General features: G+C 53.2%; 64 protein-coding genes (1 of these 64 running past the window's edge). 34 read left to right on the forward strand and 30 right to left on the reverse strand.

Annotated elements, in window-relative coordinates; all coding sequences use genetic code 11:
- Nucleotides 1-112 precede the first annotated feature (112 nt).
- The 4 genes from ACO6VE_RS13420 to ACO6VE_RS13435 form a co-directional block, all read right to left on the reverse strand.
- The gene (locus ACO6VE_RS13420; RefSeq protein WP_422461731.1) at nt 113-4357 is read right to left on the reverse strand and encodes a hypothetical protein; all 4245 of its coding nucleotides are present in this window, start codon (nt 4355-4357) and stop codon (nt 113-115) included.
- Between the two features lie 111 nt (nt 4358-4468).
- Complete coding sequence (locus tag ACO6VE_RS13425; RefSeq protein ID WP_422461733.1) at nt 4469-5611, reverse strand: hypothetical protein; 1143 nt, start codon at nt 5609-5611, stop codon at nt 4469-4471.
- Between the two features lie 12 nt (nt 5612-5623).
- Nucleotides 5624-6508: a hypothetical protein gene (locus ACO6VE_RS13430; RefSeq protein WP_422461735.1), complete on the reverse strand. Its 885-nt coding sequence runs from the start codon at nt 6506-6508 to the stop codon at nt 5624-5626.
- A gap of 2 nt (nt 6509-6510) precedes the next feature.
- A complete protein-coding gene (locus tag ACO6VE_RS13435; protein ID WP_422461736.1) occupies nt 6511-8604 on the reverse strand; it encodes a hypothetical protein in 2094 nt (697 codons plus the stop codon).
- A gap of 98 nt (nt 8605-8702) precedes the next feature.
- Here ACO6VE_RS13435 and ACO6VE_RS13440 point away from each other — a divergent pair, with 98 nt between their 5' ends.
- Both ACO6VE_RS13440 and ACO6VE_RS13445 read left to right on the forward strand, forming a co-directional pair.
- Entirely contained in the window at nt 8703-8945 is a 243-nt protein-coding gene (locus ACO6VE_RS13440) for a type II toxin-antitoxin system ParD family antitoxin (RefSeq protein WP_422461738.1), read from the forward strand.
- A 5-nt stretch (nt 8946-8950) separates the two neighbouring features.
- Entirely contained in the window at nt 8951-9238 is a 288-nt protein-coding gene (locus tag ACO6VE_RS13445; RefSeq protein ID WP_422461827.1) for a type II toxin-antitoxin system RelE/ParE family toxin, read from the forward strand.
- Here the strand turns inward: ACO6VE_RS13445 and ACO6VE_RS13450 are convergent.
- From ACO6VE_RS13450 to ACO6VE_RS13510, 13 genes are all read right to left on the reverse strand, one after another.
- Complete coding sequence (locus ACO6VE_RS13450) at nt 9235-10863, reverse strand: hypothetical protein (protein WP_422461740.1); 1629 nt, start codon at nt 10861-10863, stop codon at nt 9235-9237. The two genes, ACO6VE_RS13445 and ACO6VE_RS13450, sit on opposite strands and share 4 nt — an antisense overlap.
- 6 nt (nt 10864-10869) lie before the next feature.
- The gene (locus ACO6VE_RS13455) at nt 10870-13056 is read right to left on the reverse strand and encodes a tail fiber protein (RefSeq protein WP_422461742.1); all 2187 of its coding nucleotides are present in this window, start codon (nt 13054-13056) and stop codon (nt 10870-10872) included.
- Nucleotides 13056-13412, reverse strand: coding sequence for a hypothetical protein (locus ACO6VE_RS13460; protein WP_422461744.1), 357 nt, complete (start codon nt 13410-13412; stop codon nt 13056-13058). Before ACO6VE_RS13460 ends, ACO6VE_RS13455 begins: the two co-directional genes overlap by 1 nt.
- Nucleotides 13412-13672 carry a hypothetical protein gene (locus ACO6VE_RS13465; RefSeq protein ID WP_422461746.1) on the reverse strand — a complete coding sequence of 87 codons (261 nt, stop codon included), beginning with the start codon at nt 13670-13672 and terminating at the stop codon, nt 13412-13414. The genes ACO6VE_RS13460 and ACO6VE_RS13465 overlap by 1 nt, the downstream gene beginning before the upstream one ends.
- Entirely contained in the window at nt 13672-14016 is a 345-nt protein-coding gene (locus tag ACO6VE_RS13470) for a hypothetical protein (protein ID WP_422461748.1), read from the reverse strand. Before ACO6VE_RS13470 ends, ACO6VE_RS13465 begins: the two co-directional genes overlap by 1 nt.
- The gene (locus ACO6VE_RS13475) at nt 14017-14673 is read right to left on the reverse strand and encodes a DUF6682 family protein (RefSeq protein WP_422461750.1); all 657 of its coding nucleotides are present in this window, start codon (nt 14671-14673) and stop codon (nt 14017-14019) included.
- Between the two features lie 3 nt (nt 14674-14676).
- Complete coding sequence (locus ACO6VE_RS13480; RefSeq protein WP_422461752.1) at nt 14677-14994, reverse strand: hypothetical protein; 318 nt, start codon at nt 14992-14994, stop codon at nt 14677-14679.
- Nucleotides 14995-15102: 108 nt separating this feature from the next.
- Complete coding sequence (locus ACO6VE_RS13485; RefSeq protein WP_209277172.1) at nt 15103-15969, reverse strand: hypothetical protein; 867 nt, start codon at nt 15967-15969, stop codon at nt 15103-15105.
- Between the two features lie 34 nt (nt 15970-16003).
- A complete protein-coding gene (locus tag ACO6VE_RS13490) occupies nt 16004-16636 on the reverse strand; it encodes a hypothetical protein (RefSeq protein WP_422461754.1) in 633 nt (210 codons plus the stop codon).
- 597 nt (nt 16637-17233) lie between these two features.
- Nucleotides 17234-19282, reverse strand: coding sequence for a portal protein (locus ACO6VE_RS13495; protein ID WP_422461756.1), 2049 nt, complete (start codon nt 19280-19282; stop codon nt 17234-17236).
- A gap of 109 nt (nt 19283-19391) precedes the next feature.
- Nucleotides 19392-19550, reverse strand: a complete 159-nt coding sequence (locus ACO6VE_RS13500) for a hypothetical protein (RefSeq protein WP_422461758.1) — start codon at nt 19548-19550, stop codon at nt 19392-19394.
- 198 nt (nt 19551-19748) lie between these two features.
- On the reverse strand, nt 19749-20144 hold the full coding sequence (locus tag ACO6VE_RS13505; protein ID WP_422461760.1) for a tyrosine-type recombinase/integrase: 396 nt from the start codon (nt 20142-20144) through the stop codon (nt 19749-19751).
- Entirely contained in the window at nt 20065-20337 is a 273-nt protein-coding gene (locus tag ACO6VE_RS13510; RefSeq protein WP_422461762.1) for a hypothetical protein, read from the reverse strand. The genes ACO6VE_RS13505 and ACO6VE_RS13510 overlap by 80 nt, the downstream gene beginning before the upstream one ends.
- A 207-nt stretch (nt 20338-20544) precedes the next feature.
- On the opposite strand from ACO6VE_RS13510, the gene ACO6VE_RS13515 reads away from it, so the two are divergent.
- Nucleotides 20545-20880, forward strand: a complete 336-nt coding sequence (locus tag ACO6VE_RS13515) for a hypothetical protein (RefSeq protein ID WP_422461764.1) — start codon at nt 20545-20547, stop codon at nt 20878-20880.
- A gap of 204 nt (nt 20881-21084) precedes the next feature.
- On the opposite strand, the gene ACO6VE_RS13520 is transcribed toward ACO6VE_RS13515, so the two are convergent.
- The 9 genes from ACO6VE_RS13520 to ACO6VE_RS13560 form a co-directional block, all read right to left on the reverse strand.
- Nucleotides 21085-22404 carry an ATP-binding protein gene (locus ACO6VE_RS13520; RefSeq protein ID WP_422461766.1) on the reverse strand — a complete coding sequence of 440 codons (1320 nt, stop codon included), beginning with the start codon at nt 22402-22404 and terminating at the stop codon, nt 21085-21087.
- A gap of 342 nt (nt 22405-22746) precedes the next feature.
- Nucleotides 22747-23799, reverse strand: coding sequence for a tyrosine-type recombinase/integrase (locus ACO6VE_RS13525; protein WP_422461768.1), 1053 nt, complete (start codon nt 23797-23799; stop codon nt 22747-22749).
- An 11-nt stretch (nt 23800-23810) separates the two neighbouring features.
- Complete coding sequence (locus ACO6VE_RS13530) at nt 23811-24017, reverse strand: hypothetical protein (RefSeq protein WP_422461770.1); 207 nt, start codon at nt 24015-24017, stop codon at nt 23811-23813.
- 13 nt (nt 24018-24030) lie between these two features.
- Nucleotides 24031-25077: a hypothetical protein gene (locus ACO6VE_RS13535; protein WP_422461772.1), complete on the reverse strand. Its 1047-nt coding sequence runs from the start codon at nt 25075-25077 to the stop codon at nt 24031-24033.
- 74 nt (nt 25078-25151) lie between these two features.
- Nucleotides 25152-25484, reverse strand: a complete 333-nt coding sequence (locus ACO6VE_RS13540; RefSeq protein ID WP_422461774.1) for a hypothetical protein — start codon at nt 25482-25484, stop codon at nt 25152-25154.
- A 14-nt stretch (nt 25485-25498) separates the two neighbouring features.
- The gene (locus ACO6VE_RS13545; protein ID WP_422461776.1) at nt 25499-25990 is read right to left on the reverse strand and encodes a single-stranded DNA-binding protein; all 492 of its coding nucleotides are present in this window, start codon (nt 25988-25990) and stop codon (nt 25499-25501) included.
- On the reverse strand, nt 25990-27549 hold the full coding sequence (locus tag ACO6VE_RS13550) for a YqaJ viral recombinase family protein (protein ID WP_422461778.1): 1560 nt from the start codon (nt 27547-27549) through the stop codon (nt 25990-25992). Before ACO6VE_RS13550 ends, ACO6VE_RS13545 begins: the two co-directional genes overlap by 1 nt.
- On the reverse strand, nt 27550-28305 hold the full coding sequence (locus ACO6VE_RS13555; protein WP_422461780.1) for an ERF family protein: 756 nt from the start codon (nt 28303-28305) through the stop codon (nt 27550-27552).
- 119 nt (nt 28306-28424) lie between these two features.
- Complete coding sequence (locus ACO6VE_RS13560) at nt 28425-28757, reverse strand: hypothetical protein (protein ID WP_422461781.1); 333 nt, start codon at nt 28755-28757, stop codon at nt 28425-28427.
- A gap of 184 nt (nt 28758-28941) precedes the next feature.
- Here ACO6VE_RS13560 and ACO6VE_RS13565 point away from each other — a divergent pair, with 184 nt between their 5' ends.
- A complete protein-coding gene (locus ACO6VE_RS13565) occupies nt 28942-29418 on the forward strand; it encodes a RusA family crossover junction endodeoxyribonuclease (RefSeq protein WP_422461782.1) in 477 nt (158 codons plus the stop codon).
- Here ACO6VE_RS13565 and ACO6VE_RS13570 read toward each other — a convergent pair.
- Entirely contained in the window at nt 29413-30042 is a 630-nt protein-coding gene (locus ACO6VE_RS13570; protein WP_163369302.1) for a helix-turn-helix domain-containing protein, read from the reverse strand. The two genes, ACO6VE_RS13565 and ACO6VE_RS13570, sit on opposite strands and share 6 nt — an antisense overlap.
- A 266-nt stretch (nt 30043-30308) precedes the next feature.
- On the opposite strand from ACO6VE_RS13570, the gene ACO6VE_RS13575 reads away from it, so the two are divergent.
- The 18 genes from ACO6VE_RS13575 to ACO6VE_RS13660 all read left to right on the forward strand — a co-directional run bounded on the left by ACO6VE_RS13575 (nt 30309) and on the right by ACO6VE_RS13660 (nt 43060).
- Nucleotides 30309-30626 (forward strand): hypothetical protein, encoded by a 318-nt coding sequence (locus tag ACO6VE_RS13575; protein ID WP_209277157.1) that lies wholly within the window; start codon nt 30309-30311, stop codon nt 30624-30626.
- Entirely contained in the window at nt 30623-31801 is a 1179-nt protein-coding gene (locus ACO6VE_RS13580) for a hypothetical protein (protein ID WP_422461784.1), read from the forward strand. Before ACO6VE_RS13575 ends, ACO6VE_RS13580 begins: the two co-directional genes overlap by 4 nt.
- A complete protein-coding gene (locus ACO6VE_RS13585; RefSeq protein ID WP_422447856.1) occupies nt 31734-32309 on the forward strand; it encodes a replication protein P in 576 nt (191 codons plus the stop codon). The genes ACO6VE_RS13580 and ACO6VE_RS13585 overlap by 68 nt, the downstream gene beginning before the upstream one ends.
- Before the next feature lie 88 nt (nt 32310-32397).
- Complete coding sequence (locus tag ACO6VE_RS13590; RefSeq protein WP_422447858.1) at nt 32398-32880, forward strand: DUF1367 family protein; 483 nt, start codon at nt 32398-32400, stop codon at nt 32878-32880.
- Nucleotides 32881-32893: 13 nt separating this feature from the next.
- Nucleotides 32894-34249, forward strand: a complete 1356-nt coding sequence (locus ACO6VE_RS13595; RefSeq protein WP_422461786.1) for a DNA cytosine methyltransferase — start codon at nt 32894-32896, stop codon at nt 34247-34249.
- A gap of 9 nt (nt 34250-34258) precedes the next feature.
- The gene (locus ACO6VE_RS13600) at nt 34259-34795 is read left to right on the forward strand and encodes a hypothetical protein (RefSeq protein WP_269671915.1); all 537 of its coding nucleotides are present in this window, start codon (nt 34259-34261) and stop codon (nt 34793-34795) included.
- Between the two features lie 55 nt (nt 34796-34850).
- The gene (locus ACO6VE_RS13605) at nt 34851-35114 is read left to right on the forward strand and encodes a CopG family ribbon-helix-helix protein (protein WP_163369309.1); all 264 of its coding nucleotides are present in this window, start codon (nt 34851-34853) and stop codon (nt 35112-35114) included.
- Entirely contained in the window at nt 35111-35407 is a 297-nt protein-coding gene (locus ACO6VE_RS13610) for a type II toxin-antitoxin system RelE/ParE family toxin (RefSeq protein ID WP_269671914.1), read from the forward strand. The genes ACO6VE_RS13605 and ACO6VE_RS13610 overlap by 4 nt, the downstream gene beginning before the upstream one ends.
- 147 nt (nt 35408-35554) lie before the next feature.
- Entirely contained in the window at nt 35555-35953 is a 399-nt protein-coding gene (locus tag ACO6VE_RS13615) for a M15 family metallopeptidase (protein ID WP_101746746.1), read from the forward strand.
- Nucleotides 35946-36353: a 3TM-type holin gene (locus tag ACO6VE_RS13620; RefSeq protein WP_422447864.1), complete on the forward strand. Its 408-nt coding sequence runs from the start codon at nt 35946-35948 to the stop codon at nt 36351-36353. The genes ACO6VE_RS13615 and ACO6VE_RS13620 overlap by 8 nt, the downstream gene beginning before the upstream one ends.
- Nucleotides 36354-36355: 2 nt before the next feature.
- Nucleotides 36356-36604: a hypothetical protein gene (locus ACO6VE_RS13625; protein ID WP_422446192.1), complete on the forward strand. Its 249-nt coding sequence runs from the start codon at nt 36356-36358 to the stop codon at nt 36602-36604.
- 2 nt (nt 36605-36606) lie between these two features.
- A complete protein-coding gene (locus ACO6VE_RS13630) occupies nt 36607-36966 on the forward strand; it encodes a hypothetical protein (RefSeq protein ID WP_101746078.1) in 360 nt (119 codons plus the stop codon).
- Nucleotides 36942-38057 (forward strand): hypothetical protein, encoded by a 1116-nt coding sequence (locus ACO6VE_RS13635; RefSeq protein ID WP_422461788.1) that lies wholly within the window; start codon nt 36942-36944, stop codon nt 38055-38057. Before ACO6VE_RS13630 ends, ACO6VE_RS13635 begins: the two co-directional genes overlap by 25 nt.
- A gap of 109 nt (nt 38058-38166) precedes the next feature.
- Complete coding sequence (locus ACO6VE_RS13640; protein WP_422461790.1) at nt 38167-40215, forward strand: portal protein; 2049 nt, start codon at nt 38167-38169, stop codon at nt 40213-40215.
- Between the two features lie 235 nt (nt 40216-40450).
- A complete protein-coding gene (locus ACO6VE_RS13645; RefSeq protein ID WP_422461791.1) occupies nt 40451-41443 on the forward strand; it encodes a hypothetical protein in 993 nt (330 codons plus the stop codon).
- A gap of 34 nt (nt 41444-41477) precedes the next feature.
- Nucleotides 41478-42344 (forward strand): hypothetical protein, encoded by an 867-nt coding sequence (locus ACO6VE_RS13650; RefSeq protein ID WP_269671997.1) that lies wholly within the window; start codon nt 41478-41480, stop codon nt 42342-42344.
- Between the two features lie 125 nt (nt 42345-42469).
- The gene (locus ACO6VE_RS13655) at nt 42470-42787 is read left to right on the forward strand and encodes a hypothetical protein (protein WP_422447875.1); all 318 of its coding nucleotides are present in this window, start codon (nt 42470-42472) and stop codon (nt 42785-42787) included.
- 3 nt (nt 42788-42790) lie between these two features.
- The gene (locus tag ACO6VE_RS13660) at nt 42791-43060 is read left to right on the forward strand and encodes a DUF6682 family protein (protein WP_422447877.1); all 270 of its coding nucleotides are present in this window, start codon (nt 42791-42793) and stop codon (nt 43058-43060) included.
- Nucleotides 43061-43123: 63 nt separating this feature from the next.
- Here ACO6VE_RS13660 and ACO6VE_RS13665 read toward each other — a convergent pair whose 3' ends face one another.
- Nucleotides 43124-43246, reverse strand: a complete 123-nt coding sequence (locus tag ACO6VE_RS13665; RefSeq protein WP_422447879.1) for a hypothetical protein — start codon at nt 43244-43246, stop codon at nt 43124-43126.
- 419 nt (nt 43247-43665) lie between these two features.
- Between ACO6VE_RS13665 and ACO6VE_RS13670 the strand changes: the two genes are divergently transcribed.
- The 6 genes from ACO6VE_RS13670 (at nt 43666) to ACO6VE_RS13695 (ending at nt 48230) form a co-directional block, all read left to right on the forward strand.
- Nucleotides 43666-44211, forward strand: a complete 546-nt coding sequence (locus ACO6VE_RS13670; protein ID WP_422461794.1) for a hypothetical protein — start codon at nt 43666-43668, stop codon at nt 44209-44211.
- The gene (locus tag ACO6VE_RS13675; protein ID WP_422461796.1) at nt 44211-44564 is read left to right on the forward strand and encodes a hypothetical protein; all 354 of its coding nucleotides are present in this window, start codon (nt 44211-44213) and stop codon (nt 44562-44564) included. Before ACO6VE_RS13670 ends, ACO6VE_RS13675 begins: the two co-directional genes overlap by 1 nt.
- A gap of 11 nt (nt 44565-44575) precedes the next feature.
- Nucleotides 44576-44947 (forward strand): hypothetical protein, encoded by a 372-nt coding sequence (locus ACO6VE_RS13680; RefSeq protein ID WP_422461798.1) that lies wholly within the window; start codon nt 44576-44578, stop codon nt 44945-44947.
- A 205-nt stretch (nt 44948-45152) separates the two neighbouring features.
- Nucleotides 45153-45758, forward strand: coding sequence for a hypothetical protein (locus ACO6VE_RS13685; RefSeq protein WP_422461800.1), 606 nt, complete (start codon nt 45153-45155; stop codon nt 45756-45758).
- A 27-nt stretch (nt 45759-45785) separates the two neighbouring features.
- Entirely contained in the window at nt 45786-46583 is a 798-nt protein-coding gene (locus tag ACO6VE_RS13690) for a hypothetical protein (RefSeq protein WP_422461802.1), read from the forward strand.
- Between the two features lie 6 nt (nt 46584-46589).
- The gene (locus tag ACO6VE_RS13695) at nt 46590-48230 is read left to right on the forward strand and encodes a hypothetical protein (protein WP_422461804.1); all 1641 of its coding nucleotides are present in this window, start codon (nt 46590-46592) and stop codon (nt 48228-48230) included.
- Here ACO6VE_RS13695 and ACO6VE_RS13700 read toward each other — a convergent pair.
- Complete coding sequence (locus ACO6VE_RS13700) at nt 48227-48496, reverse strand: Txe/YoeB family addiction module toxin (protein WP_269671986.1); 270 nt, start codon at nt 48494-48496, stop codon at nt 48227-48229. The genes ACO6VE_RS13695 and ACO6VE_RS13700 overlap by 4 nt on opposite strands.
- Nucleotides 48486-48743 (reverse strand): type II toxin-antitoxin system Phd/YefM family antitoxin, encoded by a 258-nt coding sequence (locus ACO6VE_RS13705; protein ID WP_269671985.1) that lies wholly within the window; start codon nt 48741-48743, stop codon nt 48486-48488. Before ACO6VE_RS13705 ends, ACO6VE_RS13700 begins: the two co-directional genes overlap by 11 nt.
- A gap of 59 nt (nt 48744-48802) precedes the next feature.
- On the opposite strand from ACO6VE_RS13705, the gene ACO6VE_RS13710 reads away from it, so the two are divergent.
- The 6 genes from ACO6VE_RS13710 to ACO6VE_RS13735 all read left to right on the forward strand — a co-directional run.
- On the forward strand, nt 48803-49819 hold the full coding sequence (locus tag ACO6VE_RS13710; protein ID WP_422461806.1) for a hypothetical protein: 1017 nt from the start codon (nt 48803-48805) through the stop codon (nt 49817-49819).
- Between the two features lie 82 nt (nt 49820-49901).
- Complete coding sequence (locus ACO6VE_RS13715; RefSeq protein ID WP_422461808.1) at nt 49902-50675, forward strand: hypothetical protein; 774 nt, start codon at nt 49902-49904, stop codon at nt 50673-50675.
- A gap of 14 nt (nt 50676-50689) precedes the next feature.
- Nucleotides 50690-51589: a hypothetical protein gene (locus ACO6VE_RS13720; RefSeq protein ID WP_422461809.1), complete on the forward strand. Its 900-nt coding sequence runs from the start codon at nt 50690-50692 to the stop codon at nt 51587-51589.
- Between the two features lie 16 nt (nt 51590-51605).
- A complete protein-coding gene (locus ACO6VE_RS13725) occupies nt 51606-52679 on the forward strand; it encodes a hypothetical protein (RefSeq protein WP_422461811.1) in 1074 nt (357 codons plus the stop codon).
- A 52-nt stretch (nt 52680-52731) separates the two neighbouring features.
- Nucleotides 52732-54558, forward strand: coding sequence for a hypothetical protein (locus ACO6VE_RS13730; protein ID WP_422461813.1), 1827 nt, complete (start codon nt 52732-52734; stop codon nt 54556-54558).
- A protein-coding gene (locus ACO6VE_RS13735) for a JAB domain-containing protein (RefSeq protein WP_422461815.1) crosses the window boundary here: on the forward strand, nt 54446-55247 show its start. The gene runs 5672 nt beyond the window's last position; 802 of the gene's 6474 nt are visible here — the first part of the coding sequence; the start codon lies at nt 54446-54448; the stop codon falls past the right edge of the window. Before ACO6VE_RS13730 ends, ACO6VE_RS13735 begins: the two co-directional genes overlap by 113 nt.

Genomic DNA, 55247 nt, shown 5'->3' on the forward strand with positions numbered 1-55247 from the left:
TGGCTTTACGCTTAAATTCCGGAGAATAATTCTTACGCTGCTTTGTCACTTTCTACCTCGTCATCAATGGTACTATTGTGCTTAACGAGGTATCCTAAGTCATTAAACCACTTCAGCCTTTGGTGGCGTAGCAAAAGGAGGCACAATCGCGGCTTGGCTGACAGTCGATGAAACTGCCGTTGATGCTGTTCTGGGGCTTGCCTGCATGGCCGAGCAGGTCTTCGTTATGGAGGTAGCGCCAGAGTCCGGCTTCACCATCGTTTTTCAGATAGTCCAGAACCGAGGCGTTGTCTTTTTCGGAGAGCAGGGAACGGTAATCAACATTGTTTCCGGCAATCAGGTCATCAATGGTCTGACGAATCAGCATGGACTGGACGGTCTTTCTGGCCCAGGGTGTATCTGCCAGCTTCTTCAGCCTTTGTATGATCTCCGGTTTATCAGTTCTGCCATCCAGATAGCGTTTGATGGCTGCCCGTTCTGCACCACCGAGGCTTTTGAATCCCGGTACGGAGTAGTGGGGTGCATTGCGGCTGTTGTACCAGTCGCGCTCCCGGCGCTTGGTGGCACTTCCCCCGTCCCGGGTGTCGTAATTGCCGCCTTCCTCCTCAATACCGGCAAAGTCATCGTCCGTCCATTCGTCGCTATCGAGTGTGCCATCATCAACGGCATCGAGCAGGTCGTCTACTTCATCCCTTTGGGTTGTTCTTTCGGCTTCTGAGGCATCGCCAACTGTTCTTCCGGATCGCTCTTCCGGTTCACTGCTTCGGTTGCTTTCTTCAGCAGTTTGAACAGGTTCGGCTTTCTGCTGCCATTTCGGGTCTTTGATCGTTGTGCTCTTATCGCCATAGTTTTTCTCCAGCTGGTTATTGGTCTGGTCAATCAGATCATTTAGAGTCGCCTCTGCGGTTCCGAACATATCGCCATCAGCTTGTGATTGCTTTTGCAGGTATTGTTCAATCTGATTGGCCAGCTCGCTTAGAGCCTGACCTACTTGCTTTGATTTGTGCAGGTTGGCATCGAGCCACCTGGCGAACAGTTCAGTTTCCGGGCTGAAACTATCCAACAGGGAGTGCTGGTCCAAAATCTCATCCACCGACTGGTTGCGGTTTCGGGAGTCTTGAAGGATGCGGCTGGCTTCCACCAGGGATTCAATGACTCCGTAACCTCCCAATTCCGGATCTATACCTTTGGCCCTGGAAAAGTGCGGTGCTGCCATGGCCAGTGACTTGATCAGGTTTTTCAGGTCTGGTTTGTCGTCCTCGGCAAATAGGCTATTCAAACGTTCATCGTCGTAGGCTTTCATAAACAGGGCTGACTCTACACGGTCACGCATCTGTTTATTCCAGTCACCCTGACGGGTTTTCAGTTCTCCGGCTTCGCTGCCCAAACGGTCGGCAAACCGGGCAAGGAATACATCATTGCTGCGGTGCAATAAGTCACCAGTATCATCGGTATCAAAGTGAGAGAGGTCTTCCTGGGTGATGCGGGAGGCGTCCAGCTTGGCTTTTTCTGCCGGAGACATTGAAGCGGTATCGCGGGCATTGGCTTCTTTGGTGAAAGCAATGCGCTGGTCGGTATCCATTTCTCCCTGACGCTGACGCACCAATACTGGCTGTTTGAAGTTATCCACAGACTCAGGCTTCAAACCATAAGATTTGGCGTTTTGCTTCAAATGCTCCCGGTAGGCTTTCGCCCGTTCAGGATGGTTGCGGTACGCTTTACGGATTGCAGACACACGGCCATTGCCGCTTTCCACGACACGATCACTGCCGATGATTGGCGCACCGCTACTGGCTAGCGGGTTGGCTCCCAAGAGTTTCGGATTCAGTTTGCTAGCTATGCCCCTGATCTGGTCTTCACTGGCCTGACGGGTGCGATCCCTTGGTTGCAGCTCTACCGGATAGTCCGGGTTTACCTTGCCTGTGTCGTTGTGGCTGGCGATCAGATCATCGGCTTCATAAAGGGCGTATTGGGTATCCAGCTCCCGTTCTGCTGTGGATACTTTTTCATTGCCTTTACCCATCACCGGTTTAATGCCAGACGGTGTTCCAGATTTTTGCTGTGCAGTCAGCCGTAATCCTTCCTGTTGCTGGCGGTCTTCAATGGCTTTGACTTCCCGTTCAAAGCGAATACCTTCACCACTTTCCACCATGGCTTTCAGGTTGGCCAATGCTTCTTTCATGGAGGTCGGCGTAATACCACGGCCACTTTTTCGGGCTTTCATTTCCAGACGACGCTGGTTCTCGATCAGTTTGCGAACACGACGCTTCTTGCTTTCATCACCACGCTGCCAGTTAAAGGAACGGAACAACCGGTTCAGGCTGTTCATCCGTTCGGTGTAGCTGGCTAAATCCTGATCGGGGTTGCCGGTGTATTCCGGTGAGCCGGGGTGCCGGCTGGCAGACCGGTCTAACTGCTCGGCACGACGTTGCTGACTGTCCTGCTGTGCCGCTTGAGGATCGGAGTCCACCGTGCCATAGCGGTTGCCGGTAAAGTCGGCAGGTGGGTAATAAGGCAGGGACTGTTGCTGAGGTTCGACAGGCTGTGACTTTTCCCTGGTCACAGTTCGGTTCTTCCAACGGTTGTCCTGCGGTGCCGGTTGCGGAACTTCCTGCTTAGGCATACCCACATTCCGGGTATCCATGGGCGTGTTTATGGGTGACTGACCTTCCAGCCCAACTGAGCGACCATTCCACTGGCTCGGCTGCTCCAGGTTACTGGTAGGCTCGGCAGTATCCACATAGCGTTGACCAAATCGCACCGCTTCTGCCGGATTGCCCGCCCGGTTGCGCTGCCAGGCTGGCTGATCATAGCCATTGAAGTCCTTCGGTCCTGAATTGGGAATATCGGACACACCAACACCGCTACCACCGGGGGGCCTTTTCGGGTTGTGGTCGTCCCAGCCGGTGGGAATATCCATTTTCGGATCGGGTGGATGATACTGTCCGGTCAATGGGTCAGTGTAACCTTCGTGGTGATCCGCCCAACCTTCCGGTGTCTGAGTCGGGTCAAGGGTCGCTTCCGCCTCTGGCTGCTGCACCTGTTCGCCCAACTCACGAAGCTGGCTCTCCAGGCTGGCGATGGCCAGCGAGTTCTGGCGCAGTTGCTCTGTCAGCATGGTCTGGTCGGCGTGGGGTTCCTGCATCTGGTCTTGCAGGGTCTGGTGTTGACTCATCAAATCGTTGAGTTTGTTCTGCAGGATGCTGGCCGCTTCCGGGTTGCGGGTTCGACCCAGTAAACCCAGGCCGCCACCCACTGGTGCTCCGAGGGCGGTTCCCTTAATCCCCTGCGCCAGGGCGTTCTCGGTTAAATCCCTTTCCAGTCCTGCCCGCTGTACACCATAATTGGCAGCCATTTCACCGCCAAACCCTTCGCCAAATTCCTGCAAGCCTTCGGTCATGGCACCGTGCAAGGCATTACCCTTTCGGGAGCCTCTGGCCTTCAGGGCGATGCCTTCCATTTTCGGACCGGCCACTCCCATGGATAACAGGCCCACGGCAAATCCTGGAAGATAACCACTTTTTGCCGATTCTTCGGCCAGCAGTTCTCTGGCCTGCTGGAAAGGCACCCTGGTATCGCCGCCACCGCTGGCATCGTAAGTCTGCCGGTAGAGTTCCTGAAACTTCGGGTCGGCCAGCAATTCCTCCTGACTGGCCTGCAAGATCACCTCTTTTGCCCGGTCGGCAGAATCGGCGCCTACCTGCCAGCCACCCACCAGTCCATAACCTGCGGCATGGCTGCCTTTATGGATGCGATCCGCCCACACCTGCACCCTCCGGGCGTCGTCTAATCCTTTAACAGTGGCTGCGGCACCACTGGCCTGCAACGCTTTGCCTCCGAGTGCTGCAAACCCTCTGGCGGCTAACCCTCCGCCGACCATTGTGGGCAAGGTAGACCCCACTGCACCGCCCAGATTAAGCCCGAATCCGCGCCAGGTGCTGCCTTCCTTCAGGTGTGGCAGGCCGTTGGTACCCATTTCAATGTCCCAGCCCTGCATCGCCTCCACATCGGTGGGAGTCATGCTATCGAGCTGTTCCTCGGACTTTTCCCGCAGCCATTGGCTGACGGTATTGTTCCCATCGCCACCAAAAAAACGGTCAGCTCCAGAGGCCATGGACGCACCCGCACCATAAAGTTGATGCCAGGGTGCTTCCCACAAGGCATCCTTAAGGTAGTTGCTTTCCGGGTTGCCTCGTCTGGCGGTATGTTCATCAAACAGTCGTCGTGCATCCTGTTGGTGTTCGGAGGGAATATTGGGTGCCAGGTAATCTTTCCAGTAGCGATAGCGCAGGTGTTCTTTTTCTGCATCATCACTCTGCTGCCACAGCGGGGTGGAAGTGTAATCTTGCCAGTTCATAGAATCGTCCTTGAAAAAACGCTGCCCGCCGCCCGCTACCCGCTGCCCGTAAAAGCGGGATCAGGAGCTTTGCTCATCTTGTTCGGGAAACGGGAAACGGGCAGCGGTCTGTTAACGCCCGATGAAAGGATTGAAATTGCGAAAAGTGCCGGGGGCGCGGTTCAGAGGGTAGGAGCCGTTATAGCCATAACCGCCACCACGCTTGGGGGCTGCGGTGTCCGGTACGCCTGGTGGTGGAGGTGATACTTCCTGCTCACCTCCGCCGAGCATTTTGTGAAGGAAAGCAAGGTAGTCTCCCTCCGGACCCTGCTCCCGATTATCAAAGAGACCAAAGCCTGGTGTCTGGTTTGGCTGGCTAAAGCCGATGTCTTCATAACCCGGACTGGCCGGTCCGTACTGCTTCATCAGTTGCTGGAACTGGTGCTGAATCTCGGCAGGCATTTCCTTTTTACGAACACTCTCGGATTCTCCTGCCAGCTTCTGTGCTGCCAGTTGCTGTGCCATGACCTGAACCTGCTCCATCAGCTTTTCTGGTTCTTTCACCTGCCTGCCGGGGTTGTATTGTTGGGTCTTCTGCCCGGCAAAGTTATTCAGGTTAGAGAGAGAGCTGAGAAAGAATTGTTTCACCGGGTTGCCATCGTCACCGATCAAACTCACCAGTGGGTCGTTATTACGATCACTGTCGCTGAACCGGATGCCACTGACATTGCTTGCCTTAATGCCAGGATGCTGATTGATAAAACGGGTAATCCCTTCAAACCCGTCATCACCTCTGGCCGCTTTGGCATTATAGAGGTCATTGGGATCAGCGGCAGACGGTTCGGCAATGCCCCGTTGTCGTCGATATTCCTTATTCAGCATATTGTGCAACCGTCCGGCATCCTGCACCAGCGGATCCATAACCGTTTCTTTTCTTTCCATGGGCATACCATAACCTGAACCGCTGTGCTGTTGCCCGGACTGGACTCCAGTTACCGGCATGGTTCCTTGGCCATAACCGCCATAAGGCTGACCAGTCAGTGCCGCCAGCTCTTTCTGGCGGTTGTAGAAGTTCTGGGTATCACCAGCATCAATCTGCTGCTGCCGCAATTCCTGCTGCTGACGCTGATCAATAGCTTCACTTCGCTGGTTGCGCAGTTCTGCCAGCCGCTGGTTGATGGCAAACTGCTCATCCGCATAACCCGGCATTTTGGTGGAATGCCCCAGGGAGTCAAACTTGTTCTGGTAAACCCTTCCGTCTGGTCCGATGTACATGATGGCTCTCTCCTAAATCCCGTACCCAAAACTTTCCCGGTAGTTGGGTTGCCCGTTATTTTCATAGGTCTGCAATATGCCGTGCTGCCACCGTTGAAGTCCCTGGTTAAATGCCTGATTCTGCGCCGCCAGCTTCATCTCATCCTGCTTGAAGCCGTAACCAAGGTCGTACTGACGGGCCGCTTCGTTAAGCTGGTCGTACTTGATCTTGTTATCCGTGAACATATCCGCCGCCAGCTTGTAGACACTGGCTGCACTGCTGACACCATCGGTAGCGGTTTTAGCAGTATCTAGTCCCAACTCAGCCACATCGAGGTTACGATTCCAGCTTTCTTCCCTGGCGGTGTCCCGCACCTGGTTCTGGATGGCAGAAAGTCCGGCTGCTTTATGGAGGGCATTACTGGTACCAAAACCTGCGAACCGTGCCGAGTTGGGATTAACGCCCATCCGTCGCATATCCCGTTCATACTCTGCCTGTTGCAGATCAGCATTGGCCTGATAGTCGCTGCTGGCTTCCCCCAACCGGCTCTGAAGCTGGGCATCGGATACCGTGGCATTGTCGCCCAGGTATTGGAAATTGGGCTGGTAGTTATCGAACACATCAAACAGCTTGTCGCCGTATTCCTTGAGGGTGTCTGCCGCATCAGTCGCTGCTTCGATATTCAGTTGATAGGTGCCGTCCTGATCATCGTAGCCATAGCGAGGAGCGATGTCGGGCATTTCTGGCTGTTCATTATTATTCTTCCCTGACCAGGTACTTGAGCCCAGAGAGAAGGTATTAAATGTCCCCATCTGGTCCAGGCTGGCCTGGTAGGCACTGCCCGGCTGAAGCCCCGATCCTACGGAGCCTGAAGGCCTTCCATAACGGGTAATACCCTGCGATGTAGATAGTCCCATAGCTATTCTCCTGTAGCAGTCCAGTGAATGATGGCGTCAGTCAGACTGACATCGGTAGCCCCCAGGTCGTAGCTGGTGCTGTCCCAGTAGAAGGTGTTAACGGGGGAGGTACTGATGGATCTGGGCCTGCGGTAGTAAACCGTGGCTCTGATGCTTCTGACGTAGATATTGGCCACGCTGCTGGGCTTTAGCCCTTCTATACCTATATATCTATGTCCGGCTCTCTCACACCACACCTCTATCGGTGGATGGATTTTGCCGTCTAAATAAGTAGTGTCAGCCCAACTGAGCAAAATATTCTTGTACTCGACTATGCGTTGGTTCAGGTCACCGTCCGTGTGAACATAGTCGTGATGGGTGGTTTCTTCATAGGTTTGGTGACCGCCAGCGCCATCGGGCAGTTTAACCCTGACCCGACCTTTGATGAGTCCGCCAGTAGTGGCGCTGTAGAACAGGTTTTTGACCACTATGTTTATATCCACCGTGGCCGTGTATTCAATGCGGGTAATTTCCCAGCCGCTGAGTTCGTGATTGTTGATGGTAATGTCGTAGGTTGCAGACTCTGCGTACCACTCCGGGCTTAATGTGACATCCTGAGCCGTGCCAAGTTTGCCCCGCTGATCATACTCATAATCAATCGACCCACTGGTAAACGTACCCTCCCGATCTTCCGTGGTCAGGGATACGGCAATATCGTAATTGGCCTGGGTGAGGGTTTTGCTGACTTGCAATACGTGGGTTTCAAACTCGTTAATATCGACGCTGGTTGATTCACTGGTGATCCAGTCGCTGCCATCGGGACGATACTCCAGCGTCAGCGTGGCCTTGCGGTTCTGGTAGCCAGTGGATTCACCGGTCGAGCGATGGCTGGCTACACGGCAGTTGACCGTCACTTTCTTCACCTGGTCGGTGTTATACACCGCCCACCACCGGCTGTTACTGCTGCCCAGATAGGTCTTGCCGCTGGCATCGGTTTTGGTGCCATCGGCCAGCAACAATCGGGCGTAGGGAGTAAACACCCATGCTCCCTCAATACTGGGATGGGGCTGAGGTACGCTGTGATCCATTTCCAGCCGCTGGGACTGGTCGGGGTAATCGGCGTTGTAGACAGTAATGTCACGGGGGTAGAGGTTCACCGTGGGCATGGCCTTGAAATAGGCGGGAATCACCACTTCCTGGCCATTGGTAGCCACGCCGCTCTCCGTCCGGCGTACCTCTTTGTAGCGGATATGACCTGAGGTTTCGGAATAGATAAAGGACTCGATACGGCCCTCTTTCAGCAGCAGGTAATCGTTGTTGGCAATGCCGCCACTGCCGGTAATCACCATCTGTCCAAAACCATCGGTGCCGGTACTCAGCTCAATAGAACCACGCCCCACAGTCAAAGCAGTGCCATTCTGTAATTCACCGGACTGAAGCTGGCTGATATTCACCGGCCCGTTTACCGCCAGATAGCCATTAAAGATCAGCACATATTCCGGTTCTTCGTCAGTACCAACATTCCGCACGGAAAAGGGTTGCTCGGACAGCTCCGGACTTTCCAGCAGCAGGTCCGCCAGATTGATAATGGCGGTTCCCTGCCCTGGCGTTCCGGCCAGTGCGTTAAAGCCACCAACCTGCCCACCACGGTTTACATGGCGCACCCAATAATAATGCAGCGTAGTGTTTCCGGTGACATCGGTGTAACGGCTGCCATTGGATTCGTGGACCAGTGATGCCTGTTCCCGATCATCTACCTGAGCACGCCACACTTCCGTGTGGTTATGGCCGTTGTAGGCAGGTGCTTCCCATTCCAGAATCACGGCGCCAAAGATGCCGGTCGCTGCAAGGCCACTGGCGTTGGTCGGACTGTCAGGCCGGTCGGTTTCGATCACGGGAACGGATGGCACGGCAGGTTCCAGGGTGTCAGTAATAGAACCCACGGCGGAGGCAGGCAGACTGAGCCGCTGACCAATCTCATTGGCCAGCCCCAGCTCCGCCAGCTCACTGTGCAGCACCGCCTTGTCTCCAGCATTGCCGGAACGTCCCGCCAGCCGATTCAGAAACTCGCGTACGTAGCGGTCTACCGTGGCCGGCAGTGCAGGAAATTTTGCCATGATTGGAAATGGTTACCCTGGAATGTGAATTTGAAACATGGCAGCAATCGTATCGCTGTATTATTATGTATTAATAATTAATACAGGAGCGGCAGCCCATGAGCCGAAACACCTCTGTAACACTGGGACATCACTTTGACCGTTTCGTCGCTGAAAAAATAGAACAAGGCCGTTATCAGTCTGTCAGCGAAGTCGTCCGGGCGGGCCTTCGCAAGCTAGAAGAAGATGAAGCAAAACTGGAAGCTCTTCGGGCAGAGATTAAAGCCGGCCTGGAAAGCCCCGTGGTTAATGATTTTAATGTGCACTCTCTGCTTGATGATTTGCATGGGAAGCACCTGTGAGTCAGATGTATACCATCCGTCAGCAGGCCCGGGAAGACCTTGAATCTATCTGGCTTTACACACTGAATAACTGGGACGTTGAACAGGCAGACAAATATGTCCGTATAATTGTTGATCGTTTCGTATGGCTGGCAGAAAATCCAAAAGCAGGCAAGCTCCGCAAGGATATCCAGCCAGGATGTTACAGTATTCCCATCAGCTCCCATCTGATTTTTTATCAATTGATTGATCATCGTCCTGATATCCTGCGCATCTTGCATCAACGGACAGATGTCGTTCACTGGCTGCCTTAGAGTTCAGCCATGGAGCTGGCCACAATCACGGCAGTAACTGTATCGGTACCTTCCAACTCAAACTGCCACCGGCTGCCCCGGCCTGCGGGGAGTCGGAAGCCCCGGTCAGAAGCCACCTGTAATTCCAATACCAACTCGCCATCCCGGAACACTCGGAAGCCCAGATTGTCATAGCTGTCGGCCATGATCCTTGCCGAGGTAAAAGCGGCAGGCTTGCCTTGAAATACCTTGCTGCGCCATCGATAGGGCATCAGTTCGGAGCCTTTGTCCCATGCCTTGACGGTATCCCCGATGGCCAGATAGAGGCTGTCATCCTGAAGGTCGCGGTAACAGGCATCGGCATAAGTGCCGAGTTCGGTAAAGGTGCCGCTGTCGGGGCTGAATATAAATCCACCACCGTTTACTGAATCACCATAAAAGCCAAAGTACCGGCCATCATGGAAGCAGGCGTGGATGGTATCCGGCTGGAATCTGGCTCTCCAGTCTTCCGGGTTAATGATATTGCGGGTCATCAGGTCAGCCCGGCCGCCAGCAATTCGCACCAGACCATCGGGGGAGGCGTACAGAGCCATATCGCCCATATCCACCATACTGCGTTTGCTGATGCAGGCGTGTGCCGTATCGAGCCGTTCCAGGGTCATGGCACTGGGTTCGGTACCAAAGGCCACATAGGGATAGCCATCAGTAACAATGATTACGCTGTTGGCTGCTACGGCCAGTGACCTGATTTCATAATCCACGGCCAACCGGTAAGCCGCTGGCCATGCGTATAAGTGATAGGGCTCACTGAACATCAGCTCCTTACCAGAGAAGCCCACCGCTACGCCGCCGGGCAGCACAACTATCCCTTGCAGATTGCTGGGAGGCCCTACCCAGCCGATGGTTTCCAGAATATCGCCTCGCCTATCCATCGGGGTTTCATCCACCACACTGGTGACGCCTACCGGGGTATCGGTTGCTACAGTGCCATTGTTGTTTATCTGAGTGCAGAGCTGATACACACCCACCTGAGTACTGGTGTAAATCCGGTAATGGGTAATGTTCAGGTCTACTGCACCGGGACTGGCGCCTACGGTAATATCCACAGTCTCGCCGGGTTTAACCACAATCTCACCCGATGGCAGGGATGGTGGCCCTTCCCGACCGTTCTGATCCACCCAGGTGTAGGTATAGAAGCGGGTTTCAGCGTCCACTTCTTCCGCATCATCCAGCGGTGTGCCACTGAGGCTGACTACGGGAGCTACGTCCGGCTCCGGTATGCCCAGTTGCAAGTCATTGACCGGATAATCACTGCCACCACTCAAGGCCAGGCCGTTATCGGTGTAACGGGGACCTTTCACCGAGCCTGTGAAGTAGACCCGGTTATTGGGATCATCGGCCACAGGCGAACGGATAACATCAACGTCTGTCGTCCAGTCAAACCAGTATCGTTCGTCTTCATTGCGATAGAGATAGATGGTCTTCGGGGTATCGTTCAATACCTGCTCATCCAACGAAGCACGGTAAGCTCGCAGGCTGCCATTAGTTAAACGACAGTCAATAGCTGTCTCGGCCTGTGTATCTTCCAACAGATGGCTGTCCAGCCACGGGACTTCGCCGGTAAAGGAGGTAATGTCGAGTTTCATGGGCTGTTACTTCTTTAGCCCGTAGATGGAAAAGGTACCACTGATTACATTGTTAGTCTGAGCATCAGTGAAGAACCTGACACCCTGGATAGACTCAAACACCGGTGCCGACAGCATGGCTGATATGTAAGGGTTACCATTGCCAGAATTAAAGTTTGCCGTCCACGCCCCTTTTGATGAACCACTCATGGATATACTCAGAGTGCCGGACAGGTAGACACTATCCATTTCTGCTTCAGCCAACACGTAGCCTGTGTAAGAGCCCTCCATGGCACCATCAACCGCTCCGGTTTTGATCACCGAGGTAGTGACCATGCCAAACCCATCCTGCCATGAGCTGCCATTCCAGAAAGCGATACCCAGTTTCTTTTGCCGATAATCACTGTCTTCTATTGCAAGATTGCTGATGACCAGATGGTAACCGGAGTAGAGTGAGTCATCGAAGCCATCAGTAATTGAAATATCGGCACTATTGGTATGCTCAAACGTACCCAGTAATTTCATATCATCGTCCTCATCAGCCAGTGGCTCTGTCGGTGTCGAGTTTTCCAGGGCTTCCACCCGTGCGGTCAGGTCGGCAAAGGCGGCAGACAGGTCAGGGGGAATTACCCGGCTTTCCAGTGTCTCCACCCTTGGTACCAGATCGGAAAAATTGGTGTTCATGTTGCTTTGCAGGTCGGATACATCACTTTCTACCTGACTCAGGTCAGAAGTGGCCTTCGTGACATCAGACTGAGCCTGAGATAATCCGGAGTTGACGGAAGCGATGTCAGCCTGGGACTGGGACAGGCCAGAGGTAAGCGTGGCTATATCTGTTTGCAGTTGAACAACATCATTGCCCTGGTTACTCACATCCAGTTGCAACTGCGTCAGGTCATTAGCTTGGGTTGCGACCTGTGACTGCAACTGAGTCAGCCCATTTTCCTGAGTAGCCACTTGTGTCTGTATCTGGCTCACATCATCACTGAGTGAGTCAATCTGAGTTTGCAGATTGTCGGAACTGGATTCGTACAGAGTCAGCTTGCCCAACGACTCAATCTCAACATCAGCGTCGGCAGACAACGGGGTATTCAAGTGAATGTCCGTGCCGGTATCTGCGGTGAAGTGCGTGTCCTTAATCAGCTTCAGGCCATCCACAAACACGCTGACAGGCCGGTTGATTTCATAGTTATGGCTAAACGTCTGCTGTCCGGCGATGCCGCTATAAACCGAGCGTTGGGGAACGGCAAGCTGCGACACCTGATTGGGTCCGGCTATTGCCTTGATAATGACCATGGCAGCCCGGTTACGGGGACGGGTTTCATCGCCTCCCCTGCTGTTGCTCAACATCCACCGCTCAGTGCCTTCCGCAGTGTCACCGGTGCCAAGGTCGTGATACTGGCCTCTGATCACCGCCGGATCGGCAGAGGTACCGAACGGCATCGCATCCCACTTGGATTCATTAATGGCGATAGCGACTTCATGGGCATGGCTCGCTATTTCATCGGCCTGCTCGCTGCCCAGATCCCGGTCAACATCCACGCCCCGGCCATGATCCCAACCTCGGATAAACTCGCCACGGTAGTCCGGCAGAAATGCCTTGCCTGCTGCTACCCTGTCTTTATACAGAGCAAACAGTGCCGGATATTCGTCTTCAGCAATCTCTGAACCATTACACTCCAGCCAGCCTGCCGGTGCAGTTGATGAACCATCCCACAAGGCCGTTAAACCAACTGGTGTGGTTTCCAGAAAAGTGTCGCTTACTGCGGTCCATGCGCCGTTATGTCGAAAATAGAGCTGGCCATCCTGCGGTGCTTCTTCGACATCGCCTGAACTACCACCTGAACTTCCTGTCTGTTCTTGCCAACTGGCTCTGGTACCATCGGTGACCAGCGCCTTGCCCTGGTGGCCTGCCTGATCCGGCAGACCATCGACTTCTGCCCAGGTTCTGTTTATCCGGGCATACTGTTTGCCATCGTCCGGGGCCTCATCGGGTTTGCCTGCTAGGGCTTCGGCCAGTCCTTCCGTTTCAGCGACGGTGTGTTGATGGGGGGCTGGCGGAAAATCATCCGGTTTATTCGTGACTTGTTCCCAGCTCAGAAAGGGGCCAAGGTGGACAGTGATTGGCCTGACCACATCCTCCACAGTAACCTGAATCACATCATGGTTATCATCCAGATGCAGGACGATGGGCTGGTAACTGCTGTTATCCATTACGACGACAGCTCCACGTTATGGGTAACACTGGCCAACAGCTGCCAGCGTCCGGTCATGACGGTCTGCACTTCATCTGCATCTGGTGATACCAGTTGCAGGTCATAATAAAATTTCTGGGTTGCCAGGTTGCGGGTATCTTCCGGAGTAATATCCAGCGTCGCCTCACTGCCGGTAACGGTGATCTCCTTGCGTAACGCCACTTCTTCATCACTCTGCAACGGGTGATATTTCATGGAAAAAATCAGCGTCCAGCCGGTGTAATCCACAGGCAGATCATTTTTCCGGAACTCAATGGGGAAACTGATGTTATTGCCCCGGATATGGGGTTCAAGATTCACCTCGCTCACAGCCATCAGACAAATCTCCTTCTTGTCACCGATTGCTCGCCACTGCTGACACCGACCAACCCACGGATACGTTTCTTGTTCAATTCCCGCTCATACTTCTGCCGGTTCACTTCCGACAGTTGCGGGTTGGTCCAGGGCTCGTCCGGCATCATTTGCAGATCCGCCAGTACACCCCAGCAGGCAAACTCAAGGGTAAGATTGGCCAGGTCGTCCGGTACTTCGGTGGCATCAAAGGCTGGCATCAGTGTCAGCTCAATGTCGTGCATTACATCCTTGTCAGGGATCGGGGCAACGTGCAATGCCGTGGTCTGAAAATGGCGAAATAGTAAGGGGTTCCAGCAGAAAGGTAAGGAGGCAGCAGGTCACGGCTTTCCAGTCGGGTGACGTCTTCCCGTAATAGGTTCTGAACCGTGGCGATATCACTGCCAGCGGGAGAAGCCAAGGTGTAGTCCTGGATGCCCTCTACCATAAACAGTTTGTCATGGTGTCGCCAAAGGTTTGCCCGGTGGCAAATATCCCGCAGGACAATAATCAGGTAATTACGGATCACTTGATCCGGGCAGCTCTTGGCATAAGGGCGGATTCGGGAAAGGTAGGTGTCCAGTTCCATTTAGTTCTCCCCGATGCTGCCCTGAAGCATCTGCCGAAACATTTGATCCACGTTCCACTTCAACCCCAGGTTATTGGCAAACATGGCCAGGTAACTCTGGGCCTGCTGCATATTGGCTTCCGTTTCCATATCCATGCTGAACGCCCGGAACAGCATGTAGTTGATCACCGGGTTTAACCACAACTCATCAAGGCTGAATAGCTGGATGTCAGTATCAAAATTGGTAATCGCTATTCGTGCGGGAGCATGACTGACCAGAAGATTCAGCTGATGATCTGCTGGGGGCACAGGGTACACATAAAAGACCGATGGGCTTTTCTGGTCGTAGACATACTGCTCTACAGACTCTCCGGTAGCCGTCGTCCAGTTGGGCAAAAGGCTATCCAGAGAACTGCGGGTGGTGGCAATCACCGTTCTGCCTGTGGATGGGTTATCCACAATATCCAGCAGTCGGTATGTACCAGGGGGCAGCGATTGAACCGCTTGTGCCTGACAGGTAAAAGCCAGTAACTGCGAGTTCACATCAGGCCGGTTCTGCACCACGGCCAGTAATGCTTCATTATAGGCATCCAGCAGATCGTTATTGCTCCACCTGGGAACAGCTGTGTTGTCCTGGAGCAGGTTGCGAACCCGCTGGATGATGGCGGTAACCTTCATAATTTACAGCCGGTTTCCCTGCTGGTCACAGAACTCCAGATCCACACCCATCCGTTTCTTAAGCCTGGGATTGTAAATAAAGACGCTATTGGTGTTTTTGTTCAGCACAAACTGCAGCGGTTTTTTTCCCGCCTTGGAGGAAGTTGTCGGCTCGTCAGGCTCTTCCGGTTTTTCCAGCAGATCACCACCATTCATTAGTAAACGTACTTCGTCTTTTAACTCATCAAGCTTTTTGCGCTTGTCCAGCTCCACGTTAAACATCTGCCGGGCAAAAGATTCCAGTTCATCCTTGCTGCGGCAGGTTTCCAAATCAAAGGCCATCTTTTGTATCTCCATGAAAAGCTTTTCACCACAAAGACACGAAGACACAAAGAAAAGCTTTTTGTCTTTTCCTTCGTGCCTTTGTGACTTTGTGGTTCAAAAAAGAGGTTAAGAACGCTTGGCTGCCAGCAGCACACCAGCATCAGGCTTCAACACCTTGTAGCCATACACCTGCAGGCCACGATGGCCCATACCGAAGTGCTTCTCCAGCGTCAGGCTTTCATGCTTGATAAACTGCGAAGCGAATCCGGCAAAATCCTTCACGCCCGCCATGCACTGGGTCACCCCCGAAGCGGTGGCCAGGTTGTTGCTGCAGTAGAGGGTGAACCGGTCGATGATGCCCAAGCGGCCGTTACGTACGATGGAGGTACCATCACCGGCCAGGGAGGCATCTTTCAGCTCGGACTTCTTGATCATGCCACAGACCCAGGGTGGCAGCACCAGCCAACGGCCAGACTCGGGAATATTCTTCTCGTCCAGCAGCGTGCCCATATCGACGATGTAATCCAGCACATTGGCCTTATCCACAACCACGCCGGTACCACCACCGTCAATCTTGTTGTCCGGATGCACATCGGTATAGATATTCCCAAGTACATCGCCGTCTACTGCGATCTTCATGTTCTCTGCCGCATCGGCAGAAGACTCGTTGATCAGCTCAATATTGGACTGTGCGCTCTGGATGTAGTCATCCACAAAGGCATAGTACTTGGTCTTGTCGATGGGCAGTTCCACCTTGGGTGGTTCCAGATCCTGGTACTCGACCCCGGTGGCACGGTCATAATCCGCTACCGCGATGTCGGGACGGGTACGGATCACTACCTTGGAACCTTCAGACTGGATCTCGCCTTCCCAGTTGGTGTTACAGATAGCAGACAACACGGTTCGTTTATAGAACTTCGCGTTGAGCTTCTTGGAATAAATAACCGACAGGGCATTTGCCATAGCCCCTGTTGGAAACGTGGTCGTTGCCATGATTCAGATCCTTTGAATCTCTTTCGAGAAACGGTTAGAGCCTGCCTCCCTGCTTAATCCACTGGGCCAGAACCTCATCGAGTTTTTCCTCGTTGGCATCAAACTCTTTCTGCGGCATGGCCGCGATCTGTTCCAGTGTCATAGCGGGTTGGCGACCCTGAGTGGTTGGTGTCGAGCGGGACCGCACCGGTGGCTCGCTCATCTGTTTTGCCTGCTGCATTTTTTGTGCTGGATCGGGTGCTGGTTTTGGCGCTGGGGTTTTGGCTGGATTGCTCAGACCGGCAGCCTCTTTATAGAGACTCATGACCTGCGCCGCTCCCAATGGGCTGACACGACTCAACTCCTGTACATCAGCCGTTTGTCGTGCAAACCAGCCTTTAAAGTCCTCACTGGCAGAGATCTGTTCCACATCCGGATGAAGGCTGCGCAACTTGCCCCAGAATGCCTGTCGGGCCTGTTCCGCCTCCTGCTCCTGCCGAGCCTTCTCAATAGCCGCAAGTCGCTGCTCCAGTTTCCGGTTGAGCTGTTCCGACTCATCCAACTTGTTAAACACCGGGTCCAGCTCCTGGTAATCCTTACGGAGTTCCTGAAACTGATCAGACGACTCGGGTTCACGGTCAGGCTGAGCGGCACTCTGGTGACTGAGCAGATCCACTTTGGCCTGCACACAGCCATCTGTTGCTGAAGCTCTGTATTACTGCGCTCCAGATCTGCGGCTTTCTGTGTGGCTTGGGTCATCAGGGCATGGGCATTCTTGCGGGACTCTTCCGCCTTGGTGTACTTGTCCAGCCAGTCTTCACCGCTCTCTTCACGAGCTATGGGGGCAGTCGGCTCTGACTCTTCGTCAGTAGCTTCCGGCTCCGGTTCAGGTGGCGGGGGTAACTCATCAGCGGGTGGGTTCTGGTCGGTCTGCTTGTCCTGCTCGTCCTCTTGCTGTGCAAAAGCGGCAGGGGCTTCCGTTTCAAGACCCATTAAGGCTGCCAGTTCAGCATCAGTTTCCTGATCCAGCTTTTCGGCATCAATTGCCATTTTCACTCTCCCTGTGGGGCGCTATGGCTTGTCCACATTTGGTTTAGCCTGATTTTGTGGGGCTCGGGCTTATCCACATATTTCAGGCATTCACCGGTAACCGCTCCATGCGTTACCGGCATACCGCCCATCCCTGGGCATAAAAAAACCGCCGAAGCGGATTAGTTTTTACTGCTGTTTCAAATACGTCGCAGCCCTGAGCTGCAAGGCGATAATGTCATCCAACTCCTGCACTCTACCCTGCAGGACGCGCAAATTGGTTGAATCCTGGCACGTTGCCAGTTTCTCCAGCAGCAGCTTGCGTCGGCGCAGAAGATACTCCTCCACCACTTCGTACTCCGGACGATTGCTCACCGTCAGAACGGCTTCTGCCTCCTGCGGCTTCAGGTGCATGGGATTGGGCATAGAGTTCTTCCTCGGGTCTCAGGGCTTTATCCGGATCAATATCCAGGGATTTAAGGTATTCGTTATACAGATAACGGTGGTCGGTCATGGGCCCCAGAACCGGATTCATGCTGACATTCAGGGCATTCATCATCCGTTCCGATTGCAGCTCTTTGGCCACCAGCGCGGCACTGCCCATAGCCACCACATCCAGATCGCCCCGTTTGGCATCTTCGCTATCACTCCAGCGCATGGCGAAATTGAACAGACTGTCGATCAGAGGAACTGTTGCGTAGTCGTCTATATTTTTCACCACGCTTTTCAGGGCCACATTGGCAGCGGTCATCAGCATGCTCATACCGCTGGCAGTTTTGTTCAGGCTCTGAGTCTGTTCGCCATGGGTATAACTGGGGAGTGAGGTTTCTTCATCCGCAAACCTCCGGAACATTTCAAAGATGCCGGACAAATCATTCTGATTGCTCTGGATATTGATGGCCTGAATCATCGGCCCTTCACCGGCCTCTCCATCATAAAACCAGAGCCGGTAGGGATAGATCTTCTTGGCATCTTCCAGGCTCATACCTTCCGGAAATTTGCTCACATCCATCTGGAACATGGGACCTGCAGTCAGGGCTGCGTTATCCAGCAGGGCTCTGCCAGTGGAGTTCATAACATCCTGACTGTCGTTCATCATGTAGGGGATGCCGATACCCCAGAACCGATGCAGCACACTTTCATAAGGAACAAACTTATAGGGAATCGCTTCCGGCTTCAGTGGGTTCAGTCTGGCCATAATCATCCGGCCATCGCAGATCCAGATATTGGCCTGATACTCTGCCTGCTCATCAATATCGGTAACGCCATACTCCATGAGCTGATGACCATCTACCGGCCCCCAGTACTCCAGCACATCAAAACGCTGGGGCGTAACATATTGCTCATCGTTATTGTTGATATTGCGCAGTTCCCGTTCGTAATCTTCAGGAACATGATTACCCTGGGGAGACTCCATCAGAATGGCGTGAATGGTATCAGTCTCAAAACCGGGACTACCTGCCAGTTCCCGAAACTCATGTTTGGTCAGCACATGGCGCCGAAAAAGATCATTAGGCTTACCCGGGTCATGGGAATAGGGATCCGGAAACAGATCAAAAACACTGGCCCACTCAATATCCGGCTCAATGCTCTGGTGATCGGTGAGCTTCCATTCATCGCCTTCGCTTTCCCATTTTTCATGGTTACGAATATTGAGCGTGGCCACCTTGATGCAACCAGTTCCCAATGTGACCTGCTCACGAACCATTTTTTTAATTTCTGTCAGCCCATTGGCATTAATCAGATAGTCCTTAATCAACCGCTTCATTTTCATGGCTGCTTCATTAGCTCTTTCCATTGCTTCCGCAAGCAGCTCCCGCTCCATCTCATCGTTACGTTCCTGGATGAGTTGGTTTCGGGTTCGGGGATCAAGTCGATAAGGCAACAGCTCCTGAATGGCCATCATCCGGATCTGTCGTTTAATGGAAGCAGGAATATCCGCCATGGGGCTGGGCACAATATCCCAGAAAGAATCCACATTCTGAAACAACAGATCCACCAGCCGGGAATAAGCCGCATTCACTTTGGTGGCGGTGATTTTGATAAACACCCGGCTCAAGGCCTGCTGCTCTTCCATCACCTTTTCCTGCTCGGGTCCGTATTCACCTTTCACCGCCCGTAGAGCTTCCAACCACTCGTCTTCCACTTCCCTTCGGGCTTCCCGATAACCCTGCCAACGGCTGTAAAGATCTGAAGCAAAGGCATCACGCACCGCCTGTTCACGACGTTCGTTGTCCAGTGCTTCATCCAGCTCCGCCTGAGTCACTTGATCCGGAGTAGCGACCATTACCAGTCCGTGTTCCATTACCTGACCTTCTTGCCCCTGCGTCGCTGCCACTCAAAACGATGGCCGGCCATAATGGCTGGCCAGCTACCCACCATCTGCTGAGTAAAAAGAATGATTATCCGTTCCATCAGTAAGCCGATTTCCCTGGAGCCCGATACTTCAGCTCATTGATATTGATCTTGCGCCGTGGCAGCTTCAGCACCATTTGCTGGGCGATGGCGTAGCTGACCACCCGGTCGTCGAAGCAACCTTCCTGGGCATTGGTTGCTCCATTGTCTTCAATCACGTAGGTCTGGCATTCCTTTACCGTCTCTACGTTGCAGATCCCCGCATCGCCAGTATGGATAGTTGGTAATAGTCCCGGCTTAGAGCTGGGTTTTACTATGTTGGTCTTGGTATGATGATGGCTTTTTTGGTGAGGTGGATTCGTTTTCTGGAACCATTTTTTAATCGATCTTATACTTATTGTTTGTTATCACTCGCTCTATGTTGAGTGCTGGGTGAATGACGTATGTCGTATAAAACGCTGAGGTTGCCTGTGAGAGTGGGGTGTTGAGGGTTGTGAGAGTGAGGTTCTTGAGTGAGTAGTTACTAGCCCCCCTAATTCCGATACCGCGAGGTGTTTGCGATCTGGGCTCATCAACTCCTGAGTCGTTGTCAGATCCAGCCGAAGTTCAGCCAGTCGGGTACCAAAGGTGTGCCGCAAACCATAAAAGTCGATTTTGCCGGTAAGGCCTGCTGCTTCTCCGGCTTTATCCCAACGGCGGTCAATTAATTTATCACAGGCTCGCTGGCCGGAGTTATTCTGATGTTGAATTCGCTGTTTGGTAATACCGATTCTCAATCCATTCCAGGGCTTTCTGAAAAGCCAGGTTGCCATAGGTTGAACAGCTGAAGCGACTGGTTACAACCGTGGGTTCGCAGCTCTTCTTTTTCTGGCGGATATGCGCCAGCCAGCCGGTCTCTCCATCTTTTAGCGTATATTTTTCGACTTTCATCATGCCGGATGCCTCTTTTTGCTTATTGTTCCAGATACTGACGCGTTGCTCTAGGTGCTCCGAGACTTCGGTCATATGAAGCCACACGATCTTCCATCACGGCAGTGAACATTACGTGACGGTCATCCACCTTCTCAATGGTGCGGGATTATTCACCACATTGGCTGTACAAACATTGATACGTATCAATACTTATTCTCGCAATATTTGTCCTGCCAACGCCATGCCTTTGATAGCAACAGGCCTGAGCAGTTACACTCGAATAAAAAATGTGAGGATGATATGGATTGTTATCAACAGCAGTTTGGTGGTGACTATGCACTGGGTATCCGTATCCCAGGGTACTTTCAGGATATCTCCTACCGCCATGATACCGGTCCTGCTTTTACCTTCAGTCAGGGTAACCGGATTCTGAAAATCTGTGTCCTGCCGGACAGTCTTCAGGATCGGGAGATCACCGGTGCCTACCGTTACACCCTGATGGAAATGAAAGCGAACGGCGAGGATGACGACTGCCCGGCGTTTGTGGCGATCCATTTTGAAACGGACTCACCGGTGGCGTTTGAGCAGGTGATTTTTGACCGGGGGCGGTTGCAGGGCTTACTGAACCGGAACTGATCCACCGGTGCGCCCCGACAGGGGGATGGCCTGCTACCCGTGGGCTGGCGGCCTTTACTGAGACGGAAGCACCGTAAAAACCTTACTGCCGGTAGTCAGGCTTACCGGAGTTTGATCCGAAGGCGTTTATATCTGTACGGTTCGATATTGCGTTCAATGTCATGGGTTTTCACCGCTTGTGGTGGATAAACCGCTTTTTATTATTTAATCGATAAAATCTTCCAGCGAAAACCCTTCAAACCGCACATCGTACCCTTTCAGCTGCTGACGAAGCTTTTCCGCTTTTTCCTGCAGGCGGGATAACCGGATATTGGCCCGATTGCGTTTTACTTCTGCAATTAAGGCAATTTTTTCCAGTTCGTTGATGGCAACAATATCAATTTCGTTCTGGTTTCCCCGCTCCCAGTAGCTACCGACAATATTGTATTGCCCACTGGCAGCGATGCGCTCACGGTGTATCTGCTCCAGCCAATGCCCGCTCCAGGTGGGGTAATCCCGTTCAATCACCTGATGAATAAAGCTATAGTTGCCTATTTCTATGGCGCTGCGATGGCGGTATATAAAGCGAAACCAGAATGCCAGAAATGCATCCACCATTTTGTACTTCACCAGTCGTGTACCCGGTTTGGATAGCACGGGCCGATGTCGTTCAATAATTTCAAACTCTTTTTCCAATCGATCCAGTTGTGGTCCGACGGATATTTCCAACAGTGACTCTATGGCTGGGCGGCTGGTGTGGCCTGCAGCGATGGCCGACAGTATGGAAAAATACGTGCCATGCTCCGGACCGAACTCTTCGGCCAGTCGGTAGTGACCCTCTTCAATCAGTAAACTGTGTTCACTGACCAGTGTCTGCCAGATGTTTTCATGGGCATCGATATTGACCAGCCATTCCAGGTATTTCGGGACACCGCCGCTGAGCATGTACCATTGCAACAGGGTCTCCGGACTGAATCTTTTTTGATCATGGAGGAGTTCAGCAATGAATTGGGTTCTCAAAGGTTGCAGATTAATCCGGTTGTCAGCGCGACCAAACAGGGGTTCTTTACTGTTCTGGAACAAATGCGTCATCAGGCTGTAAAGTGAACCACAGCAAATCAGGTGCATCTGGCTTTTGCCTTTGTACTGATCCCAGAGATGCTGGAGTTCTGAAAAAAAGGCGGGATTGACACGCTGAATATCCTGAAACTCATCCAGGATAAGGGTTAATGGTTCGGTACAGCTGTATTGCAGCAATATTTCCATCACTTCCCTGAGTGAGGACGGATTGCCGAAAATGGGAACGTTTAACAAAGCGCGTATTTGCTCAACAAACTCCTCACAGAGCAGGCGTTCCTGCTTTCTCGAAACAAACAGATAAAGGGCTCGATACTCACCTCCCCGGGGGAAAGCCTGGTTCAATAAAGCGGTTTTTCCCACTCTCCTGCGGCCTATGACAATCGTCATTAATGCCCCGCCAGTGGCTGCCTTATTGCTCCAGTTTTGCAAGTGGTTGAGCTCTGTTTCCCGATTGTAAAACTTCATCGTATAATTATTACTGTAGTCAGTATTACAGTAACCTTAGTTTAATTATTCTTTTCCTTCAATGTGTTTCCATTAAAAATTGTCCTAAAAAAAATGGCCAAAATATCGAAAAATAATACACACTTGCGCACTTTTTCCTAAAACGATTTGAGCTAATTCATTGAAATATAAGGATGACACACTAGCTTCAGGTGCTAGTAACTGTATGGTTGTGGAAGTTCGAGTCTTCTCCTGGGCACCAATTCTCAAAGATATGTCGTGTAATTCGCGGCAAAAAAAAACCGGACAACTATCCGGTAATATCTTCTCTCATTACTCTTCCTTTTTGGCTCTTCCTTTCGATCACCTCGTACCCTGTACTTCCTGAATTTTCCGGATATAGATTTTCTTCGCTTCCAGTGTTTTGTGGCCGGATACTAATCCTTCGTGGTCAGATACACCTTTGGCTTTCAGATCGTGAAAGTGCCACTTCTCGTTAATCAGTCCTTCATTTACTGCGCGGTTAATCAGTTTTTGCCACTGGCTGTCCAACGTGTTTTTGTGCATCTTTTGTCCCGGTCTCATTGGAATGCCTTTTTTGCCGGTTACCTCAGGTGCACCAAACACATATTCAAACTTCTCGCCATTGCTGTAGTCCTCAAGAAGTTTGAGTGTTTTTCTCAGCCTCGGTGTCCAGAGGGTGATTTCATCCAGCGATCCTTTACCCCGTTTCAGTTGTACACCTTTTTCCAGTAATTGATCCCGCTGCATATTGATTAGCTCGGAACGTCTTGCACGACAGATATAGGCAAACTCCATCATCGCTTTCCAGAACGGGTTGGCCAGATAGTAAACGCAGGCGCAGTCTTCATCGCTGACGTACACATCCTGACGGTTCGGTCTTGGCAGGGCTTCGCAATCCAGAGATGGGTTTGGTGGCACACCTTCCAGGTGGCTTCTGCCCCAGCTCCAGGGGCTGGAGATTAATTTGCGGACAATGGCCACGGCCCCGGGTTTATCTGAATACTTTTCATAGAACCGGTTAAGTGATGGCGGGGTGATCAGAGTGAGGGGCACATTACCGAAAGTACCATATCCCTCGACGGGAAATTTTTTTATTTTGGGGGTGTAGAGCCTTTTATTGTACTGCCAGTCTTTGTTTTGGCTTTTGAACTTTTTTGACTCCAGGTATTCATCCAGTAGCCAGCCCAGGGTCTGGTCGGAACTTTTCTCCAGGTTCTCAATGGCCATATAGAGTTTGGACATGGCCATGGTTTCTGGCCCCAATACAATCTCGGCTCCGAATACATTCTTTTTACCAACTCGCCCGTGGTAAGGCTTATAGATGAAGCGTCCTTTACTTCGATAGACGCCATCCGGCAACTGGGCATTCTCTTTTTTGCGTGGTCTTCCCATCAATACATCTCCTACAGGAATTTGAGTGGTTGTTTTTTGGGTTGTTGTGGTTCAGTGCCAATCAATGGCTGGTTAATGGCGGCGTAGGTGGTGACCACCTCGCCATTACGTCCGTAGTAAAACGGTATCCGGTTTTGAATCATCCATTTGATCAGTGCCGTTTTTTGCTTAATGCCTGGCCACTCCATCAGGTCGGGCTGGGAAATGAGCGCATCCATATCGCTGACCCGGTTAAAAGAATTTCAGGATGTCGTACCCCAGAACCGGCTGGGCATTGCTGGTGGTCAGTCGTTTACTGTTCCGGTTGTGGAAGCAGATCTCGGAAGGGTCATACATCAGGCCGTACTGCCAGCCCTTATCGGTGAGCAGGTATTTGCCTCTCTTGCCCTGACCCGTCCATTTGATAATCCTGTGCTTCTCCAGTACTTCCACCACATGCTGACGGCTGCGACCAATAAATTCGCCCAGCTCCACCAGGGAGAAGTAATCGTCCAGTTCGTAGCGGTTGCGTTTGCGCTTTTGTTTTCTTTGCGCAGGCTCGTCATCGCTGTCAGATCCAACCACCGCAGGGTCAGCATAGCGGCAATCCTGATCGATCGATTCAGTTTTGGATTCATCGGGGAGAGCCGGTTGCAAGCGGTCCAGCACGGCCTGATACCATTTCACCTGCTTTACTGGCGCACCACTGTTATGGGCTTTTCCGGTATCAAGGATTTCACAGAGCGGCTGACCCTGGTCGGTAGGTACCCACTGGCTGTCGATCTTGAGCTGGAGTCCTGCAGCTTCCAGCGATTTGTTCACTTGTCGTGGATCCTGGGTAGGAGTCATCATCTGTCCGAGCTGGGTAGGCGTAAACGTCATGGCCTGGACAGGCGCCACCAGTTGTTTCTGCCCCATGGCTTCCAGTGGCGAAAATCCGATCTGGCTTTTCAGTAACCGGTCAGCGGAGAGCAGTTTCTGATTACCGGTAAAGCCCAGTGCTTCTGCAAAGGCAATGGCTTTCAGGGAGGTGGCCATATTGATTTCCAGCAAAGCCTGGGGTGTGGATAACTCTGGTTGATAAATCCCGGGCTTGTGCAACGCAGGCATAGTGTCGTGACGGGCAAGCTGCTTTTCACGCTTATCGTCAATCGCTTCCTGTCTTGCCTGTTTGCCTTCCACTTGTTCATATCCCTCAGGAGTGAGGCGAATAATTCCGGCACGACGGATTTTAAGTTCGGCCTGATCCAGGCTGGTGATAAGGTTGGCGCTTTTATTGGCAGGTACTGTGCTGTCCATAGTCAGTGTCCTTTGATGCTGGCCTGTTGATAACCTGGGTGTTCAGGTTTTCCGCAGGGTGTGGGTTATTGCTTTCAGTGAATATTGGTGATCTTTTGTACTGTCGTATGCTGATCAATTTCCCGGATGCGTTGCAGGATCAGTCCGGTTACCAGCATGGCCTGATCCCGCGCCCGGGGGCTGTGGATACCGACAGTAATGGCGACAATCAGCGTGGTCATTTCAATCAGTACGGTTTCTGCATCCAATAGCTGGCCTTCCATTTCGTCACCGATCCGGTCCGCCAGCATGATTTTTCTTGCCAGTTCCTTTTCCTCCTTTTCCGAGCTGAGACCAGCGGTCTGTTTCTGTTTTATCTCTATGGCCAAGGCCAGATCATCGGGCGTGAGGCTCATTCCGGCTTTCATTAAAACAAGCTCCTTTAAAATGGGATGGAGTCGTCGTAGGAGTCATACTGTTGTGTCTGCATGGGCTGGGGAGTGTGGCCGCCATCCCGGGCGTTGGTGTACTGGTTCTGATGTGTGCCTGGCTGTGGCTGATAATTTTGGGGCTGAGCCTGCTGACCATTGGGGTTCTTTTCCAGAAACAGCAGCTTGCCGTTATGCCCGCTGTACACGACTTCAGTCTGGTAGCGATCCTGACCATTCTGGTCCTGCCATTTACGGGTCTGGAGCTGTCCTTCGATCAGGACTCTGTGGCCTTTGCCCAGATACTGAGCGGCCAGTTCAGCAGGTTTGCCATAGAGAACCACCCGATGCCATTCGGTGCGGGTTTGTTTCTGGCCATCTTTTTTCCAGCTCTCTTCAGTGGCGATGGAAAGAAGGGTTACGGCATTGCCATTGGCGGTGGCTTTGCAGTCCGGGTCTTTGCCCAGCCTGCCAATCAGGGTGACGCGGTTCATGGATGCGACCATCAGGCGATCTCCTTTTCTTCTGGTTTTAGAGAGAGTTGTTGAGCTGGGGTGATCAGTGCGGCACGGCGGATGATCAGTTCGATGCGGTATTCGTTGCCGTGGCGGTCAAAGCGGTAGCAGTCCAGTGAGCCTTTGCCGAGCCACTTTTCCATGGCGTGGATATCGTCGGTCAGAATCTCTTCGGTGACTTCGCCATCGGAGTAGAGCAAGTCGGGTTGATCTTCGCCTTTTTCGATTTCTGTTACCGGTTCGGGCTGTTTGTCAGCTACTTTCTGCCGGGCTTCCTGATTGAGGCGTATTTCAATAATGGCGATCAGGTCGGTTTGCTCTTTATGAAGAAGCACATCCAGATCCGGAAACAGGTAGTCCTTATCAGCTGCCATTTTTCGGTATATCGCCAGATTGTTTTTTACGTCCTGTGCCTGCTGCTTCTGTTCGATCCGAGCCTGTGCCAGCCGGTCATTTACCGAAGACTGCATACTGGCAACACTCTTTTTTCCCTTGATGACTTCCTGAAAATCAGCAGGCGTAACCACGGCGGCGATCCAGCCGGGAGTGAGTTCCGAATTGATCACCTGACGTTCTTTTTCAAGGGTGGTGACGGCTTTCAGAACCATGCTGTCTTTTATATGCTGCTTCTGATGTTTGACCAGCTTGTCCAGCGACTTGCGTTTGCTGGCCATGGCGTCGGTGAGGTGGTCTATGCGGGTAAACAGTTCGGCGATTTCCGGTACCTGGGCAAGCGCGGTTTCTTTGCCGTCCTTCAGTTTCTTTTCCGTCTTTTTGAAAAACTTCACTGCCGATTCGGCATCGGCAAAATCCTGATCGCTGACCAGTTCGGATTTCGCTGAATCAATGCGGTGATGGATCTGCTCTTCAAGTTGGGGCAGATTGGAGTGATTAACCTGACCGTTAAGTTGGATAACCAGGGCGGTAGTATCTTGAATAAGCTCGCCTTCCAGAACCGGAGTGGCTACTGCCGATTCAAATTTGTGCAGATCTTCCTGAAACTGCTTCCATCCAGCGATCAGAGCTTCACGACGATGGTCTTGGGATTCGTAGTAAACATGGCGCAGATTGGCGGAGCTACCATCAGAGCAAACAAACAGAACCCGTTCGGCACCACTGACCAATAGCTGTTGTTCCAACTGCCAGTAATAGGCAGGTTCAATACCTTCTCCTTCGATCTGGGCAACCAGCTTTTCATTCCAGAGCTTGTGCTCGAAGACCAGGTCTTCCACCATGGTCAGCCCGTCGAAGCTGGCCAGCAGAGGTAAACCGTCAATGATGGTGACGCCGGTGGCTGGGAACAGATCCGCTCCGACTATTTTCTCTGCCAACGGTCGGGCTTCTGCTTCGGCCCGATGCCCAGCATCGAATTTCTTCTGCTGAAATGCATTTACCTCTGGGGTGCTGCCTGTTTTCTTCTGATGGAGTAGCTGGTCCCGGCTGAGGTAGGGACTGTCGCCCATCATGGCCGGTGCCTCGCTGGCGGTGAAATAGTTCTGGCGCAGGGCGAGCCATTCAGGCGTGCCCTGTTGGATATCGAGAATGTCCATTTAGTGGCCTCTGGGTTGGATGGCTTTCAGTTGTTGTACTTGTTGTGGGGTGGCTGGAGCTTTGGAATTGATTTTTCGGATGATGCGATCTGCACTCTGTTGGCCGGACTCAATGGATGCCCGCCATTCTGGTAACAGACGCTGGAAGTCTTCATCGGAGTAGTGGTTGTGAACCGGTGACTGGGTCGAGTCATTCATATCGGGCACATAACCATCGGTATCATCATCGGTGCAGGCGACGCCAAGAATCCCGACCAGAGTCTGACGCTTCAGATAAGTCACGGTAGAACCGATCTGTTGCAGGGCGCTTTTGTTGCCGGTGTTATCCACAGGGCCAGTGGCGGTGTTACCGATAGAGTGGCCGGATACATGAGCCAGGTTGCAGGTGATGGTGATCTGTGGCCCATTCTGCTGCTGCTCAAACCAGTAGCTCAGGCCGTAGCGGTGAAGAACTGGCTGAATTGCAGCGACCACATCATCAATGGAGGCGTAGGAGTACTCCATACGACCACCACTTTTAGTATTGAAAGCAGCACTCTTGCTTTTCTTTACTACCGGCATTTCCTGCTGAAACCGGGCAAAGGCTTCATTGAATTGCTGTCGTGCAACAATGGCCTGGCTTTGTTCGTACAGGCTCATCACCCGTTCCAGGGTATCGATGCTGGCATTCTGGGTGATGGCTGACTGCATGATCTGGCCCACTTCAGACAGGGCAGGTGCAGGCTTATCCACAGGCAACACGTCAGCAGATTCCATCAGTTCGGTCTTCTTTTTAGCTGGCATGGCGAAGGGCCTCGTCCCGGTGAATACGGTTTCTGACGGCCAGCACCTGGTCGGCAATTTCCATCCGAAAACTCTTTTCCAATTGGGTTTGATTAGCCACGGCAATAACCTCTTTTGCTGGCGTAGTTAATGACATCCCAGCCGGAGAGCCGGGAGTGTTCGTTGTTGCAGTCATGCACCAGCTGTTTCACGGCTAGCCAGCGGTAGCCCTGCATGAGGTGGAATTCTTCCAGGGTAAGAAAGGTCAGGAAGTTGCCCGGGGTCAGAACGCCAAAACCGGCAATGATGATGGACTTGTGATCTTCGATCTGTGCCTGAATGTGGGTTTCAATCCGTTCCAGTTCGGACTCGATGGTCTCTTCACGGGCTTCCCTGCCGTCAATGGCATTGAGGTGCCGGTTGAGATCGCGGGTGACTGCGTCCATTAAAGATTCCTTATTTTTGTAAATTAAATGTTTTTCATATTTATATAATTGCAAAGTAATACTTTGCAAATGATAAGTGATAATATATTCATATTAATTTGTTGTTATTGATAGTTTTTATAAATATATGGTTTAGGTTTGGTATATCGGGGGTTGTGGTTTGTTTTCTGACACGGGTTCAGGGATGGGTAGCGTAGAGCAGCGGATTCAGTGTTTGCCAGAGTCTTTGCAGATGGCGATAAATAACACGGGAAATGCCGGAAATGTCATAGCTTTTGTAAACTCGATACCCAAAAGCAAAGGGCGACCGCGATTTACCCGAAGTGGTCGATGTTACACACCGGCTGCTACCCGGCAGGCAGAAAATGAAATTCGTTGTTTGGCAAGGCTGCAGCTGAAGAAAATGCTGGCTGGCCCCGTGGGGGTTTTGGTGGTGGCGGTCTTTCCGATTCCATCAAGCTGGTCAGGGACGAAAGCCGGTCAGGCGCAGGCAGGGGGCATCCGCCCGGCGGTGAAGCCGGACTTCGACAATGTCGCCAAGCTGTATTGTGATGCCCTGAACGGGATTCTCTGGGAAGATGACCGGCAAATTGTCGATGGCCGCTGCATCAAGGTCTATGGACAGCAGCCTGGTGTGCTGGTGATTGGCTGGCCGCTATAACAGGAAGCTGACACCGACGGCAGTGCCCTTGTAGATATCCTTGATATCCCCCGCATAGTTAAGATCAAAAGTGCCGTACAGCCGATTGATGAATCGCAGGCTGTGTTGCGACTTGCTGATCGGGTTCCACAGGCGAAGCGAAAGTTCACCGTCGTGTTCTATCAGCAGGATCTTCCCCGGTTCAGGGGCAATTACGGTATCCACCTGAACTTTGGCACCTTTGGGAATACTGATCGCTGTATCGGATGGGGTCTGGTTGACCATGGTGTCGTTTTCCATCCGTAACAGAAAGCTCTTGTGGTCCGACTCAATAATGCAGATGGCCGACTCCGAGAGTACCTGCTGTCGTCTTTCATCGAGTTCATCAAAGAAAGCGCTCGCCTTATCCAGGCTGATGTAGGGGAGGGTTTTCGGGTCCGGCAGCTCTTCGCCGGTCTCCAGCCAGTGAATGGAAACGCCAAGAACGTCAGCGATGGCGATTTTGTTATTCAGCTTTGGATTCCGGGCACCACTCATCCACAAACTGTATGTCCCTTCCGTGCAACCCACGGCGCGGGCGATATCGACATTTTTCAGATTTTGCTCTTGGGCTTTGTTTTTGACCCGGTCTGTCCAGTTTGTCACGTTCTTTTCCAATTACTGTTATTCATTATCCATAAGCAAAATAGTACACGGCTGGGAGCCATTGATTAAGGGCGAGAGTTCGTTTTGATGAGTCGGGCTATTTACAAATAATCTAAAAGCAACGTATTCTCTTAAGAGTCTTTACTTAAGCAAAGGAATAACGATAAAAACCAATCCTCAAGGAAAGATGTGATGAGCCAATCTCAGCCTCATGCTCAGTTCAGAGCATCAGCCAGCCTCTTCGTTCGCACCGCAGGAGGTACCCCATGATCCATACCGACGAACTGGGCATCCCCGACCAGCCACAATGCTGGCAGGACATTCTGTGGCCACTGGCAGGACAGCCCGCCATGCCAACCTCGGCATCACTGTATGAAGAGTTGTGCTGGGAAAATCCGGATATTGATGTGGGCGAACAGTTGTTGAAAGCGTTTCACTACATGATCGATCGTTGGGACCAGCCGGGTGAGGCTAAAAACGTGGTGATCTTTCTGAAAAAGTGGATGAGCCTGAATCAGAAGAATGCCCTGCAGGCGGCGAGGTATTTTCCAAAAGAAGCACCTCTGGCAGGAGGTGACCAATGAAAGAGTTTGGCAAGGTCTCCAGCCAGTTCTGGATCAGTGATGATATTCAGCCGCTGTCAGATAAAGCCAAACTGTTGGCTCTTTACCTGTTGACCACCGGGCACGGAAACCTGATTGGCATCTTCAGGATGCCAAAAGGCTATATGGCGGCAGACCTTGGCTGGGATGAGCCGAGCGTTGAACGAGCGATTGCCGAGCTAACGGCGAGCGGTTTCCTGTTGGCCTCGGAGCAGTGCCAGTACATCTGCATTCCGCAGTTTATGGAACACAACCCTGTGGACAATATTACCCAGATTGATGCTCGCCTGAAGCTGTTGGTGAAACTGCCACAGATGCTGCTGGAAGACTTGCCCGGAGTGCTACCCGTTATCGAGAGGGCAGTTGCGAAAGCCAGTGATTACAAGGGCTCGAAGCAAACCGAAGTGTTGTTGGAAAGCGCTCGGAAGATGCTCGGCAAGTGCTCGGCAGAATCTCGCCCAGAGAATAAGAGAAATAGAGAAGAAGAGAATAAGAGAAATATTTACAAGACATATGTCCGATCTGACGATCGCACGACCCCCAGGACGGGGGAAGTGCCACCAAGTGCCGGGAGCACGACTGGTGCGACCCCCAGGACGGGGGAAGTGCCATCAAGTGCCGGGAGCACGACTGGTGCGACCCCCAGGACGGGGGAAGTACCACAGGCTAAATCGGGCAAGGCTGATTTCTCTGAATCTTTCGAACAGTGGTGGAGCCAGTATCCCAAACGGGAAGGTGACAAGGGCAACAAAACCAAAACCTTTGGGCACTACAAAACACGACTCCGGGAAGGTCATACACCTGAAGCCCTGTTGGGCAACATCCTGAAGTACGCCCGTTACTGTGATGAGACCCAGGTGACGGGTACCCAGTACGTGAAGACCACCACGGCCTACCTGAACAACCCCGACAACGCCAGCAATCCATGGACGGTGAACTATGAAGCCCGGCAGCGAAATTCTGGAAAACTCAGCCTTGTTGAACAGGTCGAACAGGCCAACGCCCATATCCTCCAGCCCGGAGCCTTCAGCGAACAGGGAGCCTTCAGCGCAGAGGGAGCCATCTACGACGTTGAGCCAGAGGGATCTGGTGAATCTGTTCTCGACCATGACGGGCCTGTTCGGCCAGAAGTGGACCAGTGCCTACGGTCTGGCTGATCGCAATGGTGAGTGGCTGAAAACCCTGAATGGGCTGCACCCTGCCCAACTGGAAATTGGGCTCAACCGTGTAAGGTTGGCTGGTAGTGAGTGGCCACCAACTGCGCCAGAATTTCGCAAGCTGTGCCAGCCGATGCCGGAAGAACTTGGGTTGCCCACGCTGGCCAAAGCCTGGCGGGAAGCCAATGAGCATGCCAGTCAACCCGCTCATCACGGCTGGAGCCATCGGGCGGTATACCTGGCAGGCCGGGCAGCAGGTTGGTATGAGCTGCGCAATGCCGGTACTGCGGAAGAGTGCCGGGAGGTGAAGCGTCGGTTCGGTGCGGCTTACCAGGCTTTGGTCAACCGTGAATGCCAGGGCCAGCCGCTGGAAGACCAGTTGTCCATCGAGCACCAGTTCGATCCTGCCATTCACTCGAATCAGCTGGCGAGGGAGAGTATGGCTGAGCAGGGCATTGATCCGCTGGATGGGCAGGGGGCGCGCCAGAAACTGATGGGAATGTTCTGATGAATGGGCTCAGGGATGGCATCTGGCTGGCGGTGGTCTGGGTTGTGCTGGTGATGGTGCTTTGCTGGCACTTTGTGGAGGCAATCTGATGGCGGAGCTGTCATTGCAGAAGGTCTCGGCGCAGATGCTGGTGCCGGTATCGGACGATGACCAGATGTTTATACGACAGCTAAAGACCGGGCAGGTGATTCGGGCAGAGTTTCGCAAGACACGTAACCCGCACTTTCACCGCAAGTTCTTTGCACTGCTGAAGTTGGGCTTTGATCACTTTGAGCCCCAGCCGTGCCGGATGGAAGGAACCGACCAGTGGTTCACGCCGGAGAAAAATTTTGATGAGTTCCGCCGCTGGGTGACGGTTAAGGCTGGATTTTACGATGTGATCGGGTACCCGGATGGAGGCGTTCGGGTCCGTGCCAGAAGCCTGAAGTTTGCAAGCATGAGTCAGGAGGCGTTTGAACAGTTGTACTCCACGGCGGTGGATGTGTTGCTCCAGTTTGTGCTCCATCCGGGACGGGGTTGGAGTCGGCTCAAGGTGGAATCACTGGTGGAGCGAATTATCAATTTTGCGTAGGGGGAAGGAGTCCATGAAATACCTGTCGTTATTTTCGGGGATTGAAGCGGCAACGGTCGCCTGGCATCCGTTAGGCTGGACGCCAGTGGGCTTTGCCGAGATCGAACCATTCCCCTGTGCAGTGCTGGAACACCACTACCCCGATGTACCCAACCTTGGCAGCGTGACGGATATCACGGAAGCTATGATCCGCAAACTCGGCCCCATTGATCTGGTGGTGTTTGGCAGTCCTTGTCAGGATCTGTCGGTGGCCGGCAAACGAAAAGGATTTGACGGTGAACGATCAGGACTCTTCTTCGCAGCAATACAGATTATTCGGTGGGCCAGAAAACACGGCAACTGCCGCTTCGCCCTGTGGGAAAACGTACCCGGCGCCTTCAGCAGTAACCAGGGCAAGGACTTTGCTGAAGTACTGCGATTACTTACTGGCACTGACCAGTCATGCCCCGAGCAGCCTGGCCCAAAAAAGTGGCGGTACGCTGGAGTTTCATTCGGTAAGGAAGGGCTTGTTGAATGGCGGGTGTGTGATGCTCAATTTTATGGAGTACCCCAACGTCGTCGAAGGGTCTTTGCTCTGGCAGATTTTGGAGACTGGACCCGTCGGGAACCGATTCTATTTGAGTCCGAGAGCCTGCTCCGGGATTCTGAACCGGGCGCAGAAGCGTGGGAAGAGCCTGCCGCCAAAGCTGGAGCAGGCGTTGCAGCAAGTGGCCTCACGGGGAAACTGAGTGCTTACGATATGACGGCCTTCGGCCAGTACGGTCCGGGTAAAACATCATCCACATTGAAGCAGCGGGATTACAAAGATGCCACGGATCTGGTGGTGTTCGAGCCCGGTGCCATGTCGCGACTGGGTGGCCACTGGTCATCGGAATTATCACCCTGTCTTCGTGCCCATATGGGCGATAACCATCCGACCATTGCCTTCAATCCGAAGGACGATCCGGTTCATTCCGAAACCGTGGCCATGACGTTACAGGCTCAGGGGAACGGTTTGAGTGCTGCAGTGGCGATACCGATTCATGATCAGGCCACCCGACATTCTGGCAAGCGAGGTGAGCACCAGGACGGGAAAGGAAATGGTCTGGGTATCGGACAGCCTGGTGACCCGATGAACAGATTAACCGCCGGTGATAAACACGCGGTTGCCAGTACCTCCAGCGGTGAAGCCGAGTTAGCCATACGTCGATTGACTCCCATCGAATGTGAACGTTTGCAGGGTTTCCCGGATGGGTACAGCGCTATTCCCTGGAAAAACAAACCGGCAGAAGAGTGTCCTGATGGTCCGAGGTATAAGGCTCTTGGTAACTCTATGGCCGTTCCGGTTATGCGCTGGATTGGAAATCGTATCCAGACCGCGCTGAATTAGGAGGCTGCCATGTACTTTGCTTTGGGACCGGCTCTGATGCGGATCTTTGGAACGCCGGAGCTGATGATAAAAACCGCCAGCTGGCAGCGGGATATCAACGCCGGTTATCGTAAGACAGCGGTTGCACCAGAGCATCGAAGTACCCGGGATGAACGACTGGGTGATGATGGTATTCGTAAGGGCGATCTGCGGGAAAAAATGCAGCCGGAACTTTTTGCTATTCTGACGATCCGGTATGACGATAATCAGGAAAATCGTTCAATTGCATGGCAGCGGGTTCAACACCATTTACGCAGTGATAAACGGTTGCCGAAACCGTTTCGCTGCAATCCGGTACTGCTAAGACTCTGGCTGATGTATGAACTCCAGCACCCGGGGCTGAGGCAGGACAAAGGTAAGATCCAGATCAAGGGCAAGGGGGAGAGCACGGTTTACCGCTGGCAGCAGAAGTGCCGCCAAGTCTGCAATGAACTGATCCGGCTGGCAGAGGATGAGGCTCAGGATCTGCTGGAGCAATCCGGGGTTATCCGGCATGAACCCTATTGACGGCAGGCCAAACTTAAGTGTACTACAATGTAATACACTAAAAAGGAGGTCATGTATGAGTGTATCCAGCGTTCGTCTGAATCAGGATATTGAAGAACCGTTAAACCAATTAGCCAAAGTGTTGAGCCGTAGCCGGAACTATCTTATTAACGAAGCGGTCAGGGAGTACATCAAGAAACACGCCCGTGAAATGCAAGAGTGGGACGAGACCCTGGAAGCACTGGATCAGGTGCGCAGGGGAGATACCGTAGATGGTGACGCCGTGATGGAATGGCTGGAAAGTTGGGGCAGTGATAATGAGCTGGAGGCACCTGAATGAAACTCAGGTTTTCCAGGAGTGCCGTTGATGACCTGAAACGACTGAGACAGTTTATTGCAGAAAAAAATCCGCCTGCGGCACAGCGAATGGCGGAGTATCTGGTCAGGAAAATTAACAACCTGTGTCATCAACCGAACATGGGCGTTCTGGTAGGGGATAAACTGAATCCCCGTTTGCGTGACCTGATCATTAGGGATTACAAGATTCGCTATCTTGCTGACGACCGTGAGGTCTTGATTCTGAAGATATGGCATCAGAAAGAGGCTGATGAGATCAGCCTTGACTCAGAGTGAGAGTAAAAGTACGGTAAAAGCTCATGCTGGGAAAGTTCCCGATAACTTGATTTCCCACTGCTTGAATCCTTCAAAGAAACCCGGCCCTTGTTGCCGGGTTTTCTTTTTTTATCCCTCCAAACTGAACCACTATAAAAAAGGGGCTTCATGTTTCACTTTTCCGCTTCGTCCAGGCGACATTTGTCGACTTGTGATGAGCGGCTTCAGCGTGTCTTCAAAAAAGTGATTGAGCATTACGATTGCACGATTATTTGTGGTCATCGGGGCAAAGCTGCCCAGATGCTGGCGTTTGAAAATGGTCAGTCGCAGTTGCAATGGCCAGACAGTAACCACAATCAGCTGCCCAGCAAGGCGGTGGATGTAATGGCTTATCCCTTGGACTGGTTTGATTATCAACGGTCTGCTCACTTTGCCGGGTATGTGTTGGGGGTTGCTGAGGGTATGGGCATCAAGCTGCGCTGGGGTGGTGACTGGGATCAGGATGGTCAGTTAAAGGATCATCGGTTTAGGGATTACCCACACTTTGAGCTGGTGGACGATGATTAACCTGAACCCAATGGCTGGAATTGCCAAAGCGCTGATGGGTGGGCTTGATGGCTTGTTCACGTCTGATGAAGAGCGAGCCAAAGCTGAACTGTCTTTGAATCACCAGTTGCAACAGCCTCATATTCTCCAGGCATTGGCCAATATCGAAGAAGCCAAACATCCCTCCGTCTTTGTCTCCGGTTGGCGACCCGCTCTTGGTTGGCTCTGTGTGTTTATTCTTGCCTGGACCTGGATTGTTCGTGATGTGGTGATCATCGGACTGATGCTTGTTGATAAGTCTGAAGTGGTTCAACAGTTACCCACAACAGACACCAGCACGGTGATTACTTTGTTGCTCTGTCTACTTGGATTGGGTGGTGCCCGAACCATTGAGAAACTAAAGGGTGTTGCAAGGAGATAGCCATGGGTGATGAAGAACGGTTCAATCGCATTGAGCAGAAGCTGGACGGCATCACCCAGATCCTGCAGACCTTGGCTAAACACGATGAAAGGATGGTGAACTTGGCTCTGAGGGAAAAGCGCAGTGAAGAACGGCTGGACACTATTGAGAAAGCCGTACTCAAAAACTCGACCATCAGCAGTGTGATTCAATGGATCGCTGCCACCACTACCGCAGGCATCATAGCCTTTGCCATCAAACAGCTATTCTAACCATGGCCAACCACAGCAAATACAAACCGGAAATGTGTGATCAGGTGAAGGAGTTGATGAGCACCGGTTTAAGCCGAAAGGCTACCGCTACGGAAATGGGGATCAGCTATAACACGTTTCTGTCATATATGGACAAGTATGAGGAATTTGCTGAGGCCGTGGCTCAGGCAGATGTTCTGGCTGAAGTATTTTGGGAAGAAAAATACATGCAGGGAGCATTGGGGCTTAACAAGGATGTTTCACCAGCCATGTTGATTATGTATATGAAAAACCGTTACCACTGGCGGGATCGCCATGAGCAGACTGTGGTAGCGGAAAAGATACCGACGCTGGACGAATGGCTGGAAGAAAAAGACGGGTAAAGCCAGCCCGGGAACGGCTGTTGACTGAGTTTCAGTATGAAAAAAATACTGAGGTCATTCTGGAGAGCACTGCTAACGGCGTCGGTGGTGTGTTTTATGATTATGTTATGGACGCTGATGCTGGGCGCGGTGATTTTGAACTGGTGTTTATACCTTGGTTCTGGCAGGACGAATACCGTGCCGAAGTCCCCCAGGAGTTCACGACAGATGCCGACGAACGATACCTGAAACAGACTTACGATCTGGATGATGGGCAGCTGCAGTGGCGACGCCAGAAAATCTATGAGCTGAAATCCGAAGACAAGTTCAAGCAGGAATACCCCTGCAATATTCAGGAAGCGTTTCTGTTCTCTGGTCGCCCTGTCTTTGATCCCAAACATACTGAAGCGGCTAAACAGGAATGCTATTCATCCAAATGGCAGTGTGAGTTAACACCCAATGGCTTGAACCGGAAGAAACCGGGATTACTGAACATCTGGTACCCAGTGGAGGGAAGTCAGCAGTATGTCATTGGTTGCGATGTTGCTGAGGGATTAGCTCCCATCAATGACAAACACAAGCACGGTGATTATTCATCCATCGACGTATTGGATCGTTCCGGTTATCAGGTTGCCCACTGGTCTGGCCATGTGGCACCGGATGATCTGGGCAAGATGCTTAACCATCTGGGGCGTTACTACAACAATGCCCTGACTGGTGTGGAGAGAAACAACCACGGCCTGACCACCATCACCAAACTGAAAGACCTGAAGTATCCCAATCTCTATATGGAAACCACGGTGGACCAGCGCACCCAGAAACGCACCAAGCGGATCGGCTGGCTGACCACGACCAAATCAAAACCATTAATGATTGATCACCTGGCTGCATTGCTCAGGGATGGTGATGCGGGGATTTGCAACGTAGAGACGGTAAAGGAGTGCCAGACCTACGTCATTGAAGACAACGGAGCCACTAATGCCCAGGAAGGTTGCTTCGATGATCGAGTGATCAGTTATGCGATCGCCCAGCAAATGGTGCTGAAGCTGCCACGGCGCAAGATCAATATCAATGAGCTGAAGTATCGGGCTCCAGGGAAATCTGCTTACTAATGGAGCGGACAATTATTCTCTTTACTCAGCTGGTGGTGGGGTACTGGCCAGCCATTATGGCCGGACACCGTTTTGAGTGGCTGCGACGCAGAGGCAAGAAGGTCAGGTAATGGAACACGGATTGGTGATGGTGGCCACCCCGGATGAGGTGACTCAGGCGGAGCTGGACTCTTCTCTGGACAAGGAGCGTCGCGAACAAGCGGTGCGTGATGCTTTTGCCTCGGATCTCTATAGCCGCTGGCAGGGTTACCGGGAGGCCCGGCGGGAAGTGGAAGATGAGTGGCTGGATGCGTTGCGGGCGGTAAAGGGTGAATACGGTCCCGAGCAAGAAAAGGTGATGGAGCAGCAGCAGGCCTTGAGCCGGGTGTTTATCAAGATCACTGCCACCAAAGTCAATGCTGCCTACTCACGACTTATTGATCTGCTGTTTCAGAATGTGGATTCCTTTTGGGATATTGTTCCCAGTCCACTGTCTGATATTCCTGCCGCCATTAAGCAGCAGATCCGGATGATGGCTATTCAGGAACTATTGCCATATCGACTTGATCCCCGAACCCGAAACCAACTCATCCAGGAACGTAACGATGAAATGGAGCGGGAACTGATGGCGGAAGCATTGGAAAAGGCCAATACCGCTGCCATGAAGATGAAGCGTTTGATCAAGGACTATCTGATTAATGCCAACGCACTTACCGAAATCAAAAAAATGGTTCGTGAGCAGGTAACCCTGGGAACCGGTTGCATCAAGGTAGCCACTCTGAATATTCGGAACCATGAGAAGTGGGAAAGTGAAGGTGACGAATGGAAACTCAACGAGCACCAGAGCATTGAGCCGGATATTGAATGGGCCAGTGTCTTTGATCTGTTTCCGGATCCTTATTCCCATGATCCAGGCAAGCCGAACGATCTGTTTCGACGCCATGTTCTAACCAAACATGAGTTCAGAGAATTAGCAGGTAGCCCCGGGTTTGAACAGGACACCATTCACGCCATTCTGATGGAGTCTCCCCAGGGTAATCATGTTCCTGAAGATTATGAGCGAGAGCTGCGAAACATTAACAACAATGATGAGCAGTACGTTACGCCCCAGCGTTTTGATGTGCTGGAGTACTGGGGGCCGGTAGATGGCCAGCAGCTGATGGAGTATGGCGTTACCGATATTGATGAGCAGGCAGAGTACCAGGCCAATATCTGGATCTGCGATGGCCGGATGATTATGGCACGGCTCAATCCGCTGAAGCCGGAAGCGATCCCCTACAAGTTTGTTCCCTACGAAAGTGTACTGCATCGGTTCTGGGGTATCGGCATCCCCTACATGATGAACGACAGTCAGGATGTAATGAACTCCACCGGCAGAGCCCTGCTGGATAATGCAGCCCTGACCGCTGGTCCCATGTTTCAAATGGATGTAAGCAAATTTCCGGAAGGCATGAGCCTGGAAGATGCCAAGAAGATCTATCCCTATCGACTCTGGTTTTATGATGGCGAGGCTGGTGAAGGGCCGATGATTCAGGCCATCAATATTCAAAGTAACCAGAAGGATCTGTCCGGCATCTTTGAAATGTTCCGTAGATTTGCAGATGAAGAAACGTCACTCCCCAGTTACACCCATGGCGAACAGACCCAGAGCCTGAACAAAACCGCGAGCGGTATGAGCATGCTGATGACTGCGGCCAACGTGGCCCTGAAAAGTGCGGTGAAAAATATAGACGACTACGCAACCGTTCCCCTGATCGACAGTCTGTTTAATTTCGCTATGCGTTGGAGTGATAGCGAAGATGCCAAGCGGGGTGATCTGGATGTGGTGGCCATGGGCAGTGCTTCGCTGGTTGCCAAAGAGCTGCAGTCAGAACGGATGATGAATGCCCTGAACGTCAGTATGAATCCGGTGTTGGGTCCCATGACTGACCATCGCTATCTGTATAACGAATACCTGAAATCCCTGGATATTGATCCGGATAAAGCCCTGAGACCCGAGGAAGAACTCTATGCCCAATCCCATGCACCTGAAGCCGCAGGAGGCGGAAGCCGTTCTGACGGTGAGCAATCGTCCGGAGTACGAAGTGGTGGAGGAGTATCTTCTGCGCCGACGCAAGTTGCTGCTGGAGAAACTGGCAACGTGCCAGGATTCAACCAATTTGCGCGTCCTGCAGGGTAGAGTGCAGGAGTTGGATGACATTATCGCCTTGCAGCTCAGGGCAGCGACGTATTTGAAACAGCAGTAAAAACCAATCCGCTTCGGCGGTTTTTTTATGCCCAGGGATGGGCGGTATGCCGGTAACGCATGGAGCGGTTACCGGTGAATGCCTGAAATATGTGGATAAGCCCAGGCCCCACAAGATCAGGTTAAACCAAATGTGGACAAGCCTCAGCGCCCCACAGGGAGAGTGAAGATGGCAATCGATGCCGAACAGTTGGATCAGGAAACTGACGCCGAACTTGCAGCCCTTATGGGTCTAAATACGGAAGCCCCTGCCGCTTTTGTACAACAAGAGAACGAGCAGGACAAGCAGACCGACCAGAACCCGCCCGCTGATAAGTTACCCCCGCTACCTGCACCGGAGCCGGAAGCGACTGACGAAGAGTCAGAGCCGCCTGCCCCCACATCTCGTGAAGAGAGCGGTGAAGACTGGCAGGACAAGTACACCAAAGCGGAAGAGTCCCGCAAGAATGCCCATGCCCTGATGACCCGAGCGACGCAAAAAGCCGCTGATCTGGAGCGCAGCAATACGGAGCTTCAGCAACAGATGGCTTTGCTGCAGGCCAAAGTGGATCTGCTCAGTCAGCAGAGTCTGAGTCAGCCGAACCAACCCAGTAGCGAACCAGAGCCGTCTGATCAGTTTCAGGAACTCCGTAAGGATTACCAGGAACTGGATCCGGTGTTTAACAAGCTGGATGAGTCAGAACAGCTCAACCGGAGACTGGAGCAGCGGCTGGTGGCTATTGAGAAGGCACGGCAGGAGCAGGAGGCGAAGCAGGCCTGGCAGGTATTCTGGAGCAAGTTGCGCAGTCTTCATCCTGATGTGGAGCAGATCTCTGCCAGTGAGGACTTTAAAGGCTGGTTTGCACGACAAACGGCTGATGTTCAGGAGCTGAGTCGTGTCAGCCCATTAGGGGCAGCGCAGGTCATGAGTCTCTATAAAGAGGCTGCCGGTCTGAATAAGCCTGCGCCCAAACCTGCACCTGATCCAGCGCAAAAAATGCAGCAGGCAAAACAGATGAGCGAACCGCCGGTGCGGTCCCGCTCGAAACCGACCACTCAGGGTCGCCAACCGGCAATGACACTGGACCAGATTGCGGCCATGCCGCAGAAAGAGTTTAACGACAATGAAGAAAAACTCGATGAAATTCTGGCCCAGTGGATCAAGCAGGGAGGCAGGCTCTAATCGTTTCTCGAAAGAGATTCAAGGGATCTGAATCATGGCAACGACCACGTTTCCAACGGGGGCTATGGCAAATGCCCTGTCCGTTATTTATTCCAAAAAGCTCAACGCGAAGTTCTATAAACGAACTGTGTTGTCGGCTATCTGCAACACCAACTGGGAAGGTGAGATCCAGTCGGAAGGCTCCAAGGTAGTGATCCGTACCCGCCCCGATATTACGGTAGCGGATTATGACCGTGCCGTGGGGGTTGAGTATCAGGATCTGGAACCACCCAAGGTGGAAATGCCCATCGACAAGACCAAGTACTACGCCTTTATTGATGACTATATCCAGAGTGTCCAGTCCAATATCGAGCTGATCAACGAGTCTTCTGCTGATGCAGCAGAAAACGTGAAGATCGCAGTAGACGGCGATGTACTTGGGAATATCTATACCGATGTCCATCCAGATAACAAGATCGACGGCGGTGGTACCGGCGTGGTTGTGGATAAGTCCAATGTGCTGGATTACATCGTCGATATGGGCACCCTGCTGGACGAGAAGAACATTCCCGAGTCCGGCCGCTGGCTGGTACTGCCACCCTGGGTGTGCGGCATGATCAAGAAGTCCGAGCTGAAGGATGCTTCGCTGGCCGGAGATGGTACCTCCATCATGCGAAATGGCCGCCTGGGCATCATTGATCGGTTCACGCTTTATTGCAGCAACAACCTGGCCACTGCTTCCGGTGTTACCCAGTGCATGGCTGGGGTGAAGGACTTCGCCGGATTTGCTTCGCAGTTTATCAAGCATGAAAGCCTGACGCTGGAGAAGCACTTCGGCATGGGGCATCGTGGTCTGCAGGTATACGGCTATAAGGTATTGAAGCCTGATGCAGGTGTGCTGCTGGCTGCCAAACGCTCTTAACTTTTTTTTGAACCACAAAGTCACAAAGACACGGAGGAAAAGACAAAAAGCTTTTCTTTGTGTCTTCGTGTCTCTTGTGCCCTATGGGTATTGTGGTGACAAGTTTTTCATGGAGATACTAAAACATGGCCTTTGATCTGGAGACCTGCCGCAGCAAGGATGAACTTGAATCCGTCGCCCGGCAGATGTTTAACGTGGAGCTGGACAAGCGCAAGAAGCTGGATGATCTAAAAGATGAAGTTCGCTTACTGATGAATGGTGATGATCTGCTGGAAAAGCCAGAAGAGCCGGAGGAGCCGACAACTTCATCCAAGGCCGGGAAAAAGCCTCTGCAGTTTGTACTGAACAAGAACACCAATAGCGTCTTTATCTACAACCCCAAGCTGAAGAAACGAATGGGGGTAGATCTGGAGTTCTGTGACCAGCAGGGTAACCGGCTATAAGGTATGAAGGTTATCGCCATCATCCAGCGGGTGCGCAACCTGCTTCAGGACAACACAGCTGTGCCACGTTGGACTAACAGTGACCTGCAGGATGCTTATAACGAAGCGCTACTGGCCGTGGTGCAGAACCGGCCAGACGTGAACTCGCAGCTACTGGCCTTTACCTGTCAGGCACAGGCTGTGCAGTCGCTGCCCCCCGGCACGTACCGGCTGCTGGATATTGTGGATAACCCGGCAGCAGGCCCAGAGTTATCTGGCCATGTTTGCCAATGATCTGGGGCTGAAATGGAACGTGGATCAAATGTTCCGGCAGATGCTTCAGGGTAAGATCGAGGGTTAGTGCTTATGTTTGTTGTGCTTTTTTCGGCAGTAGTCCCAGAGTTGGAAAGTCACTGTCGCACCGAAAATAACCGCAGCCATAATAGCCATCGTCAGAGATAGTGGGTCAAGGTCAAACATTGAATAACTCCTTAATGTTTATTCTTTTTCCGCTTTCTGATGTGGTATTCCACCCAGACGATGCAAGCGAGTAGCGGGATACCAAACAACGCAGTCATTAACAGATATTGATCGCCTACGGTCATAGTGTGCTCTCCAGTCGGTGCCCCAGGTAGATAAGTCCGATTGCTATTGAAGCTCCAAAAAATAGCAGTTCTTCCAGATTGTTCGGGGTATTAATGAGAGGCCCTATCAGGCAGAGGCCACAAGGCAGTTTCACTAGATCATGGCAGAGCTTTGCCAGATTTTCACGTTGTTTATCGTTCATCCAATTACACCTTTGATTTTTATTCGGACGTTTCCCAAGGACAGCATAGCCCATGAAACTGGATGCCTACCTTTCCCGCATACGCCCGTATGTCAAAGGCTGCCCGGATCAGGTGATCAAGAACTACCTGATCATTACCCTGCGGGACATTTGCCACCGAGCCAATATCTGGCGACACCATGACAAGCTGTTTATGGTCAAGGGGATCAAGGATTACGACCTGACCGCACCTGCTGGCAGCGACATCGCTACGGTGCAGAATATCTTGCGCGAAGACGGCACCCGACTGGAAAGCCGTGACCTTCTGCCCCCTTATCTTTCTGCCGGAACCCCTTACTACTACCGCCATGTTGAAACCACTGCCCTGCACGTTGCCCCGATCCCGGACAAGGACGCCATGCACGACATTGAGCTGACCCTGATGCCTGCCTTTGAAGCGACAGAGATACCGGACGATGTGGGCAACCTGACCCTTGAGTTTGCCTGCTGGGGCGTACTGGCCGACCTGCAAATGATGCCCGATGAACCCTGGACGAACCCGCAGCTCAGTGAGGTGAACCGGCAGAAGTATGAGAAGGAACTCAACCGTAAGCGTATCCGTGGTTTGGTGGGGGTCAGCGGTGGCGAGCAATCGGTGACGAGAAGGAGATTTGTCTGATGGCCATGCCAACCGAAAAGCAACTGCCCGCCTTTTTACGGGGAGACAGTTATGCCATCCCGATAGCGTTCGAGGGGGATGATGGCCAGCTTCAGGACCTGACCGGCTGGAAGCTGATCTTTACCCTGAAATTTAACCGGATGCAGCCGGACGACGATGCCGTACTGCAAAAACGGATGACGGTATCCGGTTCGACGGCGGTGATGTACCTGGCACCGGAAGACACCAACGAGCTGACACCTTACCGCTACGAATACGATTTGCAGTTGATTACCCCGGATGGCAGTGCCGTATCGACCATCGCTATCGGTAAGGTGGAGATTCAGTCCGGGGTTACCCACGCACTTGGATAGGAGAAACAGGTATGACCACTGAAGCCACCGTTGTGACCAACATAGTCAATGATGTGGCCGTTGTTGCAGCCTTGCAGCAAAAGATTACCGCAGACCGGCTTGCCATTGAACAGGCGATAGCCAACGGCCTGCCGCTGATCAATAGTGCTTCAGACCGGGCTGATACATTGTCCAGCTCGTTGTGGGGCATGACCACGGAAAACCGGCAGATCAACACGGACATTACCCAGCGATATAACGAGATCAAAAGCTGGCACGATGCCCACGACGCCGACAAGTTGCAACTGACCACCCTGAAACAGGAAATGGTGGTCTTGCATCAATCGGTGGAGGACTCTGTGAATCAGAATGCCCCCACCAGTCTGGATGGTGGTAGTTTCTAGGAGGCTGTCCGAGAATAGCGCCCGTAGCGAGGATGGCAGAAAATTGAGGATAAAAATTTCGTTTTGTGAGGTGAATAGCGGGGCTATTTGCCGAACAAAACGGAATTTTTAGACCAATTTGCTGCCACCGCAGTAGGGCAGTCTATTCTCGGACAGCCTCCTAGCCACTGTCTTTTATTAAACGCCTGAGACAGGAGTGTCCATTATGGCAACGAAAATCCAGATCAAACGCAGTACAACAACTGCAAAACCGAGTTTTCTATCCCCCGGAGAGCTGGCTTACTCGGAGGCTTCAGACAAGCTGTATATTGGTGTTGACGGTGCCGGTATCGACACGATTGGTGGTAAGGATTTCACCGACACAGTGACCGATTTGACCACCAACATGCGCAACTACCTGCCTGCTGCCACAGCCTCGCAGTTTGGAGCCATTAAAATAGGCACTGGCCTGTCAATTGATGGCAGTGGTGTGGTGTCGGCCACCGGAGGCAGTGCGCAAGGATTGACGGAATCTGAGGTGGATGCACGGGTTCAGCTTGGCGTTGATTCTATTGTTGCTGGTGCTCCTGCCGCACTGAATACCCTTAACGAACTGGCCGAAGCGCTAAATGATGACGCCAATGCCGTCACCAGTCTGACTTCCCAGGTCTCTGGCAAGATGTCCAAAAGCCAGAACCTGGCGGATCTGACTAACGCCACCACTGCCCGAAGCAATCTGGGGCTGGGTACCATAGCGCTTCAGAACTCAGCCAGTGTCAGTATCACAGGCGGTTCTATTGATGGTGTCACTCTGGATGGTGGCACCTTCTGATCCGGTAGTAACAAAAGGAATGGGCCTGTGTCTAACACCAGCAAACTGAAAAGCTCGGCTACGCCGGGCAAGGTGCCACTGGCCTCTGACCTTGCGTCGGGGGAGGTGGCGATCAATACCGCTGATGGCAGGTTGTATGCACTGGTAGGTGGTGTGGTTACATCACTCACCCTCCGGGACTGGAGCGAGCTTGCCGGTAAACCTGCTACCTTCACCCCTTCAGACCATACCCAGAGCATCGCCTCGGTGGATGGTCTTCAGACCATCATTAGCGACCTGACTGCCCGCATAGCGGCTTTGGAAAGTCAGGGTAATAACGCCGATGGTATGAAACTACTGAGTACCGAAACGCTCACCAACGGCACGGAATTTATTTTTGACAGCCTGATGGATGACACCGTGTACGGTTCCTACTTGTTGGTATTGAACAATGTCACTATCAGTGACACTGATTTTGTTGGAAAGTATATGGGCTTATCCATTCAGCAAAGTGCCGGAGGGGGATTCTGGGATGGTTATGGTGCATTCAGAATGAAAGTGCTGGCCAATGACGGGTCAACGACTCCAGTGGCCAAAGAGTATCTTGGCCTGCGACTAATGGACGACACCTTTGACTCAATAAATATCTCTGGTCAGATCAACATCACACCAGGAGGTAATGGACTGGGCGCGATCACCGGTCATCTGCAAACCGGTAATGGCATCCCTTATTTGTACGCCACGATGTCAGCGGAATGGGGTGGAACCATGCACGGAATAAAACTGTTTGCCAGTGTGGCTGACAAGCTGTCCGGTTCGGTTTCCCTGTATGGCTTGAAAAAGTAAACGCCCATGAAACTGGACATCACTTCTTTTACCGGCGAGGTCCCCTGGCTCGACAGCCATCTGCTTGAAGACACCCAGGCAGAGGCCGCCATTGACTGTCGGTTGACCAATGGCAGCTTGCGAGCCTACTACGCTCCTGCCGATGAACAGGCCCTGAACGCAACGCCGCAGTCCATCTACCTCTATCGCAACGAAGGCAGCCGGTACTGGTTTGACTGGACCACGGACGTGGACGTGATCCGTTCCCCGGTGGCCGACGATCCTAATAACCGGGTTTACTACACCGGCACGGTGAAAGGGCCCCGCTACACCGATAACGGCCTGGCCCTGAGTGGTGGCAGTGACTATCCGGTCAATGATCATCAGCTTGGACTGCCGGAACCGGACGTGGCCCCCGTGGTGACGCTCAGTGGTACAGCGCTGGACGATGCTGAAGAAGTGGATGCCGAAACCCGTTTCTATACCTACACCTGGGTGGACGAAAACGGACGGGAAGGGCCGCCATCGCTGCCCTCCGGTGAGATTGTGGTGAAGCCCGGTGAAACGGTGGATATTACCGTGGGTGCCGGTCCCGGTGCCGTGGACCTGAATATCACCCATTACCGGATTTACACCAGCACCCAGATCGGCGTGTATCAGCTTTGCACCCAGATCAACAACGCCGGAACAGTGGCCACCGATACCCCCGTAGGTGTCACCACTGTGGTGGATCAAACGCCGTTGGACCAACGGGGCGGCATCCTGAAAACCATCGGCTGGATAGCGCCACCCAACAACCTGCAAGGCATGGTGGTGCTGCCCGGTGGCGTGGCGGCAGGGTTCTCTGGCAAGGAGCTGATGTTCAGTGAGCCTTACCATTTGTACGCATGGCCAGCAGCCTACCGGCTGGCGGTGGAGTATGACATTCAGTCACTGGCAGTGGCCGCCAACAGTGTGATCATTGTCACGGACGGTTATCCCTATGTGGCCTTTGGCACAGAACCCAGTGCCATGACCCTGGAACGGCTTGATACGGCACACGCCTGCATCAGCAAACGCAGCATGGTGGATATGGGGGATATGGCCCTGTATGCCTCCCCCGATGGTCTGGTGCGGATCGCTGGCGGCCGGGCAGAGTTGATGACCCGCAATATCATCAACCCGGAAGACTGGCGGCAACGGTTCAAGCCACAGACTATCCATGCCTGCTTCCATGATGGCCGGTACTTTGGTTTTTATGGGGACAGTGCTGACTCTGCTGACGAAAAGGGCGGCTTTATCTTTAGCCCAGACAGCGGCACCTTTACCGAGCTCGGCACATACGCTGATGCCTGTTACCGTGATCTTCAGGACGACAGCCTGTATCTGGCCATTGGCAATACCATCAAAGCGTGGGACAAAGGCGCTGCGCTGATGCCCTATCGGTGGCGCAGCAAGGTGTTCCAGGGTAAGCCTGCCCTGTTCAGTTCGGCAAGGATCATGGCCGACAGTTATACCGATCTGGTGTTTCGGGTGTTTCGGGATGAACAGCAAATTCTGGAACTGCCGGTCACGTCTGACCGGGGCTTCCGGTTACCCGCAGGCCGGGGCAGTCGCTGGCAGTTTGAGTTGGCAGGGACCGATACGGTGACTGCCCTGATTGTGGCCAGCTCAATGGCAGAGCTTTAGTAGTGAAACCGGCAGGCAGCAATGATCAGTCGGGCATCTGTGGCCTGATAAACCAGCCGGTGTTCATCGCTGATCCGCCGTGACCAGAACCCCTGCCAGTTACCTTTCAGCGGCTCGGGTTTGCCAATACCCTTAAATGGGTCGCGCAGACACTCGGTTATTAGTTTATTGATGCGCTTCAGGGTTTTCCGGTCCTGCTCCTGCCAGTACAGGTAATCGTTCCAGGCATTGTGTGACCAGCAAAGCAGTCGGTGCTTATCGGTCATCCAGCAATCCCCGTTCCATGACCTGCCCGGTCCTGATCTGCTCAATGGAGTCGTTCAGGTGTTGGGCGTTGGCCGGGGATGACATCAGGTGCAGGGTTTCCATCAGGCTGTTGTAGCTGTCCAGCGACATTACAACAGCATCCTGACCGTCACGGCGATGAATCAGGGTTTCACTGGCATCCTCTGCCACCTGATCAAGAACGGATTTCAGATTGTTCCGGGCTTCGGAATAGGACACGACTTTCATGGTTTATCCATTGTGTTAATTGTTCAATTAGTTGGACAAGTATAGACAGAGTATTCTCTATGGCCAAATTTCCCGTGCTGCCGACCAGCGTAGACCGCTACGTGCGTGAGTTCCTGAACCGCCTGGCCGGTCGCAGCGGCAATGCCGGAGACAAGGCAGTGCTGCACAGCGAGCTGGCTGAGCTGGGACTGGCCAAAGAAATAGGCCAGCGGTTAAGTTTGCCTGCCTCTGCCGTGGGTTCCATTACTGATACCCTGAAACCGGTTCAGCCAGAAATCACGGTCCCGGTAGAGGGTGATGGAGATAGTGGCGTAACAGCGCCGGATGCACCCACCGCTGCCATGGGCCTGTCCACCAACGGCATTTTTGGTGCCGTAATCCTGCAATGGGATGCCCCGGCCTACAACGGTCATAGCCACACCGAAGTGTGGCGAGCACAGATAGATGACCGGGCACAGGCTTCTCTGGTCCATGAAGCCAATGGCAGCCGCTATACCGATGTCACCGGCAACACCACCCTGCACTATTACTGGGTGCGCCACGTCAACAGTGGCGGCCAGGTGGGCGGTTTTAACGCACTGGCCGGAACAGCAGGGCAGGGAACGGCCATTATTAATCTGACCGATCTGATGCTGGAAAGCCCGGAGCTTTCAGAACAGCCATTTTCGGTGCGCAATATCGGCACCGAAGCAGAGCCGGAGTATGTGCTGATCTTTAACGGCTATCTGGCGGTGAACGGGTCGGTAAATATCAGCCAGCTTCAGTCCGGTGAATTGCAAAACGGCACGGCACTGACGGTTGGCCAAGGCTCTATAGAGCTGAGTACCGGCAGCGATGGGTTTGGCCAGATGGTGATTACCGGCAGTGGCGGTATCGCCACTAACGACTATCTGGTGCTGAAACAAGGCCGAATCGAGTCCTATATCTACACCGCCAGGGCCGGTCACGTTCGGTATAAAGAGGTGCGCCGGACGGAAAGCGGCGTCGGCAGAAATGGTCAGGCAGTGATCGTTCCCGCGTATTTTAAAATCCAGCCCACCATTAACCTCTTATCCCCGCGACATTACCGTCTGTAACGCTGATTATCCTGACCAGTCCCAGCGGCTGGAACTCTACCACACCACTCCCCAGCCCTATGGCCTTATTGAAGGTGCGTGGGTGTTTTTTCCCTATGCCCGACTGCTGCTGGCCGATGGCAGCAAGACCGAGGCCAACGGCAAAATTTATCAGGGAGCTGGCAACAACGCGCAATGGTTTGCTTACGACACTGATCAGGTAAAAAAGGTGACGGTGAAAGGGCGTGTTGCCAGCAGTCGGTCCACTGGCAGTGGCGGCACCTGGCAGAACCGTAAAGTCACCATGACCCTGAAGTATCGCCCGGACAACAGGGACTGGATTGATGGCGAGTCGGTCACCGTGGACATTGACCAGTTCACTACTCATGACCTCGAAATCAGCCAGACCCTGACCCAGGGAAATTATGACGTGGGTGTGCAATTTTTTGCTGAAGACCGTGAGGGCACCTTCAACAGTGGTGAAGTCACCTACGACTACAAAAATGAGGATTGGGTAGGCAACGACTGGCAGAAAACGCTCAGTCCCAACGGTTCTGCACAGACAGTACGCCATAATATTGCGATCAATAACCCGGCACTGACTGGCTGGGAAATCACCAAAATCCTGTTTTTCGCCAGGGTGGATATACGACTGGAGATCAGAAACCTCTATCTCTATGAAAGTAAGGTCTGGGGAAACGATATTGCCAAAGGTCGGGCGAGAGTGCGCATCCCTGACGATGTAGGTGGCTACAACACTTACGAAAAAACCACCTCCAACAACACCTTCTACTGGGACACCACGGCTTATGACCTTGGTGCCACCGATGCCAGCATTTCAGATGCCATTATCCACTGGACCGCTACCGGCGAATAAACAGGAGAATAATCATGGGCATATCACGATCACAAGGCTTCACCCGTGTAGGGATGCCTGACTCAGGCAACAGTTACGGACTGACCGGCAACAACGCCTACCAGAAAAGTCTGGATCAGATGGGGAGTTTCAACACGTTTTCCCTGGGCTCCGGCAGCCGTCACTTTGGGCAAGGAGGCAATGCCCAACCGGGAATGCCCGACATCGCCCCCCGCTATGCCTACGATGATCAGGACGGCAAGTATCAACTGAATATCGACGCTGCAACTGATGCAGCAGACACTCTCAAGGAATACGGTGACAAGCTGTTTGATGTGTTCGACAACTACCAGACCAATTTCCAGTACCTGGGGGACAACGCGACGGTATCCAATGCCCAGCTCCAGAGCCGGTTGGGGGAAGCCAGTAGCGACTATCAGGCCAACGCCGACCTGCAACAGGCCGAGTATGAACGGGATATGCGCCGGATGGGCGTAAACCCCAATTCAGCACGGTTTGCCGGGTTTGGTACCAGTAATGCCCTTCATAAGGCTGCCGGGTTGTCGGCTATCCAGAACCAGGTGCGGGACACCGCCAGGGAGGAAAGCTGGAATCGTAACCTGGACGTGGCAGAACTGGGACTGGACACCGCCAGGACCGCCACCGATGGGGTCAGCAGTGCCACCAGTGTCTACAAGCTGGCAGCGGATATGTTCACGGATAACAAGATCAAGTATGACCAGCTTAACGAAGCGGCCCGTCAGTACGACCTTGGTTACGGATTTAAGCAGGACGAGATGAAACTGGCGGCGCAGAACCAGGCATTCAACCAGGCATTCAACCAGGCGCAGCAGCGGTGGCAGAACGGGTTGGTACAGAAATACGACAATAACGGCAAATGGAATTACAGCGAGTCGTTTGGATACGAGTATTAATTCACGGAGGAACACCATGTATATCGGATCGGATGGCAGAGTCTATCAGAACAAATTCGAGTCACTGGGCCATGGCACCAAAATGCCCGGTTACGCTGAAGAACAGCACGCCATCAACCAGCGCCTTGGCGATCTAGCCAGGCGACAGCAGGAATACAATGGGCAAGAACAGCAACAGGCATTGACCCAGCAATCCATCGACAAGAACGATACCGACCTGTTCTATGACCGCCAGCAGCAGCACGATGAACTGGTCAACCGGCAGTACGGGATCGGTCAGACCGGCAGGCAGTCACCCATGCCGCCAGCACCGCAAGGCAGTCAGACCGGTTATGGTATGCCCATGGAGAGAAAGGAAACGGTGGTCAGCCCGCTGACGCAGGATGCCGGTAAGCTGAACCGGATGCTGCAAAAGTACCATCAGGGGCAGGACCCACGGGATGCAGAGGATGCTATTAATTTTATCAACCAGCACCCCGGTATTAAGGCCGGTAACGTATCCTCCATCCAAATGAACCACAGCGACCGCAACGAAGACCCGCTGGTCAGCCTGCTCAGTGACAACGGTGATCCGGTCAAGCAGTTCTATCTCAGCTCCCTGTCCAACCTGAACAACTTTGCCGGTCAACGGCAGCAGACCTACGACCCCGGCAACAAGGGCGGCAGCGATGTCGGGAAATTGATGGAGCAGCTTATGCCCATGGCCGAAGCCATGGCTACCCAGTCACTGGCCGATCAGAACCTGAAACCGGAAGAACTGTCCATGCTCAAACCCCCAGCCGTGCGAGCCGCACTGGACCAGTTGATGAAGCCCTACCAGCCCAGCAACCCCGGTTATCAGAATGGACCAACGCAATACCAGAACGATAACCCGGACTTTGACCTGTTTGGTCCCAGGGAGACAGAGGCGGCTCCCAAAGAAAAAACCTATCAGGATGTCATTGATGAACTGGTTGGAGCACCGCCGCCACCTTCTGGCGTACCATCAACCTCTGTTCCAAAACGGGGTTATGGCCATAACCCCGGCTCCTATCCCATGCGCAGGGCTCCCGGCACTTTCCTCGACTTCAACCCCGTTTATGGTCGCTAACTGACCACCGATCACCGATCACCGACCACCGACCACTGTCACGGACGACCCTATGAACTGGCACGATTTTATTGCGACGCCCGCCTACCAGCAGGCCAATGACGCCGAACGGGAGCAACAGCGCCAGCAGTACTGGCAGCAGCATATTGCCCCCCATGTACCGGATGAACACTACGTAGACGCCTACCTCCAGTTTAACCAGCGCACCAGGCCACGGGGCAACCCGGACAGCGGTGTGCTCGGTGATATGGGCGATGCCTTTTTGCACGGTGCTTATCAGGGCTCTGCCGATCTGGTGTCCGGTGTTGACCGGGTGTTTGGTGGCAATGGTCAGAATGCCCCGGCTAACTGGTTGCGCAAAAAGGCCGAGCAGCAGATTGATGATATGTCTCCCTCTGCCAGTCAGGCGTTGCAGGGCTTTAATATTGGCACCCAACCCGATGGCCGTTTTGGTTTCAGTGACCAGAGTACGTGGGCCGGTGCCGGTCTGGGTATTGTCTCCGGTCTGGGTTCCCTGATCCCTTCCATGATCCCCGGTGGTGCCGTAGGCCGGGGCTTGAGTCTGGGAGGCAAGGCGCTGGCCGGTGTCGGCAACAAGGCACTGACCGCCGGTGCAGGCAGGGCCGCCAGCGTGGGAACACTGGCCGAAGCCCGTGGCGTACAGGGACTCGCCAATACCATCGACAAGGTAGGCAATCATACCGGCTATGGACTGACCGGCGGTGCCATGATCGGTGGCTCGGCGGCAGAAGGCGCAAAAAATACCATCCTGAATCTCGGCTATGAGGACCTGAAAGACAATCCCCGGTTCCAGGAACTTTATCAGCAGACCTATGAACAGGCCGGGGGCGGCGATACCCGTGAGCCCTTTGAGCAAGCCAAGGCACTGCTGGCCGAAGAAGCGGCACAGGCTGCTTTCCTGCCGGGCGCAGGGGTTGGGGCATTGTCCATGGGCATCGGTGGGCCTGCCCTGGAAAACATTATCCTGAAAAACGCTGGCACCCGTGGCACCAATGCCCTGAAAGGGTTGCTGACTGAAGGAACCCAGGAGTTCGGTGAAGGCTACGGCCAGCAGATGGCCGAGAACTATGGCCAGCAGCAGGCCGGTCAGAATGTCGGCCTGACCGATAATGCCCTGGGGCAGGCCGTGACCGGTATGGTCATCGGTGGTCCGGTGGGTGGCCTGGTGGGTGGCCTTGGCCGGGTACGGAACCCGGAACAGGTCAGTGCCACTCAGGAAAAACTGAACGACTTAATGAGTCAGAACCAGACCCTGCAAGACCAGATGCAGGAGCCCAGCGCCGACCAGACCATGCTGGCAGAGCAACTGCGGCAGAACTCGATGGCCATTGCCAATCTGGAGAGCTGGTTGCAGCATCATGGCGAACAGGTGCCGCAGGCCGAAGCCGAAGCACAGGCCGCACCGGAAGGCTGGGCAGATCATCACGAAGGCTATACCGACCCATTGACCGGGCAGTACCACCCGCCCGATCCGAAAATGGAAGTTCCTACAGGGTGGGATGACCATAACCCGAATGATCCTCCCGGTGGTGGCGGTGTGTCCGACAACCCGAATGCAGGGCCGCAGGACTTTAGTCATTACGACCAGCCAGCCTATGGACGCAGGCAATCCCGTCAGAGTCAGCCACAACAAGAGCAGCAGCCACCGTTGCTTGGAACGGAAAACGCCATTTATGTCGAACCCAACAGTCCGGCCCAGCGAGGCGAAACCACCTTTACCGGCCCTGGCTTTGAGCAGCAGACCAATGCGCCCTACCCAACCGGCACCACAACCCGCACAACAGCCACCGCAGCAACTGGGCTATTCGCCCACCGACTTTACCGGCAACCGCCATGGCACCGTGTCTGCCGATGCTGAAGCCGTACAGCAGGACAGCCAGCAGCGCCGCCGTGATCAGATCGACAAGGCCCCCGGCCAGCACCCTGGCTCCCCGGAGTATACCGGCAACCCCGATCAGGACCTGACCAGCTACACCGAACGGATGAACAGCCTGAACCGGCTGTTCCGTTCGTTCAACTGGCGCAAAGGGGATACCGGCAAGAAGCGCCGCGTCCGCAGACTGATCGAGAACCAGCGCAATCTGGAAATGAAAGCCCGTAAAGGTGGCCGGGGCTTTACGCCGACCTCCATGCAAGAGGCACTGGCCAACCTGAAGGCCATGGTAGAAAGCGGGGAAGGTATCCGTTTTGAACGGGAAGTGCAGGCCATCGAGGCTCGCCAGCGGCAGGAAGGGATGCGACTCACTCCGCAGCAGAAGTCGGGGACACCCTCTGGAAAAAAGCCGGTACTGGGCAAGGCCGACGAAACGGTGATGGCCGATGAACGGGAAGTCAGCACACAGTATGCCCTCTATGAGCAGTCCGACCTGATCACCAGCCACAACGACACCGGCAGGGTCAACCCGGACTACCCGGCAGAACTGCAACCCAGGGACCGGGCAAGGCAGGCCAGTGAAACCCAGATCCGGGGTATTGCCAGCAAGCTGAACCCGAAGAAGCTCGGCGCTAACCCGCTGGCCAGCAGTGGCGCGCCGATCATCGGCAGTG

The organism is Endozoicomonas sp. ALB115 (genome assembly GCF_049310245.1).
Taxonomy (GTDB): Bacteria; Pseudomonadota; Gammaproteobacteria; order Pseudomonadales; family Endozoicomonadaceae; genus Endozoicomonas.

Bases quoted from the DNA above. Each gene is read 5' to 3' on its own strand.
- ACO6VE_RS13595 (WP_422461786.1), top strand. From the start codon at position 32,894: ATGAAATACCTGTCGTTATTTTCGGGGATTGAAGCGGCAACGGTCGCC.
- ACO6VE_RS13705 (WP_269671985.1), bottom strand. From the start codon at position 48,743: ATGAAAGTCGTGTCCTATTCCGAAGCCCGGAACAATCTGAAATCCGTT.
- ACO6VE_RS13730 (WP_422461813.1), top strand. From the start codon at position 52,732: ATGAACTGGCACGATTTTATTGCGACGCCCGCCTACCAGCAGGCCAAT.
- ACO6VE_RS13605 (WP_163369309.1), top strand. From the start codon at position 34,851: ATGAGTGTATCCAGCGTTCGTCTGAATCAGGATATTGAAGAACCGTTA.
- ACO6VE_RS13700 (WP_269671986.1), bottom strand. From the start codon at position 48,496: ATGACCGATAAGCACCGACTGCTTTGCTGGTCACACAATGCCTGGAAC.
- ACO6VE_RS13450 (WP_422461740.1), bottom strand. From the start codon at position 10,863: ATGAAACTCGACATTACCTCCTTTACCGGCGAAGTCCCGTGGCTGGAC.
- ACO6VE_RS13650 (WP_269671997.1), top strand. From the start codon at position 41,478: ATGGCAACGACCACGTTTCCAACGGGGGCTATGGCAAATGCCCTGTCC.
- ACO6VE_RS13520 (WP_422461766.1), bottom strand. From the start codon at position 22,404: ATGAAGTTTTACAATCGGGAAACAGAGCTCAACCACTTGCAAAACTGG.
- ACO6VE_RS13495 (WP_422461756.1), bottom strand. From the start codon at position 19,282: ATGGAACACGGACTGGTAATGGTCGCTACTCCGGATCAAGTGACTCAG.
- ACO6VE_RS13600 (WP_269671915.1), top strand. From the start codon at position 34,259: ATGTACTTTGCTTTGGGACCGGCTCTGATGCGGATCTTTGGAACGCCG.
- ACO6VE_RS13480 (WP_422461752.1), bottom strand. From the start codon at position 14,994: ATGGCCTTTGATTTGGAAACCTGCCGCAGCAAGGATGAACTGGAATCT.
- ACO6VE_RS13545 (WP_422461776.1), bottom strand. From the start codon at position 25,990: ATGGTCGCATCCATGAACCGCGTCACCCTGATTGGCAGGCTGGGCAAA.
- ACO6VE_RS13540 (WP_422461774.1), bottom strand. From the start codon at position 25,484: ATGAAAGCCGGAATGAGCCTCACGCCCGATGATCTGGCCTTGGCCATA.
- ACO6VE_RS13635 (WP_422461788.1), top strand. From the start codon at position 36,942: ATGGCTGGAAGAAAAAGACGGGTAAAGCCAGCCCGGGAACGGCTGTTG.
- ACO6VE_RS13535 (WP_422461772.1), bottom strand. From the start codon at position 25,077: ATGGACAGCACAGTACCTGCCAATAAAAGCGCCAACCTTATCACCAGC.
- ACO6VE_RS13435 (WP_422461736.1), bottom strand. From the start codon at position 8,604: ATGGCAAAATTTCCTGCACTGCCGGCCACGGTAGACCGCTACGTACGC.
- ACO6VE_RS13430 (WP_422461735.1), bottom strand. From the start codon at position 6,508: ATGGGACTATCTACATCGCAGGGTATTACCCGTTATGGAAGGCCTTCA.
- ACO6VE_RS13685 (WP_422461800.1), top strand. From the start codon at position 45,153: ATGGCAACGAAAATCCAGATCAAACGCAGTACAACAACTGCAAAACCG.
- ACO6VE_RS13460 (WP_422461744.1), bottom strand. From the start codon at position 13,412: ATGGCTGTGAGCGAGGTGAATCTTGAACCCCATATCCGGGGCAATAAC.
- ACO6VE_RS13560 (WP_422461781.1), bottom strand. From the start codon at position 28,757: ATGGACGCAGTCACCCGCGATCTCAACCGGCACCTCAATGCCATTGAC.
- ACO6VE_RS13425 (WP_422461733.1), bottom strand. From the start codon at position 5,611: ATGTACATCGGACCAGACGGAAGGGTTTACCAGAACAAGTTTGACTCC.
- ACO6VE_RS13675 (WP_422461796.1), top strand. From the start codon at position 44,211: ATGGCCATGCCAACCGAAAAGCAACTGCCCGCCTTTTTACGGGGAGAC.
- ACO6VE_RS13660 (WP_422447877.1), top strand. From the start codon at position 42,791: ATGAAGGTTATCGCCATCATCCAGCGGGTGCGCAACCTGCTTCAGGAC.
- ACO6VE_RS13665 (WP_422447879.1), bottom strand. From the start codon at position 43,246: ATGTTTGACCTTGACCCACTATCTCTGACGATGGCTATTATGGCTGCG.
- ACO6VE_RS13680 (WP_422461798.1), top strand. From the start codon at position 44,576: ATGACCACTGAAGCCACCGTTGTGACCAACATAGTCAATGATGTGGCC.
- ACO6VE_RS13640 (WP_422461790.1), top strand. From the start codon at position 38,167: ATGGAACACGGATTGGTGATGGTGGCCACCCCGGATGAGGTGACTCAG.
- ACO6VE_RS13470 (WP_422461748.1), bottom strand. From the start codon at position 14,016: ATGGAACTGGACACCTACCTTTCCCGAATCCGCCCTTATGCCAAGAGC.
- ACO6VE_RS13710 (WP_422461806.1), top strand. From the start codon at position 48,803: ATGGCCAAATTTCCCGTGCTGCCGACCAGCGTAGACCGCTACGTGCGT.
- ACO6VE_RS13485 (WP_209277172.1), bottom strand. From the start codon at position 15,969: ATGGCAACGACCACGTTTCCAACAGGGGCTATGGCAAATGCCCTGTCG.
- ACO6VE_RS13630 (WP_101746078.1), top strand. From the start codon at position 36,607: ATGGCCAACCACAGCAAATACAAACCGGAAATGTGTGATCAGGTGAAG.
- ACO6VE_RS13515 (WP_422461764.1), top strand. From the start codon at position 20,545: ATGGATTGTTATCAACAGCAGTTTGGTGGTGACTATGCACTGGGTATC.
- ACO6VE_RS13720 (WP_422461809.1), top strand. From the start codon at position 50,690: ATGGGCATATCACGATCACAAGGCTTCACCCGTGTAGGGATGCCTGAC.
- ACO6VE_RS13655 (WP_422447875.1), top strand. From the start codon at position 42,470: ATGGCCTTTGATCTGGAGACCTGCCGCAGCAAGGATGAACTTGAATCC.
- ACO6VE_RS13550 (WP_422461778.1), bottom strand. From the start codon at position 27,549: ATGGACATTCTCGATATCCAACAGGGCACGCCTGAATGGCTCGCCCTG.
- ACO6VE_RS13440 (WP_422461738.1), top strand. From the start codon at position 8,703: ATGAGCCGAAACACCTCTGTAACACTGGGACATCACTTTGACCGTTTC.
- ACO6VE_RS13510 (WP_422461762.1), bottom strand. From the start codon at position 20,337: ATGACCGAAGTCTCGGAGCACCTAGAGCAACGCGTCAGTATCTGGAAC.
- ACO6VE_RS13555 (WP_422461780.1), bottom strand. From the start codon at position 28,305: ATGGAATCTGCTGACGTGTTGCCTGTGGATAAGCCTGCACCTGCCCTG.
- ACO6VE_RS13625 (WP_422446192.1), top strand. From the start codon at position 36,356: ATGGGTGATGAAGAACGGTTCAATCGCATTGAGCAGAAGCTGGACGGC.
- ACO6VE_RS13645 (WP_422461791.1), top strand. From the start codon at position 40,451: ATGGCAATCGATGCCGAACAGTTGGATCAGGAAACTGACGCCGAACTT.
- ACO6VE_RS13580 (WP_422461784.1), top strand. From the start codon at position 30,623: ATGAAAGAGTTTGGCAAGGTCTCCAGCCAGTTCTGGATCAGTGATGAT.
- ACO6VE_RS13590 (WP_422447858.1), top strand. From the start codon at position 32,398: ATGGCGGAGCTGTCATTGCAGAAGGTCTCGGCGCAGATGCTGGTGCCG.
- ACO6VE_RS13565 (WP_422461782.1), top strand. From the start codon at position 28,942: ATGGGTAGCGTAGAGCAGCGGATTCAGTGTTTGCCAGAGTCTTTGCAG.
- ACO6VE_RS13610 (WP_269671914.1), top strand. From the start codon at position 35,111: ATGAAACTCAGGTTTTCCAGGAGTGCCGTTGATGACCTGAAACGACTG.
- ACO6VE_RS13725 (WP_422461811.1), top strand. From the start codon at position 51,606: ATGTATATCGGATCGGATGGCAGAGTCTATCAGAACAAATTCGAGTCA.
- ACO6VE_RS13525 (WP_422461768.1), bottom strand. From the start codon at position 23,799: ATGGGAAGACCACGCAAAAAAGAGAATGCCCAGTTGCCGGATGGCGTC.
- ACO6VE_RS13475 (WP_422461750.1), bottom strand. From the start codon at position 14,673: ATGAAGGTTACCGCCATCATCCAGCGGGTTCGCAACCTGCTCCAGGAC.
- ACO6VE_RS13615 (WP_101746746.1), top strand. From the start codon at position 35,555: ATGTTTCACTTTTCCGCTTCGTCCAGGCGACATTTGTCGACTTGTGAT.
- ACO6VE_RS13465 (WP_422461746.1), bottom strand. From the start codon at position 13,672: ATGCACGACATTGAGCTGACACTGATGCCAGCCTTTGATGCCACCGAA.
- ACO6VE_RS13530 (WP_422461770.1), bottom strand. From the start codon at position 24,017: ATGGATGCGCTCATTTCCCAGCCCGACCTGATGGAGTGGCCAGGCATT.
- ACO6VE_RS13695 (WP_422461804.1), top strand. From the start codon at position 46,590: ATGAAACTGGACATCACTTCTTTTACCGGCGAGGTCCCCTGGCTCGAC.
- ACO6VE_RS13575 (WP_209277157.1), top strand. From the start codon at position 30,309: ATGATCCATACCGACGAACTGGGCATCCCCGACCAGCCACAATGCTGG.
- ACO6VE_RS13505 (WP_422461760.1), bottom strand. From the start codon at position 20,144: ATGGCAACCTGGCTTTTCAGAAAGCCCTGGAATGGATTGAGAATCGGT.
- ACO6VE_RS13620 (WP_422447864.1), top strand. From the start codon at position 35,946: ATGATTAACCTGAACCCAATGGCTGGAATTGCCAAAGCGCTGATGGGT.
- ACO6VE_RS13445 (WP_422461827.1), top strand. From the start codon at position 8,951: ATGTATACCATCCGTCAGCAGGCCCGGGAAGACCTTGAATCTATCTGG.
- ACO6VE_RS13455 (WP_422461742.1), bottom strand. From the start codon at position 13,056: ATGGATAACAGCAGTTACCAGCCCATCGTCCTGCATCTGGATGATAAC.
- ACO6VE_RS13420 (WP_422461731.1), bottom strand. From the start codon at position 4,357: ATGAACTGGCAAGATTACACTTCCACCCCGCTGTGGCAGCAGAGTGAT.